General features: G+C 70.5%; 56 protein-coding genes and 1 riboswitch (1 of these 57 cut by a window edge). Of the genes, 50 read left to right on the top strand and 6 right to left on the bottom strand.

Going from position 1 to position 57,007, the window contains the following annotated elements; genetic code table 11:
- From carB to ACYVJ3_RS15430, 14 genes are all read left to right on the top strand, one after another.
- A protein-coding gene (gene carB / locus ACYVJ3_RS15495; protein ID WP_460853966.1) for a carbamoyl-phosphate synthase large subunit crosses the window boundary here: on the top strand, nt 1–3,305 show its 3' portion. The gene continues 4 nt to the left of window position 1, outside the view; the window shows 3,305 of its 3,309 coding nt (coding positions 5–3,309); its start codon lies beyond the left edge, outside the window; its stop codon occupies nt 3,303–3,305.
- Entirely contained in the window at nt 3,302–4,330 is a 1,029-nt protein-coding gene (locus tag ACYVJ3_RS15490) for a quinone-dependent dihydroorotate dehydrogenase (protein ID WP_460853965.1), read from the top strand. The genes carB and ACYVJ3_RS15490 overlap by 4 nt, the downstream gene beginning before the upstream one ends.
- A 17-nt stretch (nt 4,331–4,347) precedes the next feature.
- Nucleotides 4,348–5,499, top strand: coding sequence for an alpha-hydroxy-acid oxidizing protein (locus ACYVJ3_RS15485; RefSeq protein WP_460853964.1), 1,152 nt, complete (start codon nt 4,348–4,350; stop codon nt 5,497–5,499).
- Between the two features lie 13 nt (nt 5,500–5,512).
- A complete protein-coding gene (pyrF, locus tag ACYVJ3_RS15480; protein ID WP_460853963.1) occupies nt 5,513–6,352 on the top strand; it encodes an orotidine-5'-phosphate decarboxylase in 840 nt (279 codons plus the stop codon).
- A complete protein-coding gene (locus ACYVJ3_RS15475) occupies nt 6,349–6,837 on the top strand; it encodes a hypothetical protein (RefSeq protein ID WP_460853962.1) in 489 nt (162 codons plus the stop codon). Before pyrF ends, ACYVJ3_RS15475 begins: the two co-directional genes overlap by 4 nt.
- Nucleotides 6,838–6,915: 78 nt before the next feature.
- On the top strand, nt 6,916–7,233 hold the full coding sequence (gene mihF, locus ACYVJ3_RS15470) for an integration host factor, actinobacterial type (protein WP_460853961.1): 318 nt from the start codon (nt 6,916–6,918) through the stop codon (nt 7,231–7,233).
- Nucleotides 7,233–7,808 (top strand): guanylate kinase, encoded by a 576-nt coding sequence (gene gmk, locus ACYVJ3_RS15465; RefSeq protein WP_460853960.1) that lies wholly within the window; start codon nt 7,233–7,235, stop codon nt 7,806–7,808. The genes mihF and gmk overlap by 1 nt, the downstream gene beginning before the upstream one ends.
- A 10-nt stretch (nt 7,809–7,818) precedes the next feature.
- Entirely contained in the window at nt 7,819–8,136 is a 318-nt protein-coding gene (rpoZ, locus tag ACYVJ3_RS15460; protein ID WP_460853959.1) for a DNA-directed RNA polymerase subunit omega, read from the top strand.
- A gap of 16 nt (nt 8,137–8,152) precedes the next feature.
- On the top strand, nt 8,153–9,370 hold the full coding sequence (gene coaBC, locus ACYVJ3_RS15455; RefSeq protein ID WP_460853958.1) for a bifunctional phosphopantothenoylcysteine decarboxylase/phosphopantothenate--cysteine ligase CoaBC: 1,218 nt from the start codon (nt 8,153–8,155) through the stop codon (nt 9,368–9,370).
- A 73-nt stretch (nt 9,371–9,443) separates the two neighbouring features.
- Entirely contained in the window at nt 9,444–10,643 is a 1,200-nt protein-coding gene (gene metK, locus ACYVJ3_RS15450) for a methionine adenosyltransferase (protein WP_460853957.1), read from the top strand.
- 79 nt (nt 10,644–10,722) lie between these two features.
- On the top strand, nt 10,723–12,789 hold the full coding sequence (locus tag ACYVJ3_RS15445) for a primosomal protein N' (RefSeq protein WP_460853955.1): 2,067 nt from the start codon (nt 10,723–10,725) through the stop codon (nt 12,787–12,789).
- 22 nt (nt 12,790–12,811) lie between these two features.
- Nucleotides 12,812–13,357: a peptide deformylase gene (def, locus tag ACYVJ3_RS15440; protein WP_460853953.1), complete on the top strand. Its 546-nt coding sequence runs from the start codon at nt 12,812–12,814 to the stop codon at nt 13,355–13,357.
- Nucleotides 13,354–14,277, top strand: a complete 924-nt coding sequence (fmt, locus tag ACYVJ3_RS15435; protein ID WP_460853952.1) for a methionyl-tRNA formyltransferase — start codon at nt 13,354–13,356, stop codon at nt 14,275–14,277. The genes def and fmt overlap by 4 nt, the downstream gene beginning before the upstream one ends.
- Nucleotides 14,274–15,662: an RsmB/NOP family class I SAM-dependent RNA methyltransferase gene (locus tag ACYVJ3_RS15430; RefSeq protein ID WP_460853949.1), complete on the top strand. Its 1,389-nt coding sequence runs from the start codon at nt 14,274–14,276 to the stop codon at nt 15,660–15,662. The genes fmt and ACYVJ3_RS15430 overlap by 4 nt, the downstream gene beginning before the upstream one ends.
- Here the strand turns inward: ACYVJ3_RS15430 and ACYVJ3_RS15425 are convergent.
- Nucleotides 15,659–16,012: a hypothetical protein gene (locus tag ACYVJ3_RS15425; protein WP_460853948.1), complete on the bottom strand. Its 354-nt coding sequence runs from the start codon at nt 16,010–16,012 to the stop codon at nt 15,659–15,661. The two genes, ACYVJ3_RS15430 and ACYVJ3_RS15425, sit on opposite strands and share 4 nt — an antisense overlap.
- A gap of 166 nt (nt 16,013–16,178) precedes the next feature.
- Between ACYVJ3_RS15425 and ACYVJ3_RS15420 the strand changes: the two genes are divergently transcribed.
- The 3 genes from ACYVJ3_RS15420 (at nt 16,179) to ACYVJ3_RS15410 (ending at nt 17,988) form a co-directional block, all read left to right on the top strand.
- The gene (locus tag ACYVJ3_RS15420; protein ID WP_460853946.1) at nt 16,179–16,613 is read left to right on the top strand and encodes a VOC family protein; all 435 of its coding nucleotides are present in this window, start codon (nt 16,179–16,181) and stop codon (nt 16,611–16,613) included.
- Nucleotides 16,614–16,637: 24 nt separating this feature from the next.
- A complete protein-coding gene (ligD, locus tag ACYVJ3_RS15415) occupies nt 16,638–17,570 on the top strand; it encodes a non-homologous end-joining DNA ligase (protein ID WP_460853945.1) in 933 nt (310 codons plus the stop codon).
- Between the two features lie 268 nt (nt 17,571–17,838).
- Nucleotides 17,839–17,988 carry a hypothetical protein gene (locus ACYVJ3_RS15410; protein ID WP_460853944.1) on the top strand — a complete coding sequence of 50 codons (150 nt, stop codon included), beginning with the start codon at nt 17,839–17,841 and terminating at the stop codon, nt 17,986–17,988.
- 25 nt (nt 17,989–18,013) lie between these two features.
- Here ACYVJ3_RS15410 and ACYVJ3_RS15405 read toward each other — a convergent pair whose 3' ends face one another.
- A complete protein-coding gene (locus ACYVJ3_RS15405; RefSeq protein WP_460853943.1) occupies nt 18,014–18,526 on the bottom strand; it encodes a DUF1990 family protein in 513 nt (170 codons plus the stop codon).
- A gap of 185 nt (nt 18,527–18,711) precedes the next feature.
- Between ACYVJ3_RS15405 and ACYVJ3_RS15400 the strand changes: the two genes are divergently transcribed.
- From ACYVJ3_RS15400 to ACYVJ3_RS15385, 4 genes are all read left to right on the top strand, one after another.
- Nucleotides 18,712–19,692 (top strand): ABC transporter permease, encoded by a 981-nt coding sequence (locus ACYVJ3_RS15400; protein ID WP_460853942.1) that lies wholly within the window; start codon nt 18,712–18,714, stop codon nt 19,690–19,692.
- A gap of 1 nt (nt 19,693) precedes the next feature.
- Complete coding sequence (locus ACYVJ3_RS15395) at nt 19,694–20,641, top strand: ABC transporter permease (protein WP_460853941.1); 948 nt, start codon at nt 19,694–19,696, stop codon at nt 20,639–20,641.
- On the top strand, nt 20,634–22,706 hold the full coding sequence (locus tag ACYVJ3_RS15390) for an ABC transporter ATP-binding protein (protein ID WP_460853940.1): 2,073 nt from the start codon (nt 20,634–20,636) through the stop codon (nt 22,704–22,706). Before ACYVJ3_RS15395 ends, ACYVJ3_RS15390 begins: the two co-directional genes overlap by 8 nt.
- Before the next feature lie 68 nt (nt 22,707–22,774).
- A complete protein-coding gene (locus tag ACYVJ3_RS15385) occupies nt 22,775–24,472 on the top strand; it encodes an ABC transporter family substrate-binding protein (RefSeq protein WP_460853939.1) in 1,698 nt (565 codons plus the stop codon).
- A gap of 87 nt (nt 24,473–24,559) precedes the next feature.
- Here the strand turns inward: ACYVJ3_RS15385 and ACYVJ3_RS15380 are convergent, their stop codons facing one another.
- A complete protein-coding gene (locus tag ACYVJ3_RS15380) occupies nt 24,560–25,072 on the bottom strand; it encodes a hypothetical protein (protein ID WP_460853938.1) in 513 nt (170 codons plus the stop codon).
- 38 nt (nt 25,073–25,110) lie between these two features.
- Between ACYVJ3_RS15380 and rpe the strand changes: the two genes are divergently transcribed.
- The 8 genes from rpe (at nt 25,111) to ACYVJ3_RS15340 (ending at nt 31,100) form a co-directional block, all read left to right on the top strand.
- A complete protein-coding gene (gene rpe, locus ACYVJ3_RS15375; protein ID WP_460853937.1) occupies nt 25,111–25,776 on the top strand; it encodes a ribulose-phosphate 3-epimerase in 666 nt (221 codons plus the stop codon).
- A gap of 59 nt (nt 25,777–25,835) precedes the next feature.
- A riboswitch (FMN riboswitch) is annotated at nt 25,836–25,977 on the top strand.
- A gap of 73 nt (nt 25,978–26,050) precedes the next feature.
- A complete protein-coding gene (gene ribD / locus ACYVJ3_RS15370; protein WP_460853936.1) occupies nt 26,051–27,118 on the top strand; it encodes a bifunctional diaminohydroxyphosphoribosylaminopyrimidine deaminase/5-amino-6-(5-phosphoribosylamino)uracil reductase RibD in 1,068 nt (355 codons plus the stop codon).
- Between the two features lies 1 nt (nt 27,119).
- The gene (locus tag ACYVJ3_RS15365) at nt 27,120–27,734 is read left to right on the top strand and encodes a riboflavin synthase (RefSeq protein WP_460853935.1); all 615 of its coding nucleotides are present in this window, start codon (nt 27,120–27,122) and stop codon (nt 27,732–27,734) included.
- Entirely contained in the window at nt 27,731–29,002 is a 1,272-nt protein-coding gene (locus ACYVJ3_RS15360) for a bifunctional 3,4-dihydroxy-2-butanone-4-phosphate synthase/GTP cyclohydrolase II (protein WP_460853934.1), read from the top strand. Before ACYVJ3_RS15365 ends, ACYVJ3_RS15360 begins: the two co-directional genes overlap by 4 nt.
- A gap of 1 nt (nt 29,003) precedes the next feature.
- On the top strand, nt 29,004–29,489 hold the full coding sequence (gene ribH, locus ACYVJ3_RS15355; protein WP_460853933.1) for a 6,7-dimethyl-8-ribityllumazine synthase: 486 nt from the start codon (nt 29,004–29,006) through the stop codon (nt 29,487–29,489).
- A gap of 6 nt (nt 29,490–29,495) precedes the next feature.
- Nucleotides 29,496–29,759 (top strand): phosphoribosyl-ATP diphosphatase, encoded by a 264-nt coding sequence (locus ACYVJ3_RS15350; RefSeq protein WP_460853932.1) that lies wholly within the window; start codon nt 29,496–29,498, stop codon nt 29,757–29,759.
- A gap of 11 nt (nt 29,760–29,770) precedes the next feature.
- Nucleotides 29,771–30,613 carry an ATP phosphoribosyltransferase gene (gene hisG, locus ACYVJ3_RS15345; protein WP_460853931.1) on the top strand — a complete coding sequence of 281 codons (843 nt, stop codon included), beginning with the start codon at nt 29,771–29,773 and terminating at the stop codon, nt 30,611–30,613.
- A complete protein-coding gene (locus tag ACYVJ3_RS15340; RefSeq protein WP_460853930.1) occupies nt 30,597–31,100 on the top strand; it encodes a PH domain-containing protein in 504 nt (167 codons plus the stop codon). The genes hisG and ACYVJ3_RS15340 overlap by 17 nt, the downstream gene beginning before the upstream one ends.
- Nucleotides 31,101–31,248: 148 nt before the next feature.
- Here ACYVJ3_RS15340 and ACYVJ3_RS15335 read toward each other — a convergent pair whose 3' ends face one another.
- Nucleotides 31,249–32,157 (bottom strand): aldose 1-epimerase family protein, encoded by a 909-nt coding sequence (locus tag ACYVJ3_RS15335; protein ID WP_460853929.1) that lies wholly within the window; start codon nt 32,155–32,157, stop codon nt 31,249–31,251.
- A 23-nt stretch (nt 32,158–32,180) separates the two neighbouring features.
- On the opposite strand from ACYVJ3_RS15335, the gene ACYVJ3_RS15330 reads away from it, so the two are divergent.
- From ACYVJ3_RS15330 to ACYVJ3_RS15280, 11 genes are all read left to right on the top strand, one after another.
- Nucleotides 32,181–32,729, top strand: a complete 549-nt coding sequence (locus ACYVJ3_RS15330; protein WP_460853928.1) for an SseB family protein — start codon at nt 32,181–32,183, stop codon at nt 32,727–32,729.
- Nucleotides 32,730–32,997: 268 nt separating this feature from the next.
- On the top strand, nt 32,998–33,681 hold the full coding sequence (gene infC, locus ACYVJ3_RS15325) for a translation initiation factor IF-3 (protein WP_460853975.1): 684 nt from the start codon (nt 32,998–33,000) through the stop codon (nt 33,679–33,681).
- 37 nt (nt 33,682–33,718) lie between these two features.
- Nucleotides 33,719–33,913 carry a 50S ribosomal protein L35 gene (gene rpmI / locus ACYVJ3_RS15320; protein WP_460791649.1) on the top strand — a complete coding sequence of 65 codons (195 nt, stop codon included), beginning with the start codon at nt 33,719–33,721 and terminating at the stop codon, nt 33,911–33,913.
- Between the two features lie 44 nt (nt 33,914–33,957).
- A complete protein-coding gene (rplT, locus tag ACYVJ3_RS15315) occupies nt 33,958–34,341 on the top strand; it encodes a 50S ribosomal protein L20 (RefSeq protein WP_460853927.1) in 384 nt (127 codons plus the stop codon).
- Nucleotides 34,342–34,354: 13 nt separating this feature from the next.
- Nucleotides 34,355–35,182: a TrmH family RNA methyltransferase gene (locus ACYVJ3_RS15310; RefSeq protein ID WP_460853926.1), complete on the top strand. Its 828-nt coding sequence runs from the start codon at nt 34,355–34,357 to the stop codon at nt 35,180–35,182.
- 54 nt (nt 35,183–35,236) lie between these two features.
- Nucleotides 35,237–36,745: an MFS transporter gene (locus ACYVJ3_RS15305; RefSeq protein ID WP_460853925.1), complete on the top strand. Its 1,509-nt coding sequence runs from the start codon at nt 35,237–35,239 to the stop codon at nt 36,743–36,745.
- A gap of 25 nt (nt 36,746–36,770) precedes the next feature.
- Nucleotides 36,771–37,829 carry a sensor histidine kinase gene (locus ACYVJ3_RS15300; RefSeq protein ID WP_460853924.1) on the top strand — a complete coding sequence of 353 codons (1,059 nt, stop codon included), beginning with the start codon at nt 36,771–36,773 and terminating at the stop codon, nt 37,827–37,829.
- Complete coding sequence (locus tag ACYVJ3_RS15295) at nt 37,826–38,416, top strand: DinB family protein (protein WP_460853923.1); 591 nt, start codon at nt 37,826–37,828, stop codon at nt 38,414–38,416. Before ACYVJ3_RS15300 ends, ACYVJ3_RS15295 begins: the two co-directional genes overlap by 4 nt.
- Before the next feature lie 48 nt (nt 38,417–38,464).
- Nucleotides 38,465–39,586 carry a phenylalanine--tRNA ligase subunit alpha gene (gene pheS / locus ACYVJ3_RS15290; RefSeq protein WP_460853922.1) on the top strand — a complete coding sequence of 374 codons (1,122 nt, stop codon included), beginning with the start codon at nt 38,465–38,467 and terminating at the stop codon, nt 39,584–39,586.
- Between the two features lies 1 nt (nt 39,587).
- Entirely contained in the window at nt 39,588–42,065 is a 2,478-nt protein-coding gene (gene pheT / locus ACYVJ3_RS15285) for a phenylalanine--tRNA ligase subunit beta (protein WP_460853921.1), read from the top strand.
- Between the two features lie 12 nt (nt 42,066–42,077).
- Nucleotides 42,078–45,020, top strand: coding sequence for an ATP-binding protein (locus ACYVJ3_RS15280; protein WP_460853920.1), 2,943 nt, complete (start codon nt 42,078–42,080; stop codon nt 45,018–45,020).
- Here the strand turns inward: ACYVJ3_RS15280 and ACYVJ3_RS15275 are convergent, their stop codons facing one another.
- Nucleotides 45,021–45,860: an ABC transporter permease gene (locus ACYVJ3_RS15275; protein WP_460853919.1), complete on the bottom strand. Its 840-nt coding sequence runs from the start codon at nt 45,858–45,860 to the stop codon at nt 45,021–45,023.
- Entirely contained in the window at nt 45,857–46,870 is a 1,014-nt protein-coding gene (locus tag ACYVJ3_RS15270) for an ATP-binding cassette domain-containing protein (RefSeq protein ID WP_460853918.1), read from the bottom strand. Before ACYVJ3_RS15270 ends, ACYVJ3_RS15275 begins: the two co-directional genes overlap by 4 nt.
- 104 nt (nt 46,871–46,974) lie before the next feature.
- Here ACYVJ3_RS15270 and argC point away from each other — a divergent pair, with 104 nt between their 5' ends.
- The 10 genes from argC to argH are packed head-to-tail and all read left to right on the top strand — an operon-like array spanning nt 46,975 to nt 56,584.
- Entirely contained in the window at nt 46,975–48,012 is a 1,038-nt protein-coding gene (argC, locus tag ACYVJ3_RS15265) for an N-acetyl-gamma-glutamyl-phosphate reductase (RefSeq protein ID WP_460853917.1), read from the top strand.
- A complete protein-coding gene (locus ACYVJ3_RS15260; protein WP_460853916.1) occupies nt 48,009–48,422 on the top strand; it encodes an ACT domain-containing protein in 414 nt (137 codons plus the stop codon). Before argC ends, ACYVJ3_RS15260 begins: the two co-directional genes overlap by 4 nt.
- Nucleotides 48,423–48,436: 14 nt before the next feature.
- Nucleotides 48,437–49,600 (top strand): bifunctional glutamate N-acetyltransferase/amino-acid acetyltransferase ArgJ, encoded by a 1,164-nt coding sequence (argJ, locus tag ACYVJ3_RS15255; protein ID WP_460853915.1) that lies wholly within the window; start codon nt 48,437–48,439, stop codon nt 49,598–49,600.
- The gene (argB, locus tag ACYVJ3_RS15250) at nt 49,597–50,532 is read left to right on the top strand and encodes an acetylglutamate kinase (protein WP_460853914.1); all 936 of its coding nucleotides are present in this window, start codon (nt 49,597–49,599) and stop codon (nt 50,530–50,532) included. Before argJ ends, argB begins: the two co-directional genes overlap by 4 nt.
- A 38-nt stretch (nt 50,533–50,570) precedes the next feature.
- Nucleotides 50,571–51,773: an acetylornithine transaminase gene (locus ACYVJ3_RS15245; protein WP_460853974.1), complete on the top strand. Its 1,203-nt coding sequence runs from the start codon at nt 50,571–50,573 to the stop codon at nt 51,771–51,773.
- Nucleotides 51,770–52,705, top strand: a complete 936-nt coding sequence (argF, locus tag ACYVJ3_RS15240; RefSeq protein WP_460853913.1) for an ornithine carbamoyltransferase — start codon at nt 51,770–51,772, stop codon at nt 52,703–52,705. The genes ACYVJ3_RS15245 and argF overlap by 4 nt, the downstream gene beginning before the upstream one ends.
- Nucleotides 52,698–53,210: an arginine repressor gene (locus ACYVJ3_RS15235; RefSeq protein WP_460853912.1), complete on the top strand. Its 513-nt coding sequence runs from the start codon at nt 52,698–52,700 to the stop codon at nt 53,208–53,210. The genes argF and ACYVJ3_RS15235 overlap by 8 nt, the downstream gene beginning before the upstream one ends.
- Nucleotides 53,211–53,214: 4 nt before the next feature.
- A complete protein-coding gene (argG, locus tag ACYVJ3_RS15230; protein WP_460853911.1) occupies nt 53,215–54,660 on the top strand; it encodes an argininosuccinate synthase in 1,446 nt (481 codons plus the stop codon).
- 3 nt (nt 54,661–54,663) lie between these two features.
- Nucleotides 54,664–55,134 carry an NUDIX hydrolase gene (locus tag ACYVJ3_RS15225; RefSeq protein WP_460853910.1) on the top strand — a complete coding sequence of 157 codons (471 nt, stop codon included), beginning with the start codon at nt 54,664–54,666 and terminating at the stop codon, nt 55,132–55,134.
- A gap of 4 nt (nt 55,135–55,138) precedes the next feature.
- A complete protein-coding gene (gene argH, locus ACYVJ3_RS15220) occupies nt 55,139–56,584 on the top strand; it encodes an argininosuccinate lyase (protein ID WP_460853909.1) in 1,446 nt (481 codons plus the stop codon).
- The last annotated feature ends 423 nt before the right edge of the window (nt 56,585–57,007 follow it).

The following is a 57,007-nucleotide window of genomic DNA, read 5'->3' as shown; positions in this document are numbered from 1 at the left end:
CGAAGCGCGACGACATCAAGTCCGTCCTCGTGATCGGCTCCGGCCCGATCATCATCGGCCAGGCGTGCGAGTTCGACTACTCCGGCACCCAGGCCTGCCGCATCCTCAAGGCCGAGGGCCTGCGGGTCATCCTGATCAACTCCAACCCGGCCACGATCATGACCGACCCGGAGTTCGCCGACGCGACGTACGTCGAGCCGATCACCCCCGAGTTCGTCGAGAAGGTGATCGCCAAGGAGCGCCCTGACGCGATCCTGCCGACCCTCGGTGGCCAGACCGCTCTCAACGCCGCCATCGCGGCCCACGAGAACGGCGTCCTGGAGAAGTACGGCGTCGAGATGATCGGTGCCAACTTCGAGGCGATCCACCGCGGTGAGAACCGTGAGCTGTTCAACGCGATCGTCGAGAAGGTCGGCGGCGAGGTCTGCCGCTCCGAGATCTGCCACACGATGGACGAGGTCATCGCGGCCGTCGACACCCTCGGTGGCGTCTACCCGGTCGTCATCCGCCCGTCCTTCACCATGGGCGGCACCGGCTCCGGCATCGCCTACGACGAGGCCGAGCTGCGCCGCCTCGCGGGCGCCGGCCTCTCCGCCTCGCCGACCACCGAGGTCCTGATCGAGGAGTCGATCATCGGCTGGAAGGAGTACGAGCTGGAGGTGATGCGCGACAAGTTGGACAACGTCGTCATCATCTGCTCGATCGAGAACTTCGATCCGATGGGCACGCACACGGGTGACTCGATCACCGTCGCGCCGGCGATGACGCTGACCGACCGCGAGTACCAGCACCTGCGCGACCTGGCCATCGGCATCATCCGCGAGGTCGGCGTCGACACCGGCGGCTGCAACATCCAGTACGCCGTCAACCCCGCCGACGGCCGGGTCATCGTGATCGAGATGAACCCTCGCGTCTCGCGCTCCTCGGCGCTGGCGTCGAAGGCGACCGGCTACCCGATCGCCAAGATCGCCGCCAAGGTCGCCATCGGCTACACCCTCGACGAGATCGAGAACGACATCACCGCCGGCCCCCAGGGCTCGACCGCTGCGAGCTTCGAGCCGACGCTCGACTACGTCGTGGTGAAGGTCCCGCGGTTCGCGTTCGAGAAGTTCCCGACCGCCGACGACACCCTCACCACCCACATGAAGTCCGTGGGCGAGGCGATGTCGATCGGCCGCAACTTCACCGAGGCGTTCAACAAGGCGCTGCGCTCCATGGAGAACAAGGCCGCGCCGTTCCGCTTCACCGGGGAGCCCGGCGACAAGACCGAGCTGCTCGAGCTCATCAAGCGTCCGCACGACGGCCGGGTCCAGAAGGTGATGCAGGCGATCCGTGCCGGCGCCACCCAGCAGGAGATCTTCGACGCCACCAGGATCGACCCCTGGTTCGTCGACCAGCTCTACCTGATCCACGAGGTCGCCGAGGCCACGGCGAACGCCCAGGAGCTCGACGAGCCGACGCTGCGCCTGGCCAAGCGGCACGGCCTCTCCGACGCCCAGATCGCCGACATGCGCGGCTGGACCGAGGCCGAGGTCCGGGCCGCGCGCTGGGCGACCAACGTCCGCCCGGTCTACAAGACGGTCGACACCTGTGCCGCCGAGTTCGCCGCGAAGACGCCGTACCACTACTCCTCCTACGACGAGGAGACCGAGGTCCTGCCGCGCGAGCGCCGGGCCGTGCTGATCCTCGGCAGTGGTCCCAACCGCATCGGTCAGGGCATCGAGTTCGACTACTCCTGCGTGCACGCGGCGCTCGAGCTGAGCAAGGCCGGCTACGAGACCATCATGGTCAACTGCAACCCGGAGACGGTCTCGACCGACTACGACACCGCCGACCGTCTCTACTTCGAGCCGCTGACTCTCGAGGACGTCCTCGAGATCTACCACGCCGAGCTCGCCGCGGGCCCGGTCGCCGGTGTCATCGCGACGCTCGGTGGCCAGACGCCGCTGGGCCTGGCGCAGGGCCTCAAGGACGCCGGTGTCCCGATCGTCGGCACCCAGCCCGAGGCCATCGACCTGGCCGAGGAGCGCGGTGCGTTCGGCCGGGTCCTCGACGAGGCCGGCCTGGTCGCGCCCAAGCACGGCACCGCCGTCTCCTTCGAGGACTCCCGCGACATCGCCCACTCCATCGGCTACCCGGTGCTGGTGCGGCCGTCGTACGTCCTGGGCGGACGCGGCATGCAGATCGTCTACTCCGACGACCAGCTCGAGTCCTACCTCGAGGCCGCCACCGACCTGATCTCCGAGGACCGGCCGGTCCTGATCGACCGCTTCATCGACGACGCGGTCGAGATCGACGTCGACGCGCTGTACGACGGCGACGAGCTGTTCCTCGGCGGCGTGATGGAGCACATCGAGGAGGCCGGCATCCACTCCGGTGACTCCTCCTGCACCCTGCCCCCGATCACCCTGGGTGCGGCCGAGATCGACCGGATCCGCAAGGCCACCGAGGGCATCGCCAAGGGCGTCGGCGTACGCGGCCTGATCAACATCCAGTTCGCGCTCGGCTCCGACGTGCTCTACGTCCTCGAGGCCAACCCGCGCGCCTCCCGCACGGTGCCCTTCGTCTCCAAGGCGACCGGCACCTCGCTGGCCAAGGCCGCGTCCCGCGTGATGATGGGCGAGACGATCGCCGAGCTGCGCAAGGCCGGAGTCCTCCCCGCGGAGGGTGACGGCGGCCTGCTGCCGGCCGATGCCCCGATCGCGGTCAAGGAGGCGGTCCTCCCGTTCAACCGCTTCCGTACGCCGGAGGGCAAGTTCGTCGACTCCGTGCTCGGCCCGGAGATGAAGTCCACCGGCGAGGTCATGGGCTTCGACGCCGACTTCGGCACCGCGTTCTCCAAGGCCCAGGCCGCGGCGTACGGCCCGCTGCCGACGTCCGGCAAGGTCTTCATCTCGATCGCCAACCGCGACAAGCGCTCGATGATCTTCCCGGCCCGGGTCCTGGCCGACTACGGCTTCGAGCTGCTCGCCACGCAGGGCACCGTCGAGGTGCTGCGCCGCAACGGCATCGACGCCACCGTCGTGCGCAAGCACTTCGAGGGCGAGGGCGGCGAGGGCGAGAAGACCTCGGTCCAGATGATCCTCGACGGCGAGATCGACCTGATCGTCAACACCCCGAACGGCTCGGCCTCCGAGGCGCGCGTGGACGGCTACGAGATCCGCGCCGCCGCGGTCCTGACCGGCACTCCGTGCATCACCACCGTCCAGGGCGCCGCGGCCGCGGTCCAGGGCATCGCTGCCGTGCGCAGCGGCGACATCGGCGTGAAGTCGCTCCAGGAGTGGGCCGCGGAGATCGCTCGGTGAGGCTCTACGACGCCGCGTTCAAGCACGGCTTCACCCGGGTCGACCCCGAGAAGGCGCACCACCTGGCGTTCGGGGCGATCCGGGCCGCAGGCCCCGTCCTGCAGCGTGCGCCGCAGCCGGGCCGTCCGGTCAACGCCCTCGGGCTGACCTTCCCCAACGCGCTCGGCCTCGCCGCCGGCTTCGACAAGCTCGGCGTGGGCTTCGACGCGCTGGCGGGCCTGGGCTTCGGCCACGTCGAGATCGGCACGGTCACGGCGCACGCCCAGCCGGGCAACCCGCAGCCGCGGCTGTTCCGCCTGGTCGAGGACCGCGCGGTCGTCAACCGGATGGGCTTCAACAACGACGGTGCCGACGCGGTCGCCCAGCGCCTGGCCGCCCACCGCCGCAAGGCCAAGGGTCCGATCCTCGGCATCAACATCGGCAAGTCCAAGGTCGTGCCCGACGAGGACCAGGCCGCGGTCGAGCAGGACTACGCGACGTCGACCCGCCTGCTGGCGCCGTACGCCGACTACCTCGTGGTCAACGTCAGCTCGCCGAACACCCCCGGTCTGCGCAACCTCCAGGCCGTGGAGAAGCTCGAGCCGCTGCTGGCCCACGTCCGTCGCGTCGCCGACGACGCGCGCCGTGACAAGCGGGTCCCGCTCCTGGTGAAGATCGCCCCGGACCTCGCCGATGAGGACGTCATCGCAGTCGCCGAGATGGCGCTCAGCCTCAAGCTCGACGGCATCATCGCCACGAACACCACGATCAGCCGCGACGGCCTTCGCTCGACGCCCGAGCAGATCGAGGCGTGTGGCGCCGGTGGCCTCTCGGGCGCGCCGCTCAAGGCCCGCTCCACCGACGTCGTACGCCGCCTCCGCGCGCGGGTGGGCCACGACCTCACCCTGATCGGTGTGGGCGGCATCTCGACCCCGCAGGACGCCCAGGAACGGCTCGCGGCCGGTGCCGACCTGCTGCAGGCCTACACCGCCTTCATCTACGGTGGCCCGACCTGGCCCCGCTCGATCCTCAAGGGCCTGAAGTAGGAGCAGGGAGAAGCGAGATGGCGTTCGGTGACTACCAGCTCGAGCTGTACCTCGGTGCGCTCGGTGGCGTGCTGCCGGCCCATCCGCTGACCTACGAGCAGCTCGAGGCCGAGGCGCTCGCGGCGCTCTCGCCCGAGCTGCGGACCTACATACCCGGGGGTGCCGGCGACGAGCGCACCCAGCGTGCCAACGTGGACGCGTTCGGCGACCTGGCTCTCGTGCCGCGGATGCTCCGTCCCAGCAGCGAGCGCGACCTGTCGGTCGAGCTGTTCGGCAAGCGCCAGGAGAGCCCGTTCCTGCTGGCGCCCGTGGGCGTGCTCGGGCTGGTCACCCACGACCAGCACGGCGACATCCACGGTGCCGAGGCGGCCGCCGCCACCGGCGTACCCTTCATCGGCTCGACCCTGATGACCGACACCCTCGAGGAGGTCGCGGCCGCGACACCGGGCCCCAAGTGGTTCCAGCTCTACACGCCGAAGAACCGCGACCTGGCGGCCAGCTTCGTACGCCGCGCCGAGGCGGCCGGCTACGACGCCATCGTCGTCACGCTCGACACCTGGGTGCCCGGGTGGCGCCCGCGCGACCTGGCCAGCGGCAACTTCCCGCAGCTGCGGGGCAAGTGCCTGGCCAACTACACCTCCGACCCGATCTTCCAGGGGCTGACCGGGCCCGACCCCGATCCGAGCACGATCGTGATGACGTGGGCGGGGGTCTTCGGGCAGCAGGTCACCGCCGAGGACCTCGCCTGGCTGCGCAGCATCACCGAGCTGCCGCTGCTGGTGAAGGGCATCTGTGCCGGCGACGACGCGCGCCTCGCGCTGGACACCGGGGCCGACGGCATCTACTGCTCCAACCACGGCGGCCGCCAGGCCAACGGCGGGGGAGCGGCGCTCGGCTGGCTCCCCGACGTCGTCGCGGCGGTCGACGGTCGCGGCCCGGTCGTCTTCGACTCGGGCGTCCGCACGGGCGCGGACGCCGCGAAGGCGCTCGCCCTCGGTGCCGATGCCGTGGCGATCGGCCGGCCCTACGTCTACGGCCTGGCTCTCGGCGGCGTCGCCGGTGCGGTCCACCAGATCCGCTCGCTGCAGGCCGAGCTCGACCTGACCATGGCCGTCGACGGCTACGCCAGCCTCGCCGACCTCACCCCTGCTGCCCTCAAGACGATCTGAAGAAGGACATCCATTGAGCACCTTCGGCACCCGTGTCGCCGCCGCGATGGCCGAGCGCGGCCAGTTCTGCGTGGGGATCGACCCCCACAGCAGCCTGCTGCACGAGTGGGGGTACGACGACGACCTCGCCGGCCTGGAGCGCTTCGCGCTCGGTGCGACGGAGGCCGTGGCGCCGTACTGCTCGGTGATCAAGCCGCAGTCGGCCTTCTACGAGCGCTTCGGCAGCTCGGGCATCGCGGTCCTGGAGAAGGTCATCGCCACCGGGCGCGAGGCGGGCGCCCTGGTGCTGCTCGACGTCAAGCGCGGCGACATCGGCTCGACGTCGCAGGCGTACGCCGACGCGTACCTCGACCCGCGCAGCCCCCTCGCCAGCGACGCGATCACGGTCAGCCCCTACCTCGGCTTCGGGTCCCTGACGCCGTTCGTCGACACCGCCCGCCGCTTCGACGCCGGCCTGTTCGTGCTGGCCGCGACCTCCAACAAGGAGGCCGTGGAGGTCCAGGAGGCCGTCACGACCGACGAGTTCGGCGGACGCACGATCACCACGACGATGCTCGACCACCTGCGTGAGCTCAACGCCGGCGTCAGCCCGATGGGTGCGTTCGGCGCGGTCGTCGGCGCGACCATCGACGGCAAGGGCCTCGACTTCACGATCAACGGCCCGATCCTGGCGCCCGGGTACGGCGAGCAGGGCGGCACCACCCACGACATCCTGCGGATCTTCGGGGCCAGCGCGGGGCACGTGCTCGCCAGCTCCAGCCGTGGCGTGCTCCGCCTCGGGCCCGACCCGGTGGCCATGCGCGACGCGGTGGGCCGGGCCAACGACGAGCTGCGGAGCCTGACCCAGCCGTGACCCCGCGCCGACTCTGGTTCGTCGCCGTCCTCGTGGCGGTGGCGCTGGCCGTGGTGGTCGTGGTCCGCGCCCGTGACGACTCCGGCGGCTACCAGCACCAGCCCGACGATCCCTTTGCCGACTACTGCAAGGTCGTCGAGCAGCAGCGGGGCCTGGTGGCTGCCGCGGTCGACAAGGGCGCCAGCACCGGTCTGATCGCGGCGCTGCCGAGCTTCGAGGTGCTGCGTGCGAAGGCGCCCGCCGATGTCGCCGACGACTGGGACGTGGTGGTCGGCGCCATCGAGGGGCTGGTCGACGCGCTGCACGCGGCCGGTGTCGAGCCGTCGACGTACGACCGTGCGCACCCGCCGCAGGGTCTCACCCAGGCCCAGCGCGCCACGATCGACGCGGCCGCGACCAAGCTCGACTCGGAGAACACCCGCCTGGCGCTGGCCTCGGTCGACCAGGAGGCGCGCGACGTCTGCCACAGCCCGTTGATGCTGTGAGGCGTACGCCGCCCCGGAGACGCCCGGATCGGCCGACCTGCGTTGCTCCTTGTCGGAGGGTCTGACTAGGGTGCCGATGTGGCTCTTCCTCCTCTGACCCCCGAGCAGCGCCACGCTGCTCTCGACAAGGCCGCGGCCGCGCGCCGCGAGCGTGCTGCCGTGAAGAACCGGCTCAAGCACTCCGGTGCGCAGATCTCGGAGATCATCGCTGAGGCGGAGACCAACGAGGTCGTCGCGAAGATGAAGGTGCTCGACCTGCTCCAGGCCGTTCCGGGCCTCGGCAAGGTCCGCGCCCGCCAGATGATGGAGCGCGTGGGCATCGCCGAGTCGCGTCGCGTCCGGGGCCTGGGGGTCAAGCAGATCGCCGCCCTGGAGCGGGAGTTCGGCCTCGACTGATGGCCCAGGGGAGCAACCGGCTGGTGGTGCTGGCCGGGCCGACCGCCGTCGGCAAGGGCACCGTCGCGGCCGCCGTACGTGAGCGCCACCCGGACGTCTGGATCTCCGTCTCCGCCACCACCCGGGCCCCGCGGCCGGGCGAGGTGGACGGTGTCCACTACCACTTCGTCACCGACGACGCCTTCGACGCGATGGTCGAGGCGGGCGAGCTGCTGGAGTACGCCGTGGTCCACGGCCACGCCAAGTACGGCACCCCGCGAGCCGAGGTCGAGCGGGCGCTGGCCGAGGGCCGCCCCTCGCTGCTGGAGATCGACCTGCAGGGCGCCCGCCAGGTCAAGGCCAACATGCCCGAGGCGCTGCTGGTGTTCCTGGCGCCTCCGTCGTGGGACGAGCTCGTCCGCCGACTGGTCGGTCGCGGCACCGAGACCGAGGCCGAACGTGCCCGCCGCCTGGAGACCGCCAAGCTCGAGCTGGCCGCCGAGTCGGAGTTCGACGTGACGATCGTGAACGCCGATGTGCACGATGCTGCGGAGCAGTTGGTAGGCTTGCTCAGTTCCCCGATTTCTCAACCGTGAGGTTCGCTTAGTGTCTGCCCCGAAGATCGACGCCGTGGGTGTTACCAACCCCCCGATCGATGACCTGCTTGCCAAGACCGACAGCAAGTACCGCCTCGTGCTCTACGGAGCCAAGCGCGCCCGGCAGATCAACGCCTACTACTCCCAGCTGGGCGAAGGCCTGCTGGAGTACGTCGGCCCGCTGGTCGAGACGCACGTCCAGGAGAAGCCGCTGTCGATCGCGCTGCGCGAGATCGCCGACGACCTGCTGACCTGCGAGGAGATCGACCCGGCCGAGCTCGCCGAGGCCGAGGCCGCTGCTGCGGCCCCGACCACCGCGTCCGAGTGAGCCAAGGCTCCCAGCGATGACCCGGGTGGTCCTGGGAGTCACCGGCGGCATCGCCGTCTACAAGGCGTGCGAGCTCGTACGCCGCTTCGCCGAGTCGGGCCACGACGTCACCGTCGTGCCGACGAGGTCAGCGCTGGAGTTCGTCGGCGCTCCCACGTGGGAGGCGCTGTCGGGCAAGAGCGTGTCGACCGAGGTGTTCGAGAACATCACCGAGGTGCCCCACGTCCGGATCGGCCAGCAGGCCGACCTGGTCGTGGTGGCCCCGGCGACCGCGAACACCCTGGCCCGCGCCGCCCACGGGCTGGCCGACGACCTGCTGACCAACACCCTGCTCACCGCACGCTGCCCGGTCGTGTTCGCCCCGGCGATGCACACCGAGATGTGGGAGCACCCGGCCACGCAGGCGAACGTCGCCACCCTGAGGGCGCGCGGCAACATCGTCATCGAGCCGGCCGAGGGCCGGCTCACGGGCAAGGACACCGGCAAAGGCCGGCTTCCGGAGCCGGTCGAGATCTTCGAGATCTGCCGTGACGTGCTCGCCCGCGGCCTCTCGGCAGGCTCGACCACCGATCTGGCGGGCCGCCACGTCGTGGTCTCCGCCGGCGGCACCCGCGAACGGCTCGACCCGGTCCGCTTCCTGGGCAACAGCTCCTCCGGCCGCCAGGGCTACGCCCTGGCCCGCGCCGCCGCCGCTCGCGGCGCCGAGGTGACCCTGGTCGCCGCCAACGTGACGCTGCCCGACCCGGCCGGTGTCAAGGTCGTCGCGGTCGAGACGACGGCCGAGCTGCGCGACGCGGTGCTGGCTGCCGCGAGCGATGCCGACGCGGTCGTCATGGCTGCCGCGCCGGCCGACTTCCGCCCGGTCGCCACCTCCAGCGTCAAGATCAAGAAGTCCGAGGACGGCTCGGCTCCCGTCATCGAGCTCGAGCAGAACCCCGACATCCTCAAGCAGCTCAGCCACGAGCGGCCCCGGGCCGGCGCGGTCATCGTCGGCTTCGCCGCCGAGACCGGCGACTCGACGGGCGGCGTGCTCGATCTCGCGCGCGCCAAGCTGGCACGCAAGGGCTGCGACCTGCTCGTCGTCAACGACGTCAGCGGGGGAGCGGTCTTCGGCCAGGACGACAACGAGGCCGTCATCCTCGGTGCCGACGGTACGTCGACCGAGGTCCCGCGCGGCTCCAAGTCCGCGCTCGCCCACGTGATCTGGGACCAGGTCGCCGCGCGTCTTTCGTGAGACGCCTGTCCGGGCTGTGGACCGGACCGTAAAGTTGCCCGCGTCACCCCACTAGCCCAGGAGTTTGAATCAAGTGACTGGACGTCTCTTCACCTCGGAGTCTGTGACCGAGGGGCACCCGGACAAGATCGCCGACCAGATCAGCGACACGGTTCTGGACTACCTGCTCGAGCACGACCCCAAGAGTCGTGTCGCCGTCGAGACCCTGCTGACGACCGGCCTCGTGGTCGTCGCCGGTGAGGTCACCACGAAGGCGTACGCGCCGGTCGCGCAGCTCGTGCGCCAGAAGATCCTCGAGATCGGCTACGACTCCTCCGACAAGGGCTTCGACGGCAACTCCTGCGGTGTGCAGGTCGCCATCGGCGCGCAGTCGCCCGACATCGCCCAGGGTGTCGACACCGCCGAGGAGAGCCGCGTCGACGGCTCCGTCGACGAGCTCGACAAGCAGGGCGCCGGCGACCAGGGCCTGATGTTCGGCTACGCCTGCGACGACACGCCCGAGCTCTTCCCGCTGCCGATCAAGATCGCGCAGACTCTGGCCGAGACGCTCACCGCGGTCCGCAAGGACGGCACGCTGCCGTACCTCCGTCCCGACGGCAAGACCCAGGTCACCATCGAGTACGACGACGAGCACCGCGCGCTGCGCATCGACACCGTCGTCCTCTCGACCCAGCACGCCGAGGACGTCGACCAGGACACCCTGGCCAAGGACATCACCACCCACGTCATCGAGCCGGTCCTCGAGCAGTTCAAGGACTCGGTCCCCTCCGACGGCTACAAGCTCCACATCAACCCCACCGGCAAGTTCGTCGTCGGTGGCCCGATGGGTGACGCCGGTCTGACCGGCCGCAAGATCATCGTCGACACCTACGGCGGCATGGCCCGCCACGGTGGCGGCGCGTTCTCCGGCAAGGACCCGTCCAAGGTCGACCGCTCGGCCGCCTACGCCATGCGTTGGGTCGCCAAGAACGTCGTCGCCGCGGGCCTGGCCCGTCGCTGCGAGGCGCAGGTCGCCTACGCGATCGGTGTCGCCAAGCCGGTCGGCGTCTTCATCGAGACCTTCGGCACCGAGACGGTCCCGGTCGAGAACATCCAGAAGGCCGTCATGGAGGTCTTCGACCTGCGGCCGGCCGCCATCCTGCGCGACCTCGACCTGCTGCGCCCGATCTACGCCAAGACCGCGGCGTACGGCCACTTCGGCCGCGAGTTGCCCGAGTTCACCTGGGAGCGCACCGACCGCGCCGACGCGCTCAAGGCTGCTGCGGGGGCGTAGTCCCGAAGCGTCAGGTGGCCCGCGAGCTCGTTCGCGGGCCACTGCGCTTTTCGTCGGAGCTCATTGGTAGAACTGCCCCATGACGCCCGACGAGCCCGTTCTGGACCTCCCCGGTCTGGTGCGGGACCGGGCGGCCGAGGGCCGGGTCAAGGCCGCCGCGACGAGGGCGCGCAAGGCGGCCTCGGTGGCGATCACCGACGAGCTGCCGGTGGCTCGGGTCGTGCTGGACCTGCCGTTCGCCCACCTCGACCGGACCTTCGACTACGCGGTCCCGGCAGCGATGGCGGACGGGGTGCAGGCCGGCGTACGCGTCAAGGTGCGGTTCGCCGGCAAGGACGTCGACGGCTTCGTCGTCGAGCGCCTCGCGGCGTCCGACCACGACGGCGTGCTGGTGCCGCTCAAGCGCCTGGTCAGCCCCGAGCCGGTGCTGTCACCGGCCGTGCTCGCCGTGATCGACCGTGTCGCCGAGCGGTACGCCGGCACCCGCTCCTCGCTGATCCGCCTCGCGGTCCCGCCGCGGCATGCCACCGTCGAGAACGAGCCGAGTCGCCCCCACCGACCACCCGAGTCGTCCCCACCGACCACCCCGGGTGTGGCGACCGGACCGTGGGCGGCCTGGGAGCACGGCGCCGACTACGTGGCAGCCCTCGGCCGCGGCGACTCGCCGCGCGCCGTCTGGGGCGCGCTGCCCGGCTCGCCCTGGACCAGCCAGGTGGTGGCCGCGATCGCGGCGACGTCCGCGTCGGGTCGCGGCTCGCTGGTCGTCGTACCCGACGGCCGTGACGCCGACCGCCTGTCCCGCGCGCTCGACGCGGCCGGCCGTACCCACGTCGTGCTGACCGCCGACGCCGGCCCCGCCCAGCGCTACCGCGACTTCCTCGCCGTCTCCCGCGGCCAGGTCGACGTCGTCGTCGGCACCCGCGGTGCCGCGCTCGCGCCCGTGCACGACCTCGGCCTGGTGGTGGTCTGGGACGACGGCGACGACCTCCACGAGGAGCTCCGAGCGCCCTACTGCCACACCCGTGAGATCGCCCTCGCGCGCGCCGAGGTCGAGGGTTGCGGCCTGCTCGTCGGTGGCTACTCCCGTACGCCCGAGGCGCAGCTGCTCGTCCGCACCGGCACCGCCGCCGAGCTGACGCCCCGCCTCGAGGCGCTGCGTGCCAGCGTGCGGATCGGCGTCACGGGAGCCACCGACTTCGAGCTCGAGCGCGACCCGTGGGCACGCAGCACCCGCCTGCCCCAGCAGGTCCATCAGCTCCTCAAGGCCTCCCTCGAGAAGGGTCCGGTGCTGGTCCAGGTCCCGCGCCAGGGGTACGCCGCGGCGCTGGCCTGTGACCGCTGCCGGACGCCCGCGCGGTGCCAGGAGTGCACCGGCCCGTTGCGCCAGGACGCGCCGACCGAGCCGCCGACCTGTGGCTGGTGCGGCACGGCAGCAGCCGAGTGGGCGTGCGACGAGTGCGGCCACCGCGGCCTGCGCGCACCGGTCGTGGGGGAGTCGCGCACCGCCGAGGAGCTCGGACGCGCGTTCCCCGGTGCGCGCGTGGTCACCTCGGGCGGCCAACAGGTCCGCGCGACCGTGCCGAACGCGCCGCACACCATCGTCGTGGCGACCATCGGCGCCGAGCCGTGCCTCGATCCCGAGACGCCCGGCTACGCCGCGGTCGTCCTGCTGGACACCTGGCTGGCGCTGGCACGGCCGTCGCTGCGTGTCCGCGAGGACGCGCTGCGCCGCTGGATGAACGCCGTCGCCCTGATCGCGCCGGGTGGGCGCGCACTCGCGGTCGGCGACGCCGGTGACGAGGCCCTACAGACGCTGGTCCGGTGGGCGCCGGCGACCTTCGCCTCCCGTGAGCTCGACGAGCGCGCCTCGGCGCACCTGCCTCCGGTGCACCGCCTCGTCACGATCAGCGGACCGCCCGGTGCCGTCTCCGATGCGCTGACGGTCTTCGCGACACCCGAGCACGCCGAGGTCCTCGGCCCCATGCCGCTGGCGCCGAGCAACGGCGAGGAGCAGTCGCAGGTCGTCGTACGCGTCCCGTTCGCGGAGGGTGACGCCCTCAGCGCTGCCTGTCGCGAGCTCAACCGGGTGCGCTCCGCGCGGCGGCTGGATCCGGTCCGGGTCCGCGTCGATCCGACGGACCTCTGATCGCGCCACTAGGCTGACGGGCGTGGCTGTACGACCGATCCGGCTCTTCGGAGACCCCATCCTGCGCAAGAAGGCGATCGAGGTCGTCGACTTCGACTCCGAGCTCCGTCAGCTGGTGACCGACCTGACCGACACGATGCTCGACGCCCCGGGCGCGGGCCTCGCGGCGCCGCAGATCGGCGTCGGCCTCCGCGTCTTCACCTGGTACGTCGACGGCGAGGTCGGTCACCTGATCAACCCCACGCTCGACCTGTCCCAGGACACCCAGGACGGCCCGGAGGGCTGCCTGTCGCTGCCCGAGCTGACCTACGACTGCCTGCGCGCGATGTCGGTCGTGGCCTCCGGCTTCAACATGTACGGCGACCCGGTCCGTGTCGAGGGCTCCGAGCTCCTGGCGCGGGCGATCCAGCACGAGACCGACCACCTCGACGGCATCCTGTTCATCGACCGGATCGAGTCCGAGGCCCGCAAGGCCGCGATGCGTGAGATCCGTGAGTCGGAGTGGTTCGGCCTCGAGCAGCCGACCGTCAAGATCTCGCCCCACACGACCGGGGGCTTCGGCCGGTGAGGGTCGTGTTCGCCGGTACGCCGGAGGTGGCGCTGCCGTCCCTCGAGGCGATCGTCGCGTCCCCGCACGAGCTGGTCGGAGTCGTCACGCGGCCGGACGCCCCGGCCGGTCGTGGCCGACGCCTGACCCCCAGCCCGGTCGGCGCCCGCGCCGAGGAGCTCGGCGTACCGGTCCTCAAGCCGTCCCACCCGCGCGACCCGGAGTTCCAGCAGCAGCTCACGGAGCTCGCGCCTGACGCCTGCCCGGTCGTGGCGTACGGCGCGCTCCTCCCGCAGTCCGCGCTCGACATCCCGCGGCACGGCTGGATCAACCTGCACTTCTCGCTGCTGCCCGCCTGGCGTGGCGCGGCCCCCGTCCAGCGCTCGATCTGGGCCGGTGACGAGATGACCGGGGCGACGACGTTCCGGATCGTCAAGGAGCTCGACGCGGGTCCGACGTACGGCCTGATGACCGAGGTCATCCGTCCGACCGACACCGCCGGCGACCTGCTCGGGCGGCTGGCCGAGGGCGGTGCCGACCTCCTGGTCGCCACGCTCGACGGCATCCAGAGCGGTGAGCTCGTCGCTCGCGAGCAGCCTGCCGACGGCATCAGCCTGGCTCCCAAGATCGAGGTCGACGACGCCCGCGTGCAGTGGACGCAGCCGGCGGTCGCCATCGATCGGATGATCCGCGCGTGCAGCCCGTTCCCGGGTGCGTGGACGGAGTTCGAGGGCGAGCGGGTCAAGCTCGGCCCGGTCACGCCGGTCGCTGACGTCGACCTCGCTCCCGGTCTGCTCCAGGTCGGCAAGAACGAGGTCCTGGTCGGCACGGCCACCGGCGCCGTACGCCTCGGCGAGGTCAAGGCGTTCGGCAAGAGGCAGATGGGCGCGGCCGACTGGGCCCGCGGCGCGCGACTGCCCGACGGGGCGTCGTTCGCGTGACCCCGGGCCAGCGGCCGCAGCGCCGTCCGGGTGCCCGTCCCCAGGGCGTACGACGACCCGTCGACCGTCCGCGTGCCGCCGCTCTCGCGGTGCTGCAGGCGGTCCGCGTCGACGACGCCTACACCAACCTGGTGCTGCCCGGCGTCCTCGCCGCGTTCGACCTCAACGGTCGCGACGCCGGCTTCACCACCGAGCTCGCCGCCGGCACGATCCGCCGGCAGGCGACGTACGACGCGATCCTCGCCGACTGCATCGACCGGCCCCTGCGCAAGGTCGAGACGACCGTGCTCGACCTGCTGCGGCTCGGCGTGCACCAGATTGTCGCGATGCGGGTGCCGACGCACGCCGCGATCAACACGACCGTCGACCTCGTGCGTGCCAAGAAGGGGCAGGGCGCCGGCGGGTTCGCCAACGCGGTGCTGCGCAAGGTCGCCCAGCGCGACCTCGACGAGTGGCTCGATCGGGTGGCGCCGCTGCCCGAGGGGCTGGCGGTCCGCCACAGCCACCCGCAGTGGGTCGTCGACGAGCTGACCACCGCGGTCGGCGCCGGCGAGATCGAGGCGCTGCTGGCCGCCGACAACGTCCCTCCGCGAGTCACCCTCGTGGCCCGTCCCGGCCTCGCCACGCGCGATGAGCTGGTGGGGGAGCCGACCCCGTTCTCGCCGTACGGCGTGATCCTCGATGGCGGCGACCCCGGCGCGGTCCGCGCGGTGGCGCAGGGGCGCGCGGGCGTGCAGGACGAGGGCTCCCAGCTCGTCGCGTACGCCGCCGCCACGGCACCGCTCGAGGGCCGCGACGAGCGCTGGCTCGACCTCTGTGCCGGCCCGGGTGGCAAGGCCGCCCTGCTGGCCGCCATGGCCCACGAGCAGGGCGCGGGCCTGACCGCCGTCGAGCCGCACCTGCACCGCGCCAAGCTGGTCGAGCGCAACCTCGCGCCCGTCTCAGCCGCCGGCGGTCGGGTCGAGGTCGTCAACGCCGACGGCACGCGGGCGCCGTTCGAGGCCGCGAGCTTCGACCGGGTCCTCGTGGACGCCCCGTGCTCCGGCCTCGGCGCCCTGCGTCGGCGACCGGAGGCCCGCTGGCGTCGTACGCCGGAGGACCTGGTCGGTCTCACCGAGCTCCAGCGTGCCCTGCTGGGCAGCGCGCTCGACCTGGTCCGCCCCGGCGGCGTGGTGCTCTACGCGACCTGCTCGCCGGTCATCGCCGAGACCGCCGACGTCGTCACCGCCGTCCTCGACGCACGCAGCGACGTCAGCATCGAGGACGTCCGTCCGTTGCTGCCCGGTGTCACCGACGCCGACGGGCCGTTGCCGGGCACGGGCCAGCTGTGGCCCCACCGGCACGGCACGGACGCGATGTTCCTGGCGCTGCTGCGGAGGTCCTAGCCCCGACCACGCGCCACGGCGTGCTTGACCGCGGCGAAGTCGGCCGCGGAGAGGTCGGCCGGCTGGACGGTGACGAACCACCGCTTGGTCACGTAGGCGACCTGGTCGGGGTCCTCCTGGCGCCACTTGGGCAGCGAGTCGATCGAGCGGACGTTGACGCTGAAGCCGTCGCAGGCGAACTTCTCGTCGGCGATCGGGCCGCAGTGCCAGCCGGGCAACGCGGCCTTCGCGCTGACCAGGATGCCGCGAGGAGTGCTGGGCGCCGCTGAGGCGGAGCCGCCGATGGCGATCGGCGAGAGGACGGCGGCCGCGGCCGCGAGCAGGACGGTGGTGCGCAGGTTGGTGTTCATGTCTTGAGGGACGCCTGAAGGCGGTGCTTGGTTGCATGCGAGCCACAGACAGGACCGAAGAGCGGACCGATGGCACTTCCGGAGCGTCGCCACCTGTGTGGGTTGCCCTCCCGGAGCACCGTTCGGTCCGTCTTTCGGTCGGCCCTGCGGTCGCTAAGGTCGATCCATGGCGAGTGTGCGGACGGTCCAGGTCACCTTCGACTGCGCGAACCCGCGCGCGGTCGGCGAGTTCTGGCAGGAGGTGCTGGGGTACGTCGCCCCCGCCCCGCCGCCCGGCTTCGACTCCTGGGACGCCTTCGAGGCGACCCTGCCGCCCGAGAAGCACGGGAGCGCCTGGGCGAGCCAGGATCCCGAGGGCGTCGGGCCCCGGCTCTACTTCCAGCGCGTGCCCGAGGGCAAGACGGCGAAGAACCGGGTCCACCTCGACGTCCGGGTGGCGACGGGTCTGCGCGGCGAGGAGCGGCTCGCCGCCCTGGAGGCCGAGGCGGTGCGGCTCGAGGCGCTCGGCGCGCGGCGGCTCTACCTCCTGGAGGCCGACGGGTTCAACGAGGCGTGCCAGGTGATGGCCGACGTCGAGGGCAACGAGTTCTGCCTCGACTGAGCGTCAACCACTAGCGTTGCGGCCATGGCCAGCCCGTTCACCGAGATCGAGGTCGACAACCGGGTCGTGAAGGTGACCAACCCGGATCGCGTCTACTTCCCGGAGATCGGGGCGACCAAGCTCGACCTGGTCGAGTACTACCTCGCCGTCGGGGACGGCATCGTCAACGCGCTGCGCGAACGGCCGTGCATGCTGCACCGGTTCCCCAAGGGCCTGACCGGCGAGCCGGGGGAGAAGGTCCACCAGAAGCGGCTGCCGTCCGGGGCGCCTGACTGGGTCGAGACCGTCGAGCTCTTCTTCCCCCGCTGGAAGCGGACGGCCGACGAGCTCTGCGTGACCGAGCTCGCGTCGGTGATCTGGGCGGTGCAGATGTCGACCGTCGAGTTCCACCCGTGGAACAGCCGCCGAGGCGCCACCGAGGAGCCCGACGAGTGGCGCATCGACCTCGACCCGGGCCCGGAGGCGACGTACGCCGAGGTCCGCGCGACCGCGCACGTCGTCCGCGAGGTGCTCGACGAGCTCGGTGCCGTCGGCTACCCCAAGACCAGCGGTTCCAAGGGGATGCACGTCTACGTCCGGATCGAGCCCGAGCTCGACCACAAGGGCGTACGCCGGGCCGCCCTCGCCTTCGCCCAGGAGGTCGAGCGGCGTGCCCCTCAGCTCGCCACCACCACCTGGTGGACCAAGGACCGCGACCCGAGGCACATCTTCATCGACTACAACCAGAACGCTCGCGACCACACCATCGCCGCGGCGTACAGCGTCCGAGGCCTGCCTGACGCCCGCGTCTCCACCCCGATCCGCTGGGACGAGATCGACGCCGCCGATCCCCGCGACTTCACCATCCGCACCGTCCCGGCGCGCTATGTCGAGCTCGGTGACCTGCACGAGGACATCGACGACCACGTCTTCGACATCGCGCCGTTGACGGAGTGGGCCGATCGCGACGGCCTGTGATGCTCGCGCGAACGCGAAGCGACCGCTCCTCGTGAGCTTCGTGTCCGGGCGATTCGTCAGAGGCGTTGTACTGCCAGGTAGCGACTGCGCGCCGAGCGAGATCGGTAGATCGATGGACCGACGACCTGCTGGCGCCGGCCGTGAACGCGTAGGGACTATGGGTCATAGCGCCGGCGACTGACCCATAGTCCCGACAGGGCCTCGCAGGCAGGGGAGCCGACCCGAATTGGCTGGGTGTGCGTGCCCCCCTCCTGCAAGGATCAACGCCATGTCGCCGTCGGAAGCCCTTCAGCGGCTGCGTGCCGCCGAGGAGGCCCGGTCGCTGGTTCGCATCAAGCGGCGGGAGTCGATGGACCGGCTGGACGGCTTCGCCTGGAGCAACACCCACTTGCGACCGATCGCCACGACGGGCCGGTGATCCGCCGGCTCGCGCCGACTGAATCTCAGCGCAGCGCCCGCAGGTAGCGCCGCCGGTAGACACCTCGGAACGGGATCACCAGTGGGTACGCCGCGCCCCAGACCCCGGGTGCCCGGCGCATCAGCGAGCGGACGGTCAGCCACACGACGCCGGAGGCGTCGCGGTGGGCGATGAACGCCTCCTCGGCCGCGACCGGATGGCCGTGCTGGGTGCCGTACGCGAAGCCACGGCGGTCCGCCTCGTCGACCACGGCGACCACCCGCACCGGCTCGTGCAGGCGCAGCGGGCCCATCCGCGCGGTGAAGGTGTAGTTCTCCGCATCGCGCACCTGGCCGGAGAAGCGGCGTACCGCCTTGATCGTGAGGCCGGCGTGGTTCGTCACCTCCCAGTGCATGACCGCGTCGGAGAGACGCTTCCAGTCGTCGTCGCCCTGGCCGATGCGAACGGTCCGCTCATAGGCCGAGAATCCTGATGGTCGGTTCCGCCACTCGGCCTCGGCGACGTTCGTCTCGCCGATCGGTGAGTAGTTGAACTCCACGGCGACTCAACGCCCGCTCCCGCCGCGCGTTATGCGGGACAACCAGGTCTCGCCGCCACGGGGTTTCATAACGATTGGCGCACGGTTGTGATCCGGCCCACCCAAATCCGTGCTCTGCCCCTGGCTCATTGCTAGGTTCCGGCGCAGTTGGCCGCAGTATTTTGGGAAGACGGGGGTACCGGGCGTTGATCGTCCACCTGATCAAGCGGATCGCGAACTACGTGATCCTCACGGCGGTAGCGACGTCCTTGGCGTACGTCCTGGCCAGCAAGACGCTCAAGCCGCAGCTGAAGTTCGAGAGCCGTCACCCGCGTCCGCCGCAGGCCTCGATCGACAACTACCTCGATCGTCTCGGGGTCAACCCGAAGGTCCCGGTCGTCGAGCGCACCTGGCACTGGTTCACCGGCGTCCTCCACGGCGACCTCGGCCTCGGCATGAACAACCAACCGGTCGCGCACGAGATGTGGGTGCGGATGGGCGTCTCGCTGCAGATGCTCCTGGTCGGCTCGATCATCGGCATCCTGCTCGGCATCGCGCTCGGGGTGTGGGGTGCGGTCAAGCAGTACTCGTTCTCCGACAACTTCGTCAGCGTGAGCTCGTTCGTCATCTTCGCGATGCCGGTCTTCGTGATGGGCGTCCTCGCCATGATCATCATGACGACCATCAACCACGCGGTCGGGCACAACCTCGTCAACTTCTCCGGGCAGTACACCGTCGACGTCAAACCGGGCTGGTGGCCACATCTCCTCGACCGGATCCAGCACCTGGCGCTGCCGACCATCGTGCTGGCACTCAGCTCGGCGGCGACCTACAGCCGCTACCAGCGCTCGACCATGCTCGACGTCCTCGGCGCCGACTACATCCGCACCGCGCGCGCCAAGGGCCGCCGGCGTACCTCCGCGCTTGTCCGCCACGGCGTCCGGGTCGCCCTGATCCCGATGTCGGTGTTCCTGGCCTACAGCTTCGGTCTGCTGGTCACCGGGGCGACATTCCTCGAGATCGTCTTCGGCTGGCACGGCATGGGCGAGTTCGCCCTCCACGCGGTGCTCAACAACGACATCAACCAGATGGCGGGTTCGACCTTGTACGTCGCCGTGCTGATCCTGTTCTCCTCGACGCTGTCCGAGGTCCTGTACGCCGCCCTCGACCCGCGAGTGAGGCGCTGACATGGCTGAGTTCCAGAACCTGCCCCCCGCTGCCGAGCTGCTCGAGGTGGCCCCGGCCACCGATCACGACTCGGCGGGTGCCGGCATCGTCGCCGGCCCGCGCGGCCGTTCCGCTCTGGTGTGGGCGCGGCTGCGGCGTACCAAGCGCTTCTGGTTCGGCGCGACCGTGCTGCTGGTGATGGTGATCTGGGCCGTCCTCGGCCCGCACCTGTACCAGTGGTCGCTCGACGAGCAGGACGCCTACAACCTCGACTACCCGCCGACGTCCCTGCACTGGTTCGGCACCGACGAGCTCGGCTTCGACCTCTACACCGCGGTGATGACCGGGCTGCGCAAGTCGCTGATCATCGGCTTCGTCGCCGGCCTGCTCTGCACGTTCCTGTCGGCGATCATCGGCTCGCTCGCCGGGTACATCGGCGGCATCACGGACAAGACGGTGGCCTGGTTCACCAACCTGATGCTGGTGCTGCCCACGTTCTTCATCCTGATCATGCTCTACCCGGTCACCCACGGTGACTGGCGCATCCTGACGGTCTTCCTGGCGCTGACCAGCTGGATGGTGATGGCCCAGACGGTCCGGATGCAGACCATGGCGCTGCGTGAGCGCGAGTTCGTGCGGGCCGCGCGCTACATGGGCTTCGGCACGTGGAGCGTCGTACGCCGGCACATCATCCCGAACGTCATCTCGCTGCTCATCATCGATGCGACGCTGAACATCGGCGGCATGATCCTGGCCGAGTCGGCGCTGAGCTTCTTCGGCTTCGGCGTGCAGCCGCCGGACGTCTCGCTCGGCACCCTGATCTCGAGCGGCTGGGCCGCCGCGACCACGCGGTCCTGGCTCTTCTACTTCCCGGCAGGCACCCTCGTCGTGCTCCTGCTCGCCATCAGCCTCGTCGGCGACGCGCTGCGCGACGCCCTCGACCCGACCTCGGGGAGCAACCGTGGCTAGCCCGCTTCTGGAGGTCCGTGACCTCACCGTCACCTTCCCCCAGCAGGGAGGTACGCCGGTGCGCGCGGTCCGTGGCGTGAGCTTCACCGTCGACGAGGGCGAGACGCTCGGCATCGTGGGGGAGTCCGGGTCGGGCAAGTCCGTGTCGTCGCTGGCCGTCATGGGCCTGCTGCCCACCTCGGCGCACATCTCCGGCGAGATCCTCTTCGACGGCCGCCCGCTGCTGACGATGGACGACCGCAGCCTGTCGCGGATCCGCGGCAAGGAGATCGCGATGGTCTTCCAGGACCCGCTCTCCGCCCTCACGCCGGTCTACACCGTGGGCAACCAGATCGCCGAGGCGCTGCTGCTGCACGACTCCAAGCTGTCCAAGAAGGCCGCGGCGTCGCGGGCCGTCGAGCTGCTCAGCACGGTCGGCATCCCCGACCCGTCGCGGCGGGCCAGTGCCTTCCCGCACGAGTTCTCCGGCGGCATGCGCCAGCGCGCGATGATCGCCATGGCCATCGCCAACAACCCGCGGCTGATCATCGCCGACGAGCCGACCACCGCGCTCGACGTCACGATCCAGGCCCAGATCCTCCAGGTGCTCGAGGAGGCGCGGCGGATGACCGGCGCCGCGCTGATGCTGATCACCCACGACCTCGGCGTCGTCGCCGGCCACGCCGACCGTGTCGCGGTGATGTACGCCGGCCGTCAGGTCGAGCTGGGCACGGCCGACCAGGTCTTCCACGCGCCGTCGATGCCGTACACGATCGGTCTGCTGCGCTCGGTGCCCAACATCCGCACCGCCGGCACCCAGCGGCTGCTGCCGCTCGAGGGACGCCCGCCGGCCCTCGACGCGCTGCCGCCCGGCTGCCCGTTCGCACCCCGCTGCCCGGCGAAGATCGACGCCTGCACCACCATCGAGCCGGACCTGGTGCCGGTCGCGGACAGCGATGCGGCCGCGTGCATCCGAGCCGAGGAGATCGCCAGCGGCGAGCTGCCCCGGACCGCGATCTTCCCCGTGCCCGAGCCCCTGCCGGCCGCCACTGCGCCGGACGCGGGCGCCGACCGCGTGCTGGAGGTGCGCGACCTCGTGCGGCACTTCCCGCTGGTCAAGGGCATCCTGCGCCGCGAGGCCGGCGTGGTCCGCGCGGTCGACGGCGTCTCGTTCGACATCGCGGCAGGTCGCACGCTCGCCCTGGTGGGGGAGTCGGGCTGTGGCAAGTCCACGACGACCACCGAGATCATGGAGCTCGTCGCTCCGCAGCAGGGCTCGCTGACCTTCCTCGGCAAGGACGCCTCGACGATCTCCACCCAGGAGCGGCGCCGGCTCCGCTCCGAGCTGCAGATCGTCTTCCAGGACCCCTCGGCTGCGGTCGACCCACGGCTGCCGATCGGTGACGTCATCGCCGAGCCGCTGCTGGCACAGGGCGTGAAGCGTGCCGAGCGCGACAAGCGCGTCGACGAGCTGCTCGACCTGGTCGGGCTGTCCTCGACGATGGCCGGCCGCTACCCGCACGAGTTCTCCGGGGGCCAGCGCCAGCGCATCGGCATCGCCCGGGCACTGGCCACGCACCCCCGCCTCCTGGTCCTCGACGAGCCGGTCTCGGCGCTCGACGTCTCGATCCAGGCCGGTGTGGTCAACCTGCTCCAGGACCTCAAGGAGGAGCTCGGCCTCTCGCTGCTCTTCGTGGCGCACGACCTGGCCGTCGTACGCCAGATCGCCGACGACGTCGCGGTGATGTACCTCGGCCGGATCGTCGAGTCGGGGCCGATCGCCGAGGTGTTCGCCAACCCGCGTCACCCGTACACGCAGGCCCTCATCTCGGCCGCGCCGGTTCCGGACCCCGCGATCGAGCGCGGCCGCGACCGCATCCTGCTCGACGGCGACCTGCCCAGCCCGGCGATCCGCATCGACGGATGCCGCTTCCGCACCCGCTGCCCGCTCAAGCGCAAGCTCGAGGCGGACGGCGACCTCGAGGCGGTCGACCGCTGCGAGGAGGAGGACCCCCAGCTCGTGCCCCATGGTGACGTCGGCGTCGCCTGTCACCACGTGGCACGGAACTCGCTCTCGGTCGACTAGCGACGTCGTAGAGCAAGCACAGGCCCGAGTCGCCGTCGGCGGTCGGGGTCGGAGAGAGAAGGAACACGATGAAACGAAGCTCAACCTGGAAGGCGTTCGCACTGGTCAGTGTCACCGCCGTCTCCATCTCTGGATGCGCGAAGGCCAACGACTCCCACAGCGCGTCGAACAAGAAGGTCGAGTCGGCCCCGCTGGTCGGCTGGACCCCCGTCTCCGCTGACAGCCTCAAGCAGGGCGGCACCCTCAACCTCGGCATCGAGAACTCCCCGACCGACGACGGTCAGTGGAACCCGAACACGACCGAGGGCGCCGAGGTCAACGCGACCACCATGGAGGCGCCCACGTCCTGCAGCGTCATCCGGATGAAGGACGACGGCTCGTGGGAGCCCGACCCCAACATGGCCACCTCGGTCGAACTGGTCAGCAAGGCGCCGCAGACCGTCGAGGTCAAGCTCAACCCCGACGCCGTCTGGGAGGACGGCTCGCCGATCACCGCCGACGACTTCAAGGCCAGCTTCGCCGCGCTCAGCGGCAAGGACAAGAAGTTCGACATCGCCTCGAGCGCGGGCTTCGAGGAGGTCAAGTCCTTCGACGTGGTGAGCCCGACCGACTTCAAGGTCGTCTTCGCCAAGGCGTACGCCGACTGGCCGGCGATGTTCCTGGGCGGGGTCACCCTGCCGAAGGCCATCGCCTCCGACCCGGACAAGTGGAACAAGGACTACACGAACAAGCCGCTGCCGTCCTGCGGTCCGTTCAAGTACAGCAAGGTCGACAACAACGCCAAGGTCTTCACCCTGGTCCCCAACCCGAAGTGGTGGGGCGACGCGCCCAAGCTGTCCAAGATCACCTTCAAGGTGATGGACCAGGCCACCCAGGCCCAGGCCTTCTCCAACGGTGAGATCGACTCCGTCGAGGTCGACCAGAACGCCGACTCCTACGAGACGGCCCGCAAGGCGCCCAACGCCATGGTGGAGCGCTCCGGCGGCCTGCTCTGGACCCAGGTGACGTTCAACGGCCTCAAGCCGGGCCTGGACGACCAGAAGGTGCGCCAGGCGATCGCCATGTCGATCGACCGCACCCTGATGGCCCACCAGGCCAACGACCCGGTCGGTGCGGCCGCGGTCACGCAGGGCAGCTACATCTTCATGCCCGGCCAGGACGGCTACAAGGACAACGTCGGCGCTGTGCTGCCGTTCGACACCAGCAAGGCGCAGGACCTCCTCAAGGAGGCCGGCTACACCCTGAAGGGCAACAGCTGGACCAAGGACGGCAAGGCGCTGACGTTCAAGATCGTCGTCCCCTCGGGCACCGACACGAACATCGCTCGTGCCAAGCAGGTCCAGGCCTCGCTGGCGAAGGTCCACATCACCGTCAAGCTGGACACGGTCCCGGTCGCGGACTACTTCACCAAGATCCAGACCGGTGACTACGAGATGGCGACGTTCTCGTGGCAGGGCACGCCCTTCCCGATCTCGTCGACGGAGTCGCTGTTCACCCCTGCCGGCAAGCCCGGTGGCGATGGCCAGAACTACTCCTACATCACCGACCCGAACCTCGAGGGTCTGTGGGCCAAGGCCAACGTCGAGCTCGACCCGGCCAAGCGGATCGAGATCGCCAACCAGATCGACACGGCGATCGCGACCGAGGCCCCGATGGTCCCGATCGCGCCCAGCCCGATCGTGTACGTCATGAAGAAGACCCTGGCCAACTACGGCCCGGCGCAGTTCAAGTCGGTCGACTGGAGCATGGTCGGCTTCACGCAGTGATCAACGCCTAGGGCGCGAGCCCTGAGCAGACGGCGACCCCGTCCGGAGCCTCGGCTCCGGGCGGGGTCGCTGCCGTTGGTGAGGAGCTCAGAGCAGGAGGCCGGCAACGGCGGCGAGCGCCAGCACGGCACCGGCCGCGGCGACGGGGACGTCGAGATGACGGCGTACGTCGGTCCGCGTGCGGTTGTCCAGCCGGGCCTGCTCCCACGCGGTGTCGAGCTGCGTCAGCGCCCAGTCGGGCGCCGGCTCCTGCCCGTGGCGCTGGCGGCGTACGGTCGGGCTCGCCCACGCGGTGACGCGTCGGCCGTCGGCCAGGACCACCACGACCTGCGTGCGCCGGACCACGGCCTCGACCGCGCCCCAACCCATCTCGGTGACGACCAGTGGATTGACGACGACCAGGCCGTCGGCGTCGTACCTGATCACGGGGCGGGCGAGCACGATGCCCAGCACCCACAGCGCGAGCAGGATCGGTGCGCCGGCGTGCACGAGCGCGCCCGGGTCGCCGAGCGCGAGGTCGATCAGCGCCAGCAGGCCGGCGCCCGCGCCGATCGACCAGATGACCAGCGAGCCCCGCGAGCGGATGGTGTGGGTGTGCACGGCGGTCATTCTCCCCGCGACGCCTAGACTCACGACCCGTGGGGATCCAGATCACGCCGTCCATCCTGAACGCCGACTTCGCCCAGCTGGGCGCGGAGGTCGCGCGCATCCCCAGCGCGGACTGGATCCACGTCGACGTGATGGACAACCACTTCGTCCCGAACCTGACCTTCGGCCCGACCATGGTCGAGGCGCTCGCCCGCAGCACCGACACCCCGCTGGACGCGCACCTGATGATCGAGGACGCCGACCGCAACGCCGTGGCGTACGTCGAGGCGGGTTGCTCGAGCGTCACCTTCCACGTCGAGGCGGCGAAGGCGCCGGTCCGGCTGGCGCGCGAGATCCGCAAGGCCGGGGCGCGGGCGAGCATGGCGCTCAAGCCGGCCACGCCGATCGAGCCCTACGAGGACCTGCTGCCCGAGCTCGACATGCTGCTGATCATGACCGTCGAGCCCGGCTTCGGCGGCCAGAAGTTCCTCGACCTCTGCCTGCCCAAGATCCGTCGTGCGCGTCAGATGCTCGACAAGCACGGCATCGAGACCTGGCTCCAGGTCGACGGCGGCGTGAGCCTGGAGACGATCGAGCGCTGTGCTGAGGCGGGCGCCGACACGTTCGTCGCCGGCTCGGCGGTCTACTCCGCCGATGACCCCGACGCGATGATCACCGCGCTGCGCGATCGGGCGACCAGCGCCTGTTCCCACTAAGTGAGCACCTTCACGCTCGGGAACAAAGCCGCCTGTGGGACGATTGGCCCACATAGAGCAAGCGTGCTCTGGGGTCGGTGAAACTCCGAGCCGGCGGTGACTGAGCGATCAGAAGTCCGCGACCCGATCACAGCCAGTGATCGGTTGAGCAGGTGGGAATCCTGCACCGACGGTCAAAGTCCGGATGGGAAGCGCACGCACCTCTCGACGCCTCACGTGCGTCGTGAGCCCACAGGTCCCCGGAGTCCGCGTTCAGGATCCCTAGGAGCAGACCGTGGCATTCGCCGATGAGTACGACGCCATGCGGCGCGCGCTCGCCCTGGCAGCGAGCCCCGGCGTACCCCTCCATCCCAACCCGCGGGTCGGCTGCGTGCTGCTCGCGGACGACGGCACCATCGTCGGTGAGGGATACCACCACGGCGCGGGCACGCCGCACGCCGAGGTCGAGGCGCTGCGCGCCGCGGGGGAGAGCGCCCGGGGCGCGACCGCCGTCGTGACCCTCGAGCCGTGCAACCACACCGGACGCACGGGTCCGTGTGCCGAGGCGCTGATCGCGGCCGGCGTACGCCGAGTGGTCGTCGCCCAGCGCGACCCTAACCCCGACGCGTGGGGCGGGCTCGACACGCTCGCGCAGGCCGGCATCGAGGTCGACGAGGGCCTGCTCGCCGACGAGGCGCGCGCCCTCAACCCGGCGTGGACCTTCGCCCATGAGAACGGCCGCCCGTTCGTCACCTGGAAGTTCGCCACCACCCTCGACGGCCGCAGCGCCGCCACCGATGGCAGCAGCCGCTGGGTGAGCAGCGCCTCCGCGCGTCGTGACGCGCACGTGCTGCGCAGCCTGTGCGACGCGATCATGGTCGGCGCCAACACCGTCGAGGTCGACAACCCGCACCTGACCGTTCGTGACGCCGCGGGCGAGCTCGTCGGCGACCAGCCGCTGCGCGTCGTCGTCGGCAACCGGGAGCTCCCGCCGACCCGTCGGGTCTTCGACGACGCGGCGACCACCGTCCAGCTGCGCACCCACGACCCGCTCGAGGCGCTGCAGCAGCTGTACGCCGAGCACGCCACCCAGCACGTCTTCTTCGAGGGCGGCCCCAAGCTCGCGGCCGCGTTCCTCAAGGCCGGTGTCGTCGACGAGATCGTCACCTACCTCGCGCCGAGCCTGCTCGGCGGCGGACGGTCGGCCGTCGGCCGGCTGGGCATCCGCAACATCGAGGGGGCCCTTCGGTTCGACCTGGTCGATTCCCTGGTCCTGATCCCCGAGTCCGGCGACCCTGACGACGAGCTCATCAACCTGCGCCTGACCCTGCGTCCGCGCCCCGTCCCGTCCGAGGAGGACTGAGATGTTCACCGGCATCGTCGAGGAGCTCGGCACCGTCGTCGCGATCGAGGACCAGGGGGACGCCGTACGCCTCACCATCGAGGCGTCGATCGTGCTCGAGGACGTCAGCCTCGGTGACTCCATCGCCGTCAACGGCTGCTGCCTCACCGTCGTCTCGACGGGCTCGACCGCTGAGGGGACGACCGTCTGGACCTGCGACGTGATGCAGGAGTCGCTCGACAAGACCACGCTGGGCGACCGCAGCCCGGGCGACAAGGTCAACCTCGAGCGCGCGGTCACCCCGCAGACCCGCCTCGGCGGCCACATCGTGCAGGGCCACGTCGACGGTGTCGGCACGGTCCTGTCCCGCACCCCCAGCGAGCACTGGGAGGTCGTCGAGCTCTCGCTGCCCGAGCACCTGGCCCGCTACCTGGTCGACAAGGGCTCGATCACCGTCGACGGCATCAGCCTCACGGTCGTCGAGGCCGGGGCCGACCGCTTCACGATCAGCCTGATCCCCGAGACCCTCGCCCGCACCACCCTCGGCTTCCGCAAGGTCGGAGACCGCGTCAACCTCGAGGCCGACATCCTGGCCAAGCACGTGGAGAAGCTTCTCCAGAGCGGAGTGACCCGATGAGCAAGACCGTCCAGCACGGCGGCGTACGCCTCGACGACGTCGAGCGCGCGATCGCCGACATCGCGGCCGGCAAGGCCGTCATCGTCGTCGACGACGAAGGTCGTGAGAACGAGGGCGACATCATCTTCGCCGCGTCGAAGGCGACGCCCGAGCTGATGGCGTTCACGATCCGCCACTCCAGCGGCGTGATCTGCGTGCCGATGCCGGGCGACATGCTCGACCGCCTCGAGATCCCGCTGATGACCCCGCACAACAAGGACGCCTACCGCACGGCGTACACGATCTCGGTCGACGCCCGCGACGGCGTCTCCACCGGCATCTCGGCCAAGGACCGCGCCCACACCGCCCGCGTCCTGGCCGACAGCGCCACCGAGCCGTGGGAGCTCACGCGTCCCGGCCACGTGTTCCCGCTGCGCTACCGCGAGGGTGGCGTCCTGGTCCGCCGCGGCCACACCGAGGCGGCCGTCGACCTGGCTCGCCTGGCCGGCCTGACGCCCGCCGGTGTCCTGGTCGAGGTGGTCAACGAGGACGGCACCATGAAGCGTGCCGACGAGCTGCGCGCGTTCGCCGACGAGCACGGCCTGGCGATGATCTCCATCGAGGACCTGGTCCGGCACCGTCGGCGTACCGAGGTCCACGTGATCCGCAACGCTGAGACCCGCCTGCCCACCACGCACGGCGAGTTCACCGCGTTCGGCTACACGATCACGGTCGACGACAGCGAGCACGTCGCCCTCGTGTACGGCGACCCGGCCGAGCTCCGCACCGGCGAGCCGGTGCTGACCCGGATCCACTCCGAGTGCCTGACCGGCGACGTCTTCGGCTCCCAGCGCTGCGACTGCGGGCCGCAGCTCGACGAGGCGATGGACCGGATCGTCGCGGAGGGCCGCGGTGTCGTGGTGTACCTCCGTGGTCACGAGGGCCGGGGCATCGGCCTGGTCGCCAAGCTGCAGGCCTACCAGCTGCAGGACGGCGGCCGCGACACCGTCGACGCCAACCTCGACCTGGGCCTGCCGGCCGACGCGCGTCACTACGGCGCGGCCACGCAGATCCTGCGCGACCTCGGCGTCGAGCAGGTGCGGCTGATGACCAACAACCCCGACAAGGTCGACAACGTCGCCGACTACGGCATCAAGGTCGCCGAGCGGGTGCCGCTGACGCCGCACCCCAACGACCACAACCTCGCGTACCTCACCACCAAGCGCGACCGGATGGGCCACGACCTGCCCGACCTCGCCACCGCCTCCACCACGAGCGAAGGAGCCTGACATGGCCGGACACGGCGCCCCCGAGGCCGAGATCGTCGACTGCCACGACCTGCGGGTCGCGGTCGTCGCCGCCAGCTGGCACACCGAGGTCATGGACGGCCTGCTCGCCGGCGCCCAGCGCGCGCTCGACGACTTCAAGGTGGAGGCTCCCGTCATCGTCCGCGTGCCCGGGGCGTTCGAGCTCCCCGTCGCCGCGGCGGCCCTCGCGCCGACGTACGACGCGATCGTCGCCTTCGGGGTCGTCATCCGTGGCGGCACCCCGCACTTCGAATACGTCTGCAACGCCGCGACCGACGGACTGACCCGCGTCTCCATCGACGCGCAGACCCCGGTCGGCTTCGGTGTCCTCACCTGCGACGACGAGCAGCAGGCGCTGGACCGCGCCGGACTGCCCGGCTCCAAGGAGGACAAGGGGTACGAGGCGACGTCCGCGGCGCTGCTCACGGCGTACACCCTGCGCAAGCTCAAGCGTCACGCCGTAGGCTGACGCCTCGTGAAGACGTTCGACCAGCTGTTCGCCGAGCTCAGCGAGAAGGCACGCACGCGGCCGGAGGGTTCCGGCACCGTCAAGCAGCTGGACGCCGGTGTCCATGCGATCGGCAAGAAGCTGATCGAGGAGGCCGCCGAGTCCTGGATGGCCGCCCGGTTCGAGGGCAAGGAAGCCACCGCCCTCGAGATCAGCCAGCTGCTGTACCACGCCCAGGTCCTCATGATCGCGAGCGACCTGACGCTCGACGACGTCTACTCCCAGCTCTGAGGAATCGCACGATGCTCAAGGTCGCCGTACCCAACAAGGGCGCGCTGTCCGAGTCCGCCTCGACGATGCTGCGCGAGGCGGGCTACGCCCAGCGCAGCGAGTCCAAGCAGCTCACCAAGCTCGATCCCGACAACGGCGTCGAGTTCTTCTACCTGCGCCCCAAGGACATCGCGGTGTACGTCGGCGAGGGCACCCTCGACGTCGGCATCACCGGTCGTGACCTGCTGCTCGACTCCGGCGCGAAGGCCGACGAGGCGATGCAGCTCGGCTTCGGTCGCTCGAAGTTCCGCTTCGCCGCCGAGCCGGGCACCTGCGCGTCCGAGACCGACCTGAACGGCAAGCGCATCGCGACGTCGTACGACGGCATGCTCGGCCGCTACCTCGAGTCCAAGGGCATCGCCGCGACGGTCGTGCGCCTCGACGGCGCCGTCGAGTCCAGCATCAAGCTCGGCGTGGCCGACGCGATCGCCGACGTGGTCGAGACCGGCACCAGCCTGCGCAACGCCGGACTGGAGGTCTTCGGCGACCCGATCCTCGAGTCCGAGGGCATCATGATCACCCGCCCGGGCGCGCAGCCCGACGGCCTCGAGATCTTCATCCGCCGGCTGCAGGGCGTCCTGGTGGCGCGGGCCTACGTGATGATGGACTACGACATCCCCGCCGCCCAGGTCGAGACCGCTGTCGGCCTGACCCCTGGCATCGAGAGCCCGACGGTCAGCCCGCTGCACCGCGAGGGCTGGGTCGCCGTCCGGTCGATGGTCGAGAAGGACAAGGCCCAGCGGATCATGGACGACCTCTACGGTCTCGGGGCTCGCGGCATCATCACCACCGACCTGCATGCCTGCCGGCTCTGACAGCGCGGGGCCGGGCTCGGGGGAGCCGCGGCTCGCGAAGATGCCGCCGCTGCCGCGCACCTGGCGGCCGCTGGGCCCGCGCTATGCCGCGATCGCCTTCGCGGTCGTGCTCGTCGGGATCTTCCTGTTCATGTGGTTCACGCTGCCGCAGCAGACCAAGGACGCGATCACGCCGCTGCAGCAGGGGACCGTCGCGGCCTTCGTGCTGCTCGGAGTCGGCTTCCTCGTGGCGCTGGCCCGCTCGCGGATCACCGCGACCGAGGCCGGCGTGACGATCGTGAACGGCTTCCGTCGTCGCGAGTACGAGTGGGCGCAGATCGTCGCGATCCGCATGCCCAAGGGTGCTCCCTGGCCGACCCTCGACCTGGCCGACGGCACGACCCGCTCGGCGATGGGCGTCCACCAGTCCGACGGTGCCCGTGCGCGCTACGCCGTACGTGAGCTGAAGACCTACCTGGCCCTCAGGGCCGGGCAGTCCGACACCTGAGCGGTGCAGGAATCACCGGTTCACCGGTGATTCCTGAACTTCCACCCCGATGCATCGGTCTGGAAGTTCAGGAAGTGGTGAGAGCAGGTGACGCGTGGGGCTGGTGGTGTCCGAGGCTGGCACCGCGAGATGACGGGGCGCCCGTCGGTCACGACACTGCGCTGATGCCCCAGCTCGCGCTGAAGGTCTGACCCGGCTCGAGCGTGATCAGGTCGTCGGTGGAGTTGAAGGCGTCCGGGGGAGCCGTCATCGGCTCGATCGCCACGCTGCGCCGCGGAGTGGCCGTGTCGTCGGCGGTGTAGACCTGCAGCCACCTGTGGTGCTCGTCGACCCAGATCTCGACACCGTCGCCATCCTGGTTCGTCAGGCGCGCTCGGGCGTTCGGGCCGAGGTCGGTGAAGGCGTCGTTGATGACGACTCCGCCGATCGTCTGCGGCTCGCGGAAGTCGAGGTCGCCGGCGTCCACGGCCTCGCGGGTCAGCGGGAGCAGGCGCTCCTCGTCGACGAGGAGCCGCGTCGCCGCCGGGTTGGTCATCGTCCAGCCGTCGCAGCTGCCGCCCTCGTCGGCCTGCAGGTACGGGTGGGCACCCGAGGCGTACGGCGCTGCCTCGTCGCTCATGTTCGTCGCCGACTGGGTGACGGTGAGTCCGTCGTGACCCACGGCGTAGGTGACCGTGACGTCGAGCGTCCACGGGTAGCCGGTCTGGGCAGGGAGCCGGTAGCCCAGCACGACCTCCGAGTCCGTGCGCGAGACCAGCGAGAACGCCGCCCACCGCACCAGCCCGTGCGAGGCGTTGTGTCGCTTGGGCTCGGTCAGCGCGAGCTGCTGGTCCTTGCCGTTCCAGGTGTAGCGCCCGTCGCGCAGCCGGTTGGGCCACGGCATCAGCAGCTGCCCGCGTCCGCCGAAGGACATCTCGGACTCCGCGAAGCCGTCGACCAGCCCGCGGCCGGCGTACGACAGGGCGCGGAGCGCCCCGCCGCTCTGGGTGACGACGGCGACGTACCCGTCGGACTCGATCCGGTATTGCTCACCACTGGGCGCCAGCACGCCCGCCATCCTAGGGATGGGACGATGGGGCGGTGAGTGACGAGCACCCGAACCAGCGGCTCCTGCAGGGTTCCGTGTACGTCGACGACGACGGCTCGGCCGACGAGCAGCTCGTCATCGCGCTGCAGGCGTACGCCGGCGACAGGTCCGCCTATCCCCAGGTGCTCGCGGCGATGGCCGGTGCCCGCCTCCTGGTCCCGGTCGTCGCGGTGCTCGGTGACGTGGAGGTCGGCGAGGACGGGCTGGCACGCGACAAGACCAGCGACATGGCGGCCGTGCTGCTGACCGGTGCCGACGGGCGGATGGCGCTGCTCGCCTTCACCAGCACCGACACCCTGCGGGCATGGCAGGCCGACGCGCGGCCGGTGCCGGTCGCGGCCCATCTCGCGGCGCAGACCGCGATCCAGGAAGGTGCGGCCGCTGTCGTCGTCGACGTGGCCGGTCCGACCCGCTTCGTGGTCGACGGTGACGACCTCCACCGCGTCGCCTCCGGATGGCGGCCCGTGCGGCTGCCGGACGGGCAGTGGGCCTGGCTCGGAACCGACCCCGAGGATTCGCACACCGGGGAACACAACCGTTAGTCTTGCTGTTGACCGATCTGTCGCCTCATGAGAATGCAGTGACAGATCCTCAAGCGGGGACCAGCACCACATCGTCTCCCACCCGCATCGATCGCCCGCCCAGCCTGCTGGGCAACAGGTCGTCGGGTCCAGGTCCGCATGACCCAGGCCCCCAGGACACCGTTCCCGGGGAGGCACCGGTGTCGTCGACTGGCTTCCGCTTGCACCAGCGGGAGCCACTTCTCGTTTTGAGCGAAGTGGCCTCGAACCAGTCGAACTTGGAGGACACATCAGCACCGAGCTGCGTATCAACGAGCGGATCCGGGTACCCGAGGTCCGCCTCGTCGGACCCAATGGAGAGACCGTCGGCATCGTGTCGACCGACCAGGCTCTCAAGCTGGCCCAGGAGGCCGACCTGGATCTCGTCGAGATCGCTCCGATGGGCAAGCCGCCCGTCTGCAAGCTCATGGACTACGGGAAGTTCAAGTACGAGAACGCCCAGAAGGCCCGTGAGGCGCGTCGGAACCAGACGAACGTGATCATCAAGGAGATGAAGCTTCGTCCGAAGATCGACCAGCACGACTACGAGACCAAGAAGGGCCACGTCGTCCGCTTCCTGAACGCCGGCGACAAGGTCAAGATCACGATCATGTTCCGCGGTCGCGAGCAGCACCGCCCCGAGCTCGGCTTCCGCCTGCTGCAGAAGCTGGCCGAGGACGTGCAGGAGCTGGGCTTCGTCGAGTCCTCGCCCAAGCAGGACGGCCGGAACATGACCATGGTCATCGGTCCGAACAAGAAGAAGGCCACGGCCCTGGCCGAGGTCAAGGCCGCGAAGGAAGAGGCCGCGGCCGAGAAGGCCGACGAGGTGGCCGCCGAGCAGGCCGAGCTGGCCCAGCGCCGCGCCGCCCCCGCCAGCACGCCGAAGAAGGCCAAGCGGGCCAACGAGGCCCTCGACCCCGACATCGACCTGTAAGCCCTGAAGCTTCCAGCTGAGTAGAGAGAGCAACGAGATGCCGAAGAACAAGACCCACTCGGGTGCCAAGAAGCGCTTCAAGGTGACCGGCAGCGGCAAGATCCTGCGGGAGAAGGCCGGCAAGCGCCACAACCTCGAGAAGAAGGCCTCCAAGGTCACGCGTCGCCTCACCGGCAACGTCGAGGTCGCCAAGAACGACGTCCCCCGCGCGAAGAAGATGCTCGGCCTCTGAGCCTGAGCACTCTTAAGCGAACACCCGAGAAGTAGGAGTTAGAGATGGCTCGCGTCAAGCGCGCAGTAAACGCCGCCAAGAAGCGTCGTACCACCCTCGACCGCGCCAGCGGTTACCGCGGCCAGCGGTCGCGTCTGTACCGCAAGGCCAAGGAGCAGGTCACCCACTCCCTGGTCTACAGCTACAACGACCGCAAGAAGAACAAGGGCAACTTCCGCCGCCTGTGGATCCAGCGCATCAACGCTGCCGCTCGCGCCGAGGGCATGACCTACAACCGCTTCATCCAGGGCCTGAACCTGGCGGGCGTCGAGGTCGACCGCAAGATCCTCGCCGACCTGGCCGTCAACGACGTCAAGGCGTTCAACTCGCTCGTCGCGACCGCGAAGGCTGCTCTTCCGGCCGACGTGAACGCTCCGGCCAACGCCTGAGCCTGTCCCACCGTTGAACGACACCGCGCCCCTCGCTGCGAGCAACGCTCGCGTCAAGGAGGCCCGGAAGCTGAGCCGCCGCTCGGAGCGATCCGAGCGGCGGCTCTTCCTTGCCGACGGCCCGAAGGCCGTCGAGGGCGCCCTCGAGCGTCCCTCGCGAGTGGTCGAGGTGTTCGCCACCCCGCTCGCGTCCGAGAGGTACGCCGACCTGCTCGGTGACGCCTCCGTGACCCTGGTCGACGACCGGGCCATGGCCGCCCTCTCCGACAGCGTCAACCCCGCCGGCCTGGTCGGGGTGGTCCGCCACTTCGACGAGCCGCTGGCGACCATCGTCGGTCGAGTGCCGACGGGCGCCAGCGACGAGGTGCACCGAGACCACCGTCTGGCCGCGATCTGCGCCGACATCCGCGACCCCGGCAACGCCGGCACCGTGATGCGGTGCGCCGATGCGGCCGGTGCCGACGGCGTGGTGTTCGCCGGCGACTCGGTGGATCCCTACAACCCCAAGACGGTCCGCGCGAGCGTGGGCAGCCTGTTCCACGTGCCGTTCGGGATCGAGCGCGACCCGGCGGCCGCCGTACGTGCCGCACAGGCCGCGGGACTGACCGTCCTCGCCGCCGACGGCGGGGGAGAGATCGACCTCTTCGAGGCCGACGAGCTGCTCGCCGGGCCGACCGCGTGGCTGTTCGGCAACGAGGCCTGGGGCCTGCCGGCCGAGCTCGCGGAGCTGGCCGACCACCGGGTCTCCATCCCGATCCACGGCCGCGCCGAGAGCCTCAACCTGAGCACCGCCGCGGCGCTCTGCCTCTACACGTCGGCGAGGCTCCAGCGCGCTCGCTGAGCCCGAAGTGAAATCCTGAGGTCGACTGTCGGTGCTCGGTGCCATGCTGCCGTCATGACGACCATTGAGAGCGACCCGCGTCGCTGGAAGGCCCTCGGCGTGCTGGGGCTCATCCAGTTCATGCTCATCCTCGACGTCACGGTCGTGAACGTCGCCCTGCCCAGCATCCAGACCGACCTGAAGATGTCCGAGGCGAGCCTCGCCTGGGTGGTCGAGGCCTATGTCCTCGCCGCCGGTGGCCTGCTCCTCCTGGGCGGTCGGTTGGCCGACCTCCTGGGCCGGCGCGCGACCTTCCTCGTCGGCGTCGCGCTCTTCGGCGTCGCCTCGGCGACCTGCGGGTTCGCCCAGTCGGGTCTGATGATGGACGTCTCGCGCTTCGTGCAGGGCATGGGTGAGGCGCTCGCCGCGCCGGCCTCGCTCGGCATCATCGCGATCCTGTTCACCGACCCGGCCGAGCGCATCAAGGCGCTCGGCATCTTCGGCGGCCTGGCCGGGCTCGGCGGCACCTCCGGCACGGTGATCTCCGGCTTCATCACGCACCTCGACTGGCGCTGGATCTTCTTCATCAACGTCCCGGTCGCGATCGTCGCCCTGATCTTCGTCCCGCGCCTGGTCTCCGAGAGCCGCTCCGCCAACGCGCACCGGCCGGACTTCCTCGGCGCCATCACCGGCACCGCCGGTCTGCTCTCGCTGGTCTACGGCCTGTTGCGGGCGGCCGATCACCCGTGGGGCTCGACCGGTGTCCTCGCCTCCATCGGTGGCGGGCTGGCGCTGCTGGTGCTGATGGTCATCATCGAGGCGAGGTCGAGCGACCCGCTGATTCCGCTCTCGTTCTTCCGCAACCGCACCCGCGTCGTCACCAACATCGTCACGCTGTTCTTCTCCTCGGCCTTCTTCTCCTACTTCTTCCTGCTGACGCTGGTCGAGCAGCAGGTGATGCAGTGGGGCTCGATCAAGTCCGGCTTGTCCTATCTCCCGTTCGGGCTGTGCATCGGCGCGGGCATCGGGATCGGCACCGGGCTGATGCCGCGGATCGGCGTGAAGCGCCTGCTGGCGGTGGGCTTCCTCCTCGACGCGATCGGCATGGGTCTGTCCTCGATGATCGGCAACGGTGCCGCCGGCGACATCAGCTACTGGTCCCAGATCCTCCCCGGCATGGTGCTTCTCGCCCTCGGCTCCGGTCTGAGCTTCCCCGCGATCGGCAACGCCTCGCTGCACCAGGTGACGGGAGAGGACTCCTCGCTCGCCTCCGGCATCCAGCAGGCCATCCAGCAGATCGGCGGTGCGCTCGGTCTCGCGACGCTGGCGAGCATCGCGACCCGCTACTCCGACAACCACCCGATCCTGTTCAACGGGCACAAGGTCACCCTGCCGGGTGGCCACATCCTCGGGGACCTCGCGGGCGGTACCCAGATCACCTACTGGATCGGCGCCGTCTCGCTCGCGGTCGGCGGCATCCTCGTGCTCGCGCTGATGGAGCACGTGCTCGCCGTACCCCGCAACCCGCTGGTGGAGGTCGCTGAGGCCGAGTCGGCCGAGGGCGTGCTGCCCGAGCCGGCCTGAGCAGGCTGGGGGATAGGTTCGATCCATGCCCGAGGACGTGCCGGTGGAGGCGATCGATCTGTTGCCGGACGGCGTCGTGCTCGCCGACGGCGAGGGTCGCGTCGTGCTGGTCAACCACGCGGCGGCCGTGATGCTCGGCATCAGGGCCGCCGCGGTCGAGGGATACAAGCTCGGCGACGTCCTGACGCTCACCGATCACGCCGGTGCCCGGTGGATCGACCTGGTCGACCCCTACGTCGGCCTGGCGATCCGGACCGGTGTGCCCGAGCAGAGCTGGCTGCTGCCCGACGGGACCGAGGTGCTGGTGACGGTCCGACTGGTCAGGGAGGAGCGGCTGGGCCCGATCCGGAGCGTCGCCGTCAGCCTGCGATCGGGCCGCGGCCGCGCACGCCTCGACCGCGAGCGCTCGGACCTGGTCGCCACGGTGGCTCACGAGCTCCGCTCGCCGCTCAGCGGGGTCAAGGGCTTCGTGCACGCGATGCTCAACCGCTGGGACAAGCTGACCGACGACCAGAAGCGATTGATGCTGACCACGGTCGCCACCGACGCCGATCGGCTGAGTCGGCTCATCGCCGAGCTGCTCGACGTCGCCCGGATCGACACGGGGCGGCTCCAGCTCCACAAGCGCCCGACCGATCTGGCGCTCAAGGCACGTCGCGTCGTCGACCTCGTCTCAGCCTCCACCTCGCGCGAGATCGCTCTCGAGGTCGCCGACGTGCCGATGATCGATGCCGACCCCGACAAGGTCGTGCAGGTGCTGACCAACATCGTCGAGAACGGCGTACGCCACGGCGAGGGCCGGGTGCGGGTCGTCGTCCGTCCCGCACCCGCCGATCCGGCGTACGCCGAGGTGGTCGTCACCGACGAGGGCGAGGGCATCCCGGAGGAGCAGCGCGAGCGGGTGTTCACGAAGTTCTGGACGTCCGGCAGCGGCGGCGGGTCCGGGCTCGGGCTCTACATCGTGCACGGGCTGATGCGGGCCCATGGCGGCCTGGCCGTGATCGGCGATGCGCCCGGTGGCGGTGGCATGTTCACCACCCGCTGGCCGGTGATCGAACCTCTTGCGGAGGAGGAGCAGCCATGACCGACGCCGACCCGAAGGACGTGCTGCGGCGCTACCTCCAGGAGACGCGTACGGCGCTCGTGAGCAAGGTCGCCGAACTGGGCGAACGTGAAGCACGCCTGCCTCGTACGCCGACCGGCACCAGCCTCAGCGGCATCCTGCTGCACTGCGCAAACGTCGAGGTCGTCTACTTCGGGCCGACCTTCGGCCGTGAGTGGGCCGAGCCCGAGCACCCCTGCTTCATCCGTGAGGAGGCGTACGACGAGGACCCCCAGGCCGACTGGCTGCTGCCTGCGGAGGTGCCCCTCGCCGACCTGATCGCGTTCTACCGCCGGGTCTGGGCGTTCGCCGACCAGACCATCGAGGCCTTGCCGCTCGACGCGGTCGGCCGCCCGCCCCACTGGGGCGGGCGCGAGGTCACCCTGCTCTGGATGCTGGTGCACACCACCGGCGACCTAGACCGTCACGCCGGCCATGCCGACATCCTGCGGGAGCAGATCGATGGCGCGACCGGCCTGCGCACACCCGGTGACAACATCCCGGACGGTGTCGACTGGCCGGCGTACCTCGCCCGGGCCAGGCAGATCGCCGAGTCGTTCCCGGCCTGATCAGCATCCCGGTCGCCCGCGGATGCCGAGCCTTCCTAGACTTGCCGCGTGTCCGGCCCCAATTCTGACTACGACCCCGTCGAGGTCACCCCGCTGCAGCAGGGCGAGATCGACGCTGCGCGCGACGCGGCACTCGCCGCGATCGCCGCTGCCGCCGACCTCGAGCAGCTCAAGGCTGCCCGCACCGAGCACGCAGGAGACCGCTCCGCTCTGGCGCTGGCCAACCGCGAGATCGGTGCGCTGCCGCCGCAGGCCCGCAAGGAGGCCGGCCAGCGCGTGGGTCAGGCCCGCGGCGCCGTCAACAAGGCGCTGGCCGAGCGCCAGGCCGTGCTCGAGGTCGAGCACGAGGCGCGGATGCTGGTCGAGGAGACCGTCGACGTCACGCTGCCGACCGACCGCCGTCCGGTGGGTGCGCGTCACCCGCTGACGACCGGCGCCGAGCTGATCGCCGACATCTTCGTCGCGATGGGCTGGGAGGTTGCTGAGGGCCCGGTCATCGAGGCCGAGTGGCTCAACTTCGACGCGCTCAACCTGGGCCCGGACCACCCGGCGCGCACGATGCAGGACACGTTCTGGACCGACCCGGCCGAGGACCACCTCGTCCTGCGCACGCACACGTCACCCGTGCAGGCGCGCACGATGCTCACCCGCGGTGTCACCGCGGATGCCCCGATCTACGTCGTGTGCCCCGGCCGCGTCTTCCGCACCGACGAGTACGACGCCACCCACAGCCCGATGTTCCACCAGGTCGAGGGCCTGGCCATCGACGAGGGCATCTCGATGGCGCACCTCAAGGGCACCCTCGACCACTTCGCCACCCAGATGTTCGGCGAGGGCATCACGACCCGCTTCCGCCCGTCGTACTTCCCGTTCACCGAGCCCAGCGCCGAGGTCGACCTGATCTGCTTCGTCTGCCGAGGCGCCCAGGTGAACGACGCCGGCGAGACCTGCCGCACCTGCCGCGGCGAGGGCTGGATCGAGTGGGGCGGCTGCGGCATCGTCAACCCGCGCGTCCTGCGCGCGTGCGGTGTCGACAGCGACAAGTACAGCGGCTTCGCCTTCGGCATGGGCATCGATCGCACCCTGATGTTCCGCCACGGTCTCGAGGACCTGCGCACGCTCTTCGAGGGCGACGTACGGTTCACCACTGCTTTCGGAAGCGAGCTCTGACATGAAGGCGCCGATCTCCTGGATCAAGGAGTACGTCGACCTGCCGGCCGACCTCAGCACCGAGGCGCTGACCGACCGGCTCACCGCGCTCGGCCTCAAGCTCGAGGCGATCGAGTCAGCCGACATCACCGGCCCGCTCGTGATCGGCCGTGTCCTCACCCAGGACAAGGAGCCGCAGAAGAACGGCAAGGTCATCAACTGGTGCACCGTCGACGTCGGTGACGCCAACGGCACCGGTGAGCCGCAGGGCATCATCTGCGGTGCGCACAACTTCGGCCCCGGTGACCTCGTGGTGGTCTGCCTCCCGGGCGCGGTGCTGCCCGGTGGCTTCGCGATCTCCGAGCGCAAGACCTACGGCCACCTCAGCGCCGGCATGATCTGCTCCTCCTCCGAGCTCGGGCTCCCCGACGACGGCCAGGACGGCATCATCGTGCTGCCCGCCGACGCGGGGGAGCCCGGCACGGACGTGATGGCGATGCTCGGGCTCGACGAGGAGATCATCGAGTTCGAGATCAACCCCGACCGCGCGTACGCCCTGAGCCTGCGCGGCATCGCCCGCGAGGCCGCCCTCGGCTTCGACCTGTCGTTCGCCGACCCGGCCGATCGCGACGTCCCGGCGGTCGACGGCAAGTCCTACGAGGTCGTCGTCGACGACACCGCTGGTTGTCCCGTCTTCGCGACCCGTACCGTCAGCGGCTTCGACCCGACCGCCCCGACGCCCGACTTCATCAAGAAGCGTGTCGAGCAGGCCGGGATGCGCTCGATCTCGCTCGCCGTCGACGTCTCCAACTACGTGATGCTCGAGCTCGGTCAGCCCAACCACTGCTACGACAAGGCCAAGCTGGCCGGCCCGATTCGCGTACGCCGCGCGCAGGCCGGCGAGAAGGTGAAGACCCTCGACGACGTGGTCCGCACCCTCGACCCGGCCGACCTGCTGATCACCGACGACAACGGCCCGATCGGCCTGGCCGGTGTGATGGGCGGTGCGGACACCGAGATCTCGGCGACCACGACCGACATCGTGGTCGAGGCGGCGTACTTCGACCCGACCACGATCTTCCGCCAGCAGAAGCGGCACAAGCTCGGCTCCGAGGCCTCCAAGCGCTTCGAGCGCGGCGTCGACCCGCTGCTCCCGGCCGCTGCCGCTGACCGCGTCGTCGAGCTGCTCGTCGCCCACGGCGGCGCGACCGCCGACCCGGGCTTCACGCTGGTCGGCGAGGCTCCGCTGCGGCCGACCATCACCGCGGCGGCCGATCTGCCGGCTCGCATCAGTGGCATCGACGTCTCGACCGACGACGTCGTCGCGCACCTGCGCGCGGTCGGCGCCGACGTGGAGGTCGACGGGAACCACCTCAAGGTCACCGGCCCGACCTGGCGGCCCGACCTCAACGACCCCTACGACCTGGTCGAGGAGGTCGTCCGGATCGTCGGCTACGACGCCGTGCCCAGCGTCCTCCCGCGTCGCGCGACCGGCCGCGGCCTGACCCGCTCCCAGCAGCTGCGCCGCCGCGTCGGTCGCACGCTGGCCGGTTCCGGGTGCGTCGAGGTCGTCAGCTTCCCGTTCGTCGGGGAGGCGACCTTCGACCTGCTCGGGATGCCCGCGGACGACCCGCGCCGTACGACCGTCGGCCTGGCCAACCCGATCAGCTCCGAGGAGCCGGCGTACACCACGACGCTGCTGCCCGGCCTGCTCAAGGCTGCCGGCCGCAACCTGGGCCGAGGTGCCCAGGGTGTCGCGCTGTTCGAGACGGCCACCGTCGCGTTCCCGACCGGCAACGCGACCCCGATCTACGGCGTCGCCGACCGCCCGTCCGAGGCAGAGCTGAGCGCGCTGCTCGACGCGCTGCCGCGCCAGCCGCTGCACCTGTGCGTCGTGCTGGCCGGCGACACCGACCGCGACGGCTGGTGGGGCCAGGGCCGCAAGGCGGACTGGTCCGACGCGATCGGTCTCGTACGCCGCCTCGCGGGCGAGCTGGGCGTCGAGGTCGGCACCACTGCTGCCGCCCTGGCTCCCTGGCACCCCGGCCGCTGCGCCGAGCTCTCCGTCGACGGCCAGACCCTCGGCCACGCCGGCGAGATCCACCCGGCCGTGTGCCGCGCCTTCGGCCTGCCCGAGCGTTCCGCAGCGGTCGAGATCGACCTCGACCTCCTGATGGCGAGCACACCGTCCGTCCGCCCGGGTCCGCAGTTCTCGACCATGCCGGTCGCCAAGGAGGACGTGGCGCTGGTCGTCGACGCCGACATCACCGTCGCGGCCGTCGAGGCCGCGCTGCGCGAGGGCGCTGGTGAGCTGTGCGAGTCGGTACGCCTCTTCGACGTCTTCACCGGTGAGCAGATCGGCGAGGGCAAGAAGTCCCTGGCGTTCGCACTGCGGTTCCGCTCGCCCGACGCCACGTTGACCGAGAAAGAGACCAGCGCCGCCCGCGACGCCGCGGTGGCCAAGGCGGCCGAGCTGACCGGAGCGGTCCAGCGGGCCTGACAGGATCACGGCGTGGCCCGGCTCTGCGTTCTCGATGACGTGACCTGGGACGGCGCTGCCGTCCCGGGTGAGCGCACCCGGGCGCTGCTGCGTGCGCTGGTCGCGGCCGGCCCTCGTGGGCTGCGCGACGCCGCACTCGTCGACGAGATCTGGGCCGACGACCTCCCGGCCACGCCGGGCAAGGCGCTGCAGGTGGTCGTCTCCCGCGCCCGCTCGGCAACGGCGGCGACCGCGATCGGCCGTACTGCGGTCGGCTACCGGCTCGCCCTGGCCACCGAGGAGGTCGACGCCTGGGCGTTGCGACCCGTCGGGCTGCGGCTGGCCGCCGAGGGCGCGTACGCCGACGCGCTTCCGCTGCTCGAGCGCGCGGCTCCTGACGCCGAGGTGACGACAGCCCTGCTGCGGTCGATCGCATCCGTGCGGGGAGTGCCCGCGGCACTGGACCACTACGAGCTGATCCGCTCCGACCTGGCCGATCGGCTGGGCGTCGATCCGTCGCCCGAGCTGCAGGAGCTGCACCGCGAGCTGCTGGTCAGCGACCGGCCGGTCCGCTCGGGCGTGCACCACTACGCGTCCAGCCTGGTCGGGCGCGACCAGGACCTCGCCGACCTCCGGGGGCTGCTGCGCACCCACCGGGTCGTGTCGATCCTGGGTCCCGGCGGACTCGGCAAGACGCGCCTCGCCCAGCTCGCGGCCGCGTCGGCCGAGCAGCCGGTCGTCCACGTCGTCGAGCTGGTCGGTGTCGTCGACCCGGAGGACCTGGTCGGCGAGGTCGGGTCCGCGCTCGGCGTACGCGACTCGGTGAGCGGACGCCGGACCCTGACGCCCGAGCAGCGCCGAGACGTCCGCACGCGGATCGCGCAGCAGCTCGACCAGGCCTCGACCCTGCTGGTTCTCGACAACTGCGAGCACCTCATCACCGAGGTCGCGGACCTCGTCGCCTTCCTCGTGGCCGCCGCGCCGCGGCTGCGGGTGCTGACCACGACCCGCACCCCGCTCGCCATCGCTGCCGAGCGGGTCCTCCCGTTGCGCACCCTCGGGCGGGACGAGGCGGTCGAGCTGTTCACGCAGCGGGCCGAGGCGGCCCGTCCCGGTGTGGTGCTGCCGGCCGAGCACGTCGACGCCATCGTGGCCCGTCTCGACGGGCTTCCGCTCGCCATCGAGCTGGCCGCGGTCAAGGTGCGCGCGATGAGCGTGGCCGATGTCGCGGCCCGGCTCGAGGATCGCTTCGCCCTCCTGCGTGGCGGCGACCGCAGCGCCCCCGATCGTCACCAGACCCTGCTGGCCGTCATCGACTGGTCCTGGAACCTCCTGGGTGGCCCGGAGCGAAGGGCCCTGAGCCGTCTCTCGGTCTTCCACGACGGCTTCTCGATGGACGGCGCCGACGCGGTGCTCGGAGCGGACGCGTTCGCCGCGGTGGAGCACCTGGTCGACAACTCGTTGCTCGCCGTCACCGAGGAGGCCGACGACATCCGTTACCGGATGCTCGAGACGGTCCGTGAGTTCGGCAGGCTCCAGCTCGCCGCGGCCGGCGAGCAGGAGGCCGCCGCGGCCAGCCAGCGGGACTGGGCGACCGGCTTCTGCCGCACCCACGGCCTGCTGATGTTCACCCCCACCCAGGTCGAGGCCGTACGCCGCGTCCGCGGGGAGGTCAACAACCTCGCCGACGTGCTCCGCCAGGCGATCGCCGTGGGCGACCGGCCCACCGTGGTGGTGCTGCACAGCGTGCTGGGCGGCTACTGGGCGCTGGTCGGCGAGCACCACCGCGCCTTCAGCCTGAGCTCCGCTGTCCTGGACACGCTCGATGGCTGGGACCCGCCGGCCGAGCTCGTCGAGCCGGCCCGCGTGTCGCTCGCCAGCTGCCTGATGGGCTCGGTGCTCACCGGCTCGGCGGACACCGCCCAGGTCGAGCGCGTCGCCCGGCGCCTCGGTACCGGCTCGACCAGCCCCCACCTGGGCACGATGCTCCAGATCCTCCTCGCCCACGAGCTGCAGGGGTACGACGAGGAGCTCGTCGACCGGCTGCTGGCCGATCCCGACCCGAGGGTCCGCGCCACGACGTACCAGTTCCTCAGCCACGAGCGCGAGAACTCCGCCGATCCCCAGGGCGCCATGGAGGCTGCGACGACCGCGCTCGAGCTGACGACCGATGAGCACGGCCCGTGGCTGGGCGCGATCCTGCACGCCCAGCTGTGCGGCCTCCACGCCCAGGTCGGCGATGTCAGCGGGGCGGCCAGGCACGCGACCGCCGCGCTCCCTGTCCTGCGGCGCCTCGGCGCGACCGACGACGTCATCCAGACCGAGGCCGTGCTGGGGATGGCTGCGCTCGAGCAGGGGCAGCTCGACGACGCCGAGCGCATCCTCGAGGCGATCGACGAGCTCGGTGTGCAGGGTCCGCTCGGCTCGCGCGGTTCGGTCTTCACCCTCCGCGGCGAGGTGCTTCTCGCTCGCGGTCAGACGCGCGAGGGTCTGGCCTGCTTCCGCGATTCCGTCGCGGCGATGAGGCAGCTGCGCTTCCCGGTGGCCGACGAGAGCTCCGGCCTGCTGCCGTGGGTCGTCTTCGCCGAGGCCGGCGCGCTGGCGGCGTACGTCCGCCACGGCGACGGCGACGAGGGCGCCGACCTCTACGCCATCCTCACGGCGAAGGCCGTGGCCGTGCTGCAGGAGGCGCGCCAGATGCTCGACCTGCCGGTGTCCGGCGTGCTGCTGTTCGCCGTCGGCCTCTGGGCGCTCCACCACCGATCGTTGCTGCCCGACGACGCCGTCCGCCTGCTCGTGGTGGCCGACCGCTTCTCCTACTACCGCTTCGCGCCGGCGTTGCGGTGGGCGCAGGCTCGGGCCGACGCCGAGAGCCTGGCGCCCGGTGCGAGCGCCCGGGCCGAGGAGGAGTACGCCGGGCGCCGCGGAGCTGAGCTGCTCGACGACGCCCGGCGCCTGGTGGACCGGCTGTTCTAGCTACATCTTGCGGGCGTAGCCGCGGACGGCCAGGGGCAAGAAGATCGCGACGACGCACCCGCAGCCGAGCAAGGCCCACAGCACGTTGAGCGTCAGGTCGCCGTTGTTCATCAGGTCGCGGGTCGCGGCGATGACGAGGTGGACCGGGTTGACCTTCACGAACGCCTCCAGCCAGCCGGGCAGCGAGTTGAGCGGCACGAAGGCGTCGGAGAGGAAGGTCAGGGGGAACATGATCATCATCCCGATGCCCTGCACCGCCTGGGACGAGCTCAACCGGGTGCCGAGCCAGATGAAGATCCACGACATCGACCAGCCGGCCGCGACCACGAGCAGCCACCCGGCCAGGACGCCGAGCACGCCGCCCGCCGGTCGGTAGCCCATGAGCAGGCCGGTGAGGATGGTCAGGGTCGCGGCGACGGCGTACCTCACCAGGTCGGCCAGCGCCGGCCCTGCCAACGGTGCGATCCGGGAGATGGGCAGCGACCGGAACCGGTCGAAGACGCCCTTGTCCATGTCCTCGCGGAGCTGGGTGCCGGCGGCCATGCAGGCCGTGAGCGAGGTCTGGGCGAGCACGCCGGTGATGATGATCGGCAGGTAGGCCTGCACGTCGCCGGAGACCGCGCCGCCGAAGATGTAGGCGAACATCGCGGTGAAGAGCAGCGGCTGGATGATGACGTCGAAGGACTGCTCGAGGTTGCGGGTCATCTTCTTGAGCGCCCGCCAGGCCATCGCCATCGTCTGCTGGTAGGTCTCGGCCAGGCTGGGCCGCACGGTCAGCGGGCGGCTCTGCGTCTCAGCCGAGCGGTCCGTCACTGCGACGGTCGTGGTGGGTGCGCTCATGCGACGTCCTCCTGGCTCTCGTCCTCGGTGTGGTGCCCGGTGATGGTCAGGAACACCTCGTCGAGGGTGGGTTGCTGGACGGTGGCAGCGGTGATGGAGATGCCCGCGGTCCGCAGGGCGATCAGTACGTCGGCCGCGCGGTTCGCGTCGCTCAGCGCGATGTTGAGCCCGCCCGCCTCAGGCGTCAGGACCGGTGGCTCGCCGAGGACGCCTTCGACGAGACGCGCTGCCTCGGCGGTCGTCTCGCGGTCCTCGAGCCGTAGCTGCAGGGTGGAGCTGCCGACGCTGGCCTTGAGCTCGGCCGGCGTACCTTCGGCGACCTTGCGGCCGCGGTCGATGACGGCGATCCGATCGGCCAGCTGGTCGGCCTCGTCGAGGTACTGCGTGGTCAGCAGGATCGTCGAGCCGGCGGCGACCAGCTCACGGATGGTGTCCCACATCTGGCCGCGGGTGCGCGGGTCGAGCCCGGTGGTCGGCTCGTCGAGGAAGATCAGCGGTGGCCGGGAGATCAGCGACGCGGCGAGGTCGAGGCGCCGGCGCATGCCTCCGGAGAACTTCTGGATCTGCCGGTCGGAGGCCTCGGTCAGGCCGAAGCGCTCGATCAGGTCGGCGGCGGTGCTCCGAGCCTGCTTGCGGGACTGGCCGAGCAGGCGGCTGAAGAGCATCAGGTTCTCGGTGGCGGTCAGGTTCTCGTCGACCGAGGCGTACTGCCCGGTGACGCCGACGAGCTGGCGGACCTGGTGCGGCTGGGTGGCGACGTCGACGCCGAAGATGGAGGCGCTCCCGCCGTCGAGGGGGAGCAGGGTCGCGAGCATCGAGAGCATGGTGGTCTTGCCGGCGCCGTTGGGTCCCAGGACGCCGTACACCTCGCCCCGGCGTACCTGCAGGTCGATGCCGTCGACGGCGCGGAAGCCGTCGAAGGTCTTCACCAGGCCGGTAGCCTCCACCGCATGCGCGGAGCCGCCGTGGTGCGGGCCGGGATCGCCGGCCGTCGTGATGGTGGTGGTCATGGGGGAGACCCTGCAGCGGACCGGTTTCAATTCGGTTTCAGCGCGTGCAACCGGAGCGTTCCGCAGGCCCGATGTCACATGAACATGCAGGGATCTGTATAGTTATGCACATGGACAAGATCAGCGTCGCCGTCGCAGGTGCGAGTGGGTACGCCGGGGGCGAGGTGCTCCGGCTGCTGCTGGGACATCCCGCCGTCGAGATCGGCGCCCTGACCGCCGGATCCAACGCGGGGGAGCTGCTCGGCAGCCTCCAGCCCCACCTGCTGCCACTGGCTGACAGGGTGCTGCTCGACACCACGATCGACAACCTTGCCGGGCACGATGTCGTCTTCCTCGGCCTCCCGCACGGCCAGTCCGGCGCGATCGCCGCCCAGCTCGGCGACGACACGATCGTGATCGACTGCGGCGCGGACTTCCGGCTGGAGGACGCGGCCGAGTGGACCAAGTTCTACGGCTCCGACCATGCCGGCACCTGGCCCTACGGCCTGCCCGAGCTCCCCGGCAACCGGGCAGTGCTCGAGGGCGCCAAGCGGGTCGCCGTTCCCGGTTGCTACCCGACCATCTCCAGCCTCGCGCTGGCTCCGGCCGTCGCGGCCGGGCTGGTCGAGCCCGAGGTCGTCGTGGTCGCCGCGTCCGGCACCAGCGGCGCGGGCAAGTCCGCCAAGGCGCACCTCCTCGGCAGCGAGACGATGGGCAACACCAGCGCGTACGGCGTCGGCGGGGTCCACCGGCACACCCCCGAGATCACCCAGAACCTCGGTCGCCTCACCGACCAGCCCGTGAAGGTCTCCTTCACCCCGCTGCTGGTCCCGATGAGCCGCGGCATCCTGGCGACCTGCAGCGCCCCGATCAAGCCTGGCGTCACGGCCGAGCAGGCTCGGCAGGCGTACGTCGACGCGTACGCCGACGAGCCGTTCATCCACGTCCTGCCGGCCGGTCAGTGGCCGCAGACCCAGAGCGTGCTCGGCTCCAACGCCGTGCACCTGCAGGTCGCCCTCGACGAGACCGCCGGGCGGCTCGTCGTCGTCGGCGCGATCGACAACCTCGCCAAGGGCACCGGCGGCGCCGCCGTACAGTGCATGAACCTGGCCCTCGGTCTCCCCGAGACGACCGGCCTCACGACCGTAGGAGTAGCGCCGTGACCACCCCGCAGACGTTCAACCTGGCCCGCTACCCCGAGACGCTGGCGATCGTGAAGCTCGCGGCCGGGGCCGAGATCCCGACGTGGGCCGAGTCCTCGTCGCTGTTCTCGATCACGGCGACCGCTACCGAGACCTCGCTCATCTGCGCGGGCCGCAGCGTCCCCACGAAGGCGCCGCACAAGAAGCCGTTCACGGCGTTCTGCGTGACCGACGAGCTCACCTTCGACCAGGTCGGCGTGCTCGCGGGCCTGCTGGTCCCGCTGGCCGAGGCCGGCATCTCGATCCTGACCATCTCGACCTTCGACACCGACTGGATCCTGGTGCCGACGCATGACGCCGACAAGGCCGAGGAGGCATGGCGACGATCGGGGCACGAGATCACCGCCGCCGTTCCCGCACACCTCTCCTGAAGGCAGATCCCAGCATGAGCATCACCCGTCCCGCAGGCTTCGTCGCTGCCGGCGTACCGGCCGGCCTCAAGTCGACCGGTGCCAAGGACGTCGCCCTCGTCGCCAACCTCGGCCCCCGCTTCGACTCGGCCTCGGTCTTCACCAGCAACCGCTGCAAGGCCAACCCGATCCTGTGGAGCGAGCAGGTCGCCAAGGACGGCGTGGTCAAGGCCGTCGTGCTCAACTCGGGCGGAGCCAACTGCTACACCGGCCCCGACGGCTTCCTGACCACGCACCTGACCGCCGAGAAGGTCGGGGAGCTCCTCGGCATCGGTGCCGGCGACGTCATCGTCTGCTCCACCGGCCTGATCGGTCTGGCCAACGACCGCGACGACCTGCTCACCGGTGTCACCGCCGCCCACGCCGCGCTGAGCAGCGACGGTGGCGACGACGCGGCCCACGCGATCATGACCACCGACTCGGTCAGCAAGCAGGCGGTGGTCGAGCGCGACGGCCCGGACGGCACGTGGTCCATCGGCGGCATGGCCAAGGGCGCGGGCATGCTCGCCCCGGCGCTGGCGACCATGCTCGTAGTCATCACCACCGATGCGATCGTGCCGGCCGACGAGCTCGACAAGGCGCTGCGTGCCTCCACCCGGGTCAGCTTCGACCGGCTCGACTCCGACGGCTGCCAGTCGACCAACGACACGGTGACCGTCCTGAGCAGTGGCGCCAGCGGCGTCACGCCGAGCGCCGAGGAGTTCACCGAGGCCCTCACCGAGCTCTGCACGACGTTGGCCAAGCAGCTCCTCGCCGATGCCGAGGGCGCCAGCCACGAGATCGCGATCACGACGATCAACGCCGCCTCCGAGGAGGACGCCGTCGAGGTCGGCCGCAGTGTCGCCCGCAGCAACCTGTTCAAGGCCGCCGTCTTCGGCAACGACCCCAACTGGGGCCGGATCCTGGCCTCGGTCGGCACCACCCGGGCGGCGTTCGACCCCGCCGACCTCGACGTGGCCGTCAACGACGTGTGGGTCTGCAAGCGGTCCACGCCGGCCGCTGACCCGGCCACCGTCGACCTGACGCCACGCTCGGTGACGGTGACCATCGACCTCAAGTCCGGCGACGCGCAGGCGACCGTCTGGACCAACGACCTGACCCATGCCTACGTCCACGAGAACAGCGCGTACTCCTCATGAGCGAGATGACCGAGAAGCAGCCGGGCCGCCCGGACCAGACCAAGGCCAAGATCCTGGCCGGGGCCCTGCCCTGGCTGAAGGCGTACCACGGAAAAATCGTGGTCATCAAGTACGGCGGCAACGCCATGACCGACGAGAGCCTGAAGCAGGCGTTCGCCGAGGACATCGCGTTCCTGCGCTTCGCGGGCTTCCGGCCCGTCGTGGTGCACGGAGGAGGGCCGCAGATCTCCACGATGCTCGACCGGCTCGGGATCGAGTCGGAGTTCCGCGGCGGCCTCCGCGTGACCACGCCCGAGGCCATGGACGTCGTACGCATGGTCCTGGTCGGCCAGGTCCAGCGTGAGCTCGTCGGCCTGATCAACGAGCACGGTCCGCTCGCGGTCGGCCTGTCGGGCGAGGACGCCGGCCTGTTCACCGCCACCGCCACCGGCACCATCGTCGACGGCGAGGAGGTCGATCTCGGTCTGGTCGGCGAGGTGACCCACGTGCGTCCCGAGTCGGTGATCGACCTGATCGAGGCCGGCCGGATCCCCGTCGTCTCCAGCGTCGCCCCCGACGTGGACGGCGTGGTCCACAACGTCAACGCCGACTCGGCGGCGGCCGCCCTGGCCGCCGCGCTCGGCGCGGTCAAGCTCCTCGTCCTCACCGACGTCGAGGGCCTCTACGCGTCGTGGCCCGACCCCGAGGAGGTCATCGGCGAGATCGCCCCCGACGCCCTCGAGGAGATGCTCCCGAGCCTGGCCAGCGGGATGATCCCCAAGATGGGCGCCTGCCTGCAGGCGGTCCGCGGGGGAGTCGAGCGCGCGACGGTCGTCGACGGCCGCGAGCCGCACGCCGTCCTGCTTGAGCTGTTCACCGACGAGGGTGTCGGCACGCAGGTCCTCCCGGGCGTCTCCACCAAGACGCGCAAGGCACGGGCGGTGGGCAAGTGAGCCAGCACGCCTGGACCGAGAGGTACGCCGACGTGCTGATGAACACGTTCGGCACGCCCAAGCTCGTCCTGGTCAGGGGCGAGGGGTCGCGTGTCTGGGACGCCGACGGCCGCTCCTACCTCGACATGCTCGGCGGCATCGCCGTCAATGCTCTCGGCCACGCTCACCCGGCGCTGGTCTCCGCGGTGACCACCCAGCTGCTGACGCTCGGCCACATCTCGAACTTCTTCGCCAGCGAGCCGCAGATCGCGCTCGCCGAACGGCTCGCCGCCATGCTCCAGGGCTCGGCGGTCGGCCAGGATCCGGCGGTCGGCCAGGATCCGGTGGTCGAGCCCGTGGAGACCAAGGTGTTCTTCACGAACTCCGGCGCCGAGGCCAACGAGGCTGCGTTCAAGCTGACCCGGCGCACCGGCCGGACCAAGATCGTCGCGACGGAGGGCTCGTTCCACGGCCGCACGATGGGTGCGCTCGCGCTGACCTCCAAGGCCGCCTACCGCGAGCCCTTCGAGCCGTTGCCCGGTGGCGTGGTCTTCGTCCCCTACGGCGACGTCGCGGCGCTCGAGTCCGCGGTGGACGACACGACCGCCGCGGTCCTCGTCGAGCCGATCCAGGGTGAGGCCGGAGTCGTCGTACCTCCTCTCGACTACCTGTCGGCCGCCCGTCGGATCACCCACGACCACCAGGCGCTGCTCTGGCTCGACGAGATCCAGACCGGCATCGGCCGGACCGGCACCTGGCTGGCGCACCAGAACGTCGCGCTGGTCGACACCCCGGTCGTGCCGGACATCGTCACGCTCGCCAAGGGGCTGGCCGGTGGCATCCCGATCGGCGCGTGCCTGGCGACCGGTGGCTCCGGCAAGCTCTTCGACCCGGGCAACCACGGCACGACCTTCGGGGGCAACCCCGTCGCGGCGGCTGCGGCCCTGGCGGTCCTCGACACGATCGAGAAGGACGCGCTCCTCGCCCACGCCACGAAGGTAGGGGAGCAGCTCCGCACCGGTCTCGCGGCCGACCCGCGGGTGACGGAGATCCGCGGCGCGGGCCTGCTGATCGGCCTGGACCTCGCCGAGCCCAAGTCCGCCGAGGTCCTCGCGGCCGCCCAGGACGTCGGATTCATCGTGAACGCTCCGACGCCCCAGCGGATCCGCCTCGCGCCCCCGCTGGTGCTGACCGAGGCCGAGGCGGCAGAGTTCGTCGCTGCCTGGCCCGCCATCCTCGACAACGCAGGAGTTGCCTCATGACTCGTCACTTCCTGCGCGACGACGACCTGACTCCGGCCGAGCAGGCCGAGGTGCTGGACCTCGCCAGCCGACTCAAGGCCGATCCCTTCAGCGCCAAGCCGCTCCAGGGCCCGCACACCGTGGCGATGATCTTCGACAAGCCGACGCTGCGCACGCAGGCGTCCTTCGCCGCCGGGATCGCCGAGCTCGGCGGCAACCCGCTCGTGGTCGACGGGACCCTCGCGGGCATCGGCAAGCGCGAGTCCGTCGCCGACGTGGCCCGTGTGCTCGGCCGCCAGGCCAGCGCCATCGTCTGGCGCACCTACGCGCAGGCTGCCCTCGATGAGATGGCCGCGATGTCCGGCGTACCCACCATCAACGCGTTGACCGACGAGTTCCACCCCTGCCAGCTGCTCGCAGACCTGCTCACGATCCGTGAGCACAAGGGCGCGACCACTGGCCTGACGGTGGCGTTCCTCGGAGACGCCGCCTGCAACATGGGCAACTCGTGGGCGCTGGCCGGCGCGATGGCCGGCATGCACGTCGTCTTCGGCTGCCCCGAGGGCTACGAGCCTGACAGTGGAGTGCTGGAGAAGGCGACCGGCATCGCCAAGGAGACCGGTGGCTCGGTCCGCATCGCTGCCGATGCCACCGTCGCCGTCCACGACGCCGATGTCGTGGTCACCGACACGTGGGTCTCGATGGGCAAGGAGGACGAGGCCGCCGAGCGCAAGGCGGTCTTCGGGCCGTACGCCGTCACCGCCGAGCTCATGTCGCACGCCAAGGCCGACGCGATCGCACTGCACTGCCTACCCGCCTACCGCGGCACCGAGATCGACGCCGAGGTCCTCGACGGTCCGCAGAGCGTGGTGTGGGACGAGGCCGAGAACCGTCGGCACGCGCAGAAGGCCGTGCTGGCCTGGCTCTGGCAGCACCGGAGCGCCGGTGACTGAGCACGCGTTGACCCCGCTGACCAAGAACGCCCGCCAGCAGCTCATCACCGAGCTGCTCGGTGGGCGTGAGGTGCGCTCGCAGCCCGAGCTCGCCGAGCTCCTGGCAGCACGGGGTGTGCACGTCACGCAGGCCACGCTCAGCCGCGACCTCGTCGACCTCGACGCGGTCAAGGTGATCGGCGCCTCCGGCGCCAAGGTGTACGCCGTCCCGGCACTGGGCGGCTATCGCACCCCGATCGCCGGCGAGTCGGCTGCGGCCAACCACCGGCTGGCCCGGCTCGCCTCCGAGCTCCTGGTCAGCGCCGACGCGAGCGCCAACCTCGTCGTCCTCCGCACCCCTCCGGGTGCGGCCCAGTTCCTCGCCAGCGCCGTCGACCGTGCGGACCTGGCGGATGTCCTCGGCTGCATCGCCGGGGACGACACGGTCCTCATCATCGGACGCGACCCGGCCGGCGGCGACGCCCTGGCCCGCAAGTTCACCGCTCTCGCAGAAGGAAACGAATAGCCCCATGTCGAAGGTCCTCACCTCCCTTCCTGTCGGCGAGAAGGTCGGCATCGCCTTCTCCGGCGGTCTCGACACGTCGGTCGCCGTCGCGTGGATGCGCGACAAGGGCGCGATCCCGTGCACCTACACCGCCGACATCGGCCAGCCCGACGAGCCGGACATCGCCGGCGTCCCGATCCGTGCGCGGCAGTACGGCGCCGAGATCGCCCGCGCGGTCGACATCAAGCCCCAGCTCGTCGAGGAGGGCCTGGCCGCCCTCGCCTGCGGTGCGTTCCACATCCGCTCCGGCTCCAAGGCCTACTTCAACACCACGCCGCTGGGCCGCGCCGTCACCGGCACCATGCTGGTCCGGGCGATGCAGGCCGACGACGTCAACATTTGGGGCGACGGCTCGACGTACAAGGGCAACGACATCGAGCGCTTCTACCGCTACGGCCTGATGGCCAACCCCGAGCTGCGCATCTACAAGCCGTGGCTCGACACCGACTTCGTCACCGAGCTCGGCGGCCGCCACGAGATGTCCGAGTGGCTCGTCGCGCACAACCTTCCCTACCGCGACGCCACCGAGAAGGCCTACTCCACCGACGCCAACATCTGGGGCGCCACCCACGAGGCGAAGGTCCTCGAGCACCTCGACGTCTCGCTCGAGATCGTCGAGCCGATCATGGGCGTGAAGTTCTGGGACCCGACGGTCCAGATCGAGACCGAGGACGTCACGGTGACCTTCGAGGCCGGCCGCCCGGTGGCGCTCAACGGCACGAGGTACGACGACGCAGTGGCGCTGGTCCTCGAGGCGAACAAGATCGGTGGCCGGCACGGTCTCGGCATGTCCGACCAGATCGAGAACCGGATCATCGAGGCCAAGTCGCGCGGCATCTACGAGGCGCCCGGCATGGCGTTGCTCTTCGCGGCGTACGAGCGCCTGCTCAACGCGGTCCACAACGAGGACACGCTCGCGAACTACCACAACCAGGGCCGCAAGCTCGGTCGCCTGCTCTACGAGGGTCGTTGGCTCGACCCGCAGTCGCTGATGCTGCGCGAGTCGATCCAGCGCTGGATCGCCTCGCTGGTCACCGGCACCGTCACGCTGCGCCTGCGTCGCGGCGACGACTACACGATCCTCGCGACCGAGGGCTCCAACTTCTCCTACCACCCCGAGAAGCTCTCGATGGAGCGCGTCGAGAACGCTGCGTTCGGTCCGACCGACCGCATCGGCCAGCTGACCATGCGCAACCTCGACATCGCCGACAGCCGCGCGAAGCTCGAGATGTACGCCGGCCAGCCCCTCGACCAGGGCACGGTGCTGGTCGAGAACGGCACCCTGTTCGGCGAGCTCCCGTCGGGCGGCTACGACCAGATCACCGCCAACCCCGACGTCGCCGACGACGAGCTGATCGGCGACATCGAGATCGCCCAGGACGAGGCCGCCATGGAGCAGGGCACCGACTGACCCATGAGCGCACCCATCCACCGCATCGCTGCGCGCCTCCTGCCGGTCTCGCCGGCCGGTCGCGTCCTTCTGCTCCAAGCGCAGGACCCGGCTCGTCCCGGCGACCTGCACTGGATCAGTGTCGGCGGTGCCGTCGACCCGGGAGAGACCCATGAGCAGGCCGCGGTCCGCGAGCTGTTCGAGGAGACCGGACTGACCATGCCCGCAGCGGCCGTCATCGGCCCGATCGGGACCGGCACGCACCCGTTCTCGTGGAACGGGCAGGACTACGTCTCGCACTCGACGTTCCTGGCCGTCCCGCTCGACGAGGACGTCGAGGTCCACTTCGAGGGTCTCGACGCGGGCGAGGCCGGCAACATCGTCCGCGCGGAGTGGTGGACACCCGAAGCGCTCGAGGCGGATGGCTCGGCCGCCTCGCCCGACATGCCCGAGATGATGCGTGCGGCCGCGGCCGCCGTACTGAGCAAGAGGTAGACCAGTGAGCAGCAAGGACGTCAGCACCACCAACGAGGGCAAGCTCTGGGGCGGTCGCTTCGAGGGTGGCCCCTCGCCCGAGCTCGAGGCGCTCTCGCGCTCGACGCACTTCGACTGGCGGCTGGCCCTCTACGACATCGCCGGCTCCCACGCCCACGCGAAGGCGCTCGGGGCCGCTGGCCTCCTGACCGGTGCGGAGGAGATCGAGCTGCACCGTGGGCTCGACGTCCTCGCCGAGCGCTTCACCAGCGGCCAGCTGCTGCCGGCGGCGTCGGACGAGGACGTCCATGGTGCGCTCGAGCGGCTGTTGATCGAGGAGGTCGGCCCCGACGTCGGTGGCAAGCTCCGTGCCGGTCGCTCGCGCAACGACCAGATCGCGACGCTCTTCCGCTGCTACCTGCTCGACCACGGTGCGCGGATCAGCGAGCTGGTGCTCGACCTCGTCGAGGCGCTCGCCGGACAGGCCGATCAGCACCTGGGGGAGAAGCCCGCGATCATGCCGGGGCGCACCCATCTCCAGCACGCCCAGCCGGTGCTGCTCTCGCACCACCTGCTGGCCCACGCCTGGACCCTGCTGCGCGACGTCGACCGCCTGGCCGACTGGCGCGACCGCGTCGAGTCGGACTCGCCGTACGGCTCCGGTGCCCTCGCGGGCCAGAGCCTCGGTCTCGACCCCGAGCTGGTCGCCCGGGAGCTGGGCTTCACCGGCTCGACGGCGAACTCCATCGACGGTACGGCGTCCCGCGACTTCGTCGCCGAGTTCGCCTACGTCACCGCGCAGATCGGCATCGACATCAGCCGGATCGCCGAGGAGATCATCCTGTGGGCGACCAAGGAGTTCGACTTCGTGACGCTGCACGACTCCTGGTCGACAGGGTCGAGCATCATGCCGCAGAAGAAGAACCCCGACATCTCCGAGCTCGCTCGTGGCAAGGCCGGCCGTCTCGTGGGCAACCTGACCGGCCTGCTCACCACCCTCAAGGCGCTCCCGCTCGCGTACAACCGTGACCTGCAGGAGGACAAGGAGCCGGTCTTCGACTCCGTCGACACCCTCGAGGTCCTGCTGCCGGCGTTCACCGGCCAGGTAGCCACCCTCGTCTACAACACCGGGCGGATGGCAGAGCTCGCGCCGCAGGGCTTCTCGCTGGCGACGGACATCGCCGAGTGGCTGGTGCGCGAAGGGGTGCCGTTCCGCATCGCGCACGAGGTCGCGGGCGGTTGCGTCCGCGTGGCGGAGGCCAGGGGAGTGGAGCTCGACGAGCTGACCGACGAGGAGTTCGCAGCTGTCTCGCCGGCGCTCACCCCGGACGTCCGTCTCGTGCTGACCGCCGAGGGCTCGGTCGGCTCCCGCAACGGCCGCGGGGGCACGGCGCCCGTGCGCGTCGCCGAGCAGCTGGAGCAGCTCCGCGACCGCGTCACGACCGCTCGTGGAGCGCGCTCCCAGGCGTAGGACGGGGCCCGTGGTGCAAAAGGGGCACCCCGATTTGTGGCTCCCCAGGGGTGTCTGTAATGTTCTCTTTGTCGCCGCAAGGGGGCCAAACACCGGGGTAACACCCGGGAGGCCACCACAGCAGCGACCGGCCGCCGAAGGGCGGGGTCAGCGTCAAGTTGACCGAGAACTGCAACGTGAGTAGCGTTGCTCAGGTTGCGCCGCGAAAGGGCGCCGGGTCACCGGCGAGACACGCGGCTGCGTCTGATGTTTGAGAACTCAACAGTGTGTCATGCATTTTGATTGTTGTGAAATGTTTGTGCGGCAACCGAGTGGTTGTCGGAGTATTTCGGCAATTGATGAATTCTAGACAACGTGATGTTGTCGGGGTTTGTCTTTGTTGGGTTTGAATTTTCTTATGGAGAGTTTGATCCTGGCTCAGGA

Source organism: Nocardioides montaniterrae (assembly GCF_054782655.1).
The sequence above is the reverse complement of the archived record's forward strand: the minus strand, read 5'-3'. Positions and strand labels throughout refer to the sequence as shown.

Excerpts from the sequence above, each read along its gene's own strand:
- ACYVJ3_RS15485 (WP_460853964.1), top strand. The coding sequence starts at position 4,348 with ATGGCGTTCGGTGACTACCAGCTCGAGCTGTACCTCGGTGCGCTCGGT.
- gmk (WP_460853960.1), top strand. The coding sequence starts at position 7,233 with ATGGCCCAGGGGAGCAACCGGCTGGTGGTGCTGGCCGGGCCGACCGCC.
- coaBC (WP_460853958.1), top strand. The coding sequence starts at position 8,153 with ATGACCCGGGTGGTCCTGGGAGTCACCGGCGGCATCGCCGTCTACAAG.
- ACYVJ3_RS15445 (WP_460853955.1), top strand. The coding sequence starts at position 10,723 with ATGACGCCCGACGAGCCCGTTCTGGACCTCCCCGGTCTGGTGCGGGAC.
- ACYVJ3_RS15425 (WP_460853948.1), bottom strand. The coding sequence starts at position 16,012 with ATGAACACCAACCTGCGCACCACCGTCCTGCTCGCGGCCGCGGCCGCC.
- ACYVJ3_RS15420 (WP_460853946.1), top strand. The coding sequence starts at position 16,179 with ATGGCGAGTGTGCGGACGGTCCAGGTCACCTTCGACTGCGCGAACCCG.
- ligD (WP_460853945.1), top strand. The coding sequence starts at position 16,638 with ATGGCCAGCCCGTTCACCGAGATCGAGGTCGACAACCGGGTCGTGAAG.
- ACYVJ3_RS15410 (WP_460853944.1), top strand. The coding sequence starts at position 17,839 with ATGTCGCCGTCGGAAGCCCTTCAGCGGCTGCGTGCCGCCGAGGAGGCC.
- ACYVJ3_RS15395 (WP_460853941.1), top strand. The coding sequence starts at position 19,694 with ATGGCTGAGTTCCAGAACCTGCCCCCCGCTGCCGAGCTGCTCGAGGTG.
- ACYVJ3_RS15385 (WP_460853939.1), top strand. The coding sequence starts at position 22,775 with ATGAAACGAAGCTCAACCTGGAAGGCGTTCGCACTGGTCAGTGTCACC.
- ACYVJ3_RS15365 (WP_460853935.1), top strand. The coding sequence starts at position 27,120 with ATGTTCACCGGCATCGTCGAGGAGCTCGGCACCGTCGTCGCGATCGAG.
- ACYVJ3_RS15360 (WP_460853934.1), top strand. The coding sequence starts at position 27,731 with ATGAGCAAGACCGTCCAGCACGGCGGCGTACGCCTCGACGACGTCGAG.
- ribH (WP_460853933.1), top strand. The coding sequence starts at position 29,004 with ATGGCCGGACACGGCGCCCCCGAGGCCGAGATCGTCGACTGCCACGAC.
- hisG (WP_460853931.1), top strand. The coding sequence starts at position 29,771 with ATGCTCAAGGTCGCCGTACCCAACAAGGGCGCGCTGTCCGAGTCCGCC.
- ACYVJ3_RS15340 (WP_460853930.1), top strand. The coding sequence starts at position 30,597 with ATGCCTGCCGGCTCTGACAGCGCGGGGCCGGGCTCGGGGGAGCCGCGG.
- ACYVJ3_RS15335 (WP_460853929.1), bottom strand. The coding sequence starts at position 32,157 with ATGGCGGGCGTGCTGGCGCCCAGTGGTGAGCAATACCGGATCGAGTCC.
- rpmI (WP_460791649.1), top strand. The coding sequence starts at position 33,719 with ATGCCGAAGAACAAGACCCACTCGGGTGCCAAGAAGCGCTTCAAGGTG.
- rplT (WP_460853927.1), top strand. The coding sequence starts at position 33,958 with ATGGCTCGCGTCAAGCGCGCAGTAAACGCCGCCAAGAAGCGTCGTACC.
- ACYVJ3_RS15305 (WP_460853925.1), top strand. The coding sequence starts at position 35,237 with ATGACGACCATTGAGAGCGACCCGCGTCGCTGGAAGGCCCTCGGCGTG.
- ACYVJ3_RS15300 (WP_460853924.1), top strand. The coding sequence starts at position 36,771 with ATGCCCGAGGACGTGCCGGTGGAGGCGATCGATCTGTTGCCGGACGGC.
- ACYVJ3_RS15295 (WP_460853923.1), top strand. The coding sequence starts at position 37,826 with ATGACCGACGCCGACCCGAAGGACGTGCTGCGGCGCTACCTCCAGGAG.
- pheT (WP_460853921.1), top strand. The coding sequence starts at position 39,588 with ATGAAGGCGCCGATCTCCTGGATCAAGGAGTACGTCGACCTGCCGGCC.
- ACYVJ3_RS15275 (WP_460853919.1), bottom strand. The coding sequence starts at position 45,860 with ATGAGCGCACCCACCACGACCGTCGCAGTGACGGACCGCTCGGCTGAG.
- ACYVJ3_RS15270 (WP_460853918.1), bottom strand. The coding sequence starts at position 46,870 with ATGACCACCACCATCACGACGGCCGGCGATCCCGGCCCGCACCACGGC.
- argC (WP_460853917.1), top strand. The coding sequence starts at position 46,975 with ATGCACATGGACAAGATCAGCGTCGCCGTCGCAGGTGCGAGTGGGTAC.
- argJ (WP_460853915.1), top strand. The coding sequence starts at position 48,437 with ATGAGCATCACCCGTCCCGCAGGCTTCGTCGCTGCCGGCGTACCGGCC.
- argB (WP_460853914.1), top strand. The coding sequence starts at position 49,597 with ATGAGCGAGATGACCGAGAAGCAGCCGGGCCGCCCGGACCAGACCAAG.
- ACYVJ3_RS15245 (WP_460853974.1), top strand. The coding sequence starts at position 50,571 with ATGAACACGTTCGGCACGCCCAAGCTCGTCCTGGTCAGGGGCGAGGGG.
- argF (WP_460853913.1), top strand. The coding sequence starts at position 51,770 with ATGACTCGTCACTTCCTGCGCGACGACGACCTGACTCCGGCCGAGCAG.
- argG (WP_460853911.1), top strand. The coding sequence starts at position 53,215 with ATGTCGAAGGTCCTCACCTCCCTTCCTGTCGGCGAGAAGGTCGGCATC.
- ACYVJ3_RS15225 (WP_460853910.1), top strand. The coding sequence starts at position 54,664 with ATGAGCGCACCCATCCACCGCATCGCTGCGCGCCTCCTGCCGGTCTCG.